This window comes from Rhizobium sp. WYCCWR 11152 (genome assembly GCF_013087615.1).
Taxonomy (GTDB): Bacteria; Pseudomonadota; Alphaproteobacteria; order Rhizobiales; family Rhizobiaceae; genus Rhizobium; species Rhizobium indicum.
Window position 1 is genome coordinate 173015 of sequence record NZ_JABFCP010000010.1, and the last position, 57671, is coordinate 230685.

General features: G+C 58.0%; 46 protein-coding genes and 7 pseudogenes (2 of these 53 running past the window's edge). 23 read left to right on the forward strand and 30 right to left on the reverse strand.

The window, feature by feature from the left end; all coding sequences use genetic code 11:
* The 6 genes in view from G9X67_RS20995 to G9X67_RS21020 are tightly spaced (each overlapping or abutting the next) and all read right to left on the reverse strand, a layout consistent with a single transcriptional unit that may run on beyond the window.
* Positions 1–100, reverse strand: the beginning of a protein-coding gene (locus tag G9X67_RS20995; RefSeq protein ID WP_171599578.1) for a DegT/DnrJ/EryC1/StrS family aminotransferase. 1115 nt of this gene lie to the left of the window's left edge; the window shows 100 of its 1215 coding nt (coding positions 1–100); the start codon lies at positions 98–100; its stop codon lies beyond the left edge, outside the window.
* Positions 97–1071, reverse strand: a complete 975-nt coding sequence (locus tag G9X67_RS21000; protein WP_171599579.1) for an NAD-dependent epimerase/dehydratase family protein — start codon at positions 1069–1071, stop codon at positions 97–99. The genes G9X67_RS20995 and G9X67_RS21000 overlap by 4 nt, the downstream gene beginning before the upstream one ends.
* Positions 1068–1787, reverse strand: a complete 720-nt coding sequence (locus G9X67_RS21005) for an acyltransferase (RefSeq protein ID WP_171599580.1) — start codon at positions 1785–1787, stop codon at positions 1068–1070. Before G9X67_RS21005 ends, G9X67_RS21000 begins: the two co-directional genes overlap by 4 nt.
* A complete protein-coding gene (locus G9X67_RS21010; RefSeq protein WP_138334183.1) occupies positions 1777–2880 on the reverse strand; it encodes a DegT/DnrJ/EryC1/StrS family aminotransferase in 1104 nt (367 codons plus the stop codon). Before G9X67_RS21010 ends, G9X67_RS21005 begins: the two co-directional genes overlap by 11 nt.
* Positions 2877–3914, reverse strand: a complete 1038-nt coding sequence (locus tag G9X67_RS21015) for a Gfo/Idh/MocA family oxidoreductase (protein WP_138334185.1) — start codon at positions 3912–3914, stop codon at positions 2877–2879. Before G9X67_RS21015 ends, G9X67_RS21010 begins: the two co-directional genes overlap by 4 nt.
* Positions 3911–4417, reverse strand: coding sequence for an acyltransferase (locus tag G9X67_RS21020; protein WP_138334187.1), 507 nt, complete (start codon positions 4415–4417; stop codon positions 3911–3913). Before G9X67_RS21020 ends, G9X67_RS21015 begins: the two co-directional genes overlap by 4 nt.
* 552 nt (positions 4418–4969) lie before the next feature.
* Here G9X67_RS21020 and G9X67_RS21025 point away from each other — a divergent pair.
* Positions 4970–5746, forward strand: a complete 777-nt coding sequence (locus G9X67_RS21025) for a response regulator transcription factor (protein ID WP_138334189.1) — start codon at positions 4970–4972, stop codon at positions 5744–5746.
* Between the two features lie 178 nt (positions 5747–5924).
* Here G9X67_RS21025 and G9X67_RS21030 read toward each other — a convergent pair whose 3' ends face one another.
* The 4 genes from G9X67_RS21030 to G9X67_RS21045 are packed head-to-tail and all read right to left on the reverse strand — an operon-like array spanning position 5925 to position 11227.
* The gene (locus G9X67_RS21030) at positions 5925–7766 is read right to left on the reverse strand and encodes a glycosyltransferase (protein ID WP_138390058.1); all 1842 of its coding nucleotides are present in this window, start codon (positions 7764–7766) and stop codon (positions 5925–5927) included.
* A gap of 4 nt (positions 7767–7770) precedes the next feature.
* Positions 7771–8814, reverse strand: a complete 1044-nt coding sequence (locus G9X67_RS21035) for a UDP-glucuronic acid decarboxylase family protein (protein WP_171599581.1) — start codon at positions 8812–8814, stop codon at positions 7771–7773.
* A gap of 45 nt (positions 8815–8859) precedes the next feature.
* Positions 8860–10353, reverse strand: a complete 1494-nt coding sequence (locus G9X67_RS21040; protein WP_138334194.1) for a sugar transferase — start codon at positions 10351–10353, stop codon at positions 8860–8862.
* A 7-nt stretch (positions 10354–10360) separates the two neighbouring features.
* Positions 10361–11227 carry a WecB/TagA/CpsF family glycosyltransferase gene (locus G9X67_RS21045; protein ID WP_138334195.1) on the reverse strand — a complete coding sequence of 289 codons (867 nt, stop codon included), beginning with the start codon at positions 11225–11227 and terminating at the stop codon, positions 10361–10363.
* A 235-nt stretch (positions 11228–11462) separates the two neighbouring features.
* On the opposite strand from G9X67_RS21045, the pseudogene G9X67_RS21050 reads away from it, so the two are divergent.
* Positions 11463–11654: pseudogene (locus tag G9X67_RS21050) on the forward strand (transposase); the annotation flags it as partial.
* A gap of 375 nt (positions 11655–12029) precedes the next feature.
* Here G9X67_RS21050 and G9X67_RS21055 read toward each other — a convergent pair.
* Positions 12030–12197, reverse strand: a pseudogene (locus G9X67_RS21055) (IS6 family transposase); the annotation flags it as partial.
* 428 nt (positions 12198–12625) lie between these two features.
* Between G9X67_RS21055 and G9X67_RS21060 the strand changes: the two are divergent.
* Complete coding sequence (locus G9X67_RS21060; RefSeq protein WP_138334306.1) at positions 12626–14854, forward strand: choice-of-anchor Q domain-containing protein; 2229 nt, start codon at positions 12626–12628, stop codon at positions 14852–14854.
* A 375-nt stretch (positions 14855–15229) separates the two neighbouring features.
* On the opposite strand, the gene G9X67_RS21065 is transcribed toward G9X67_RS21060, so the two are convergent.
* Both G9X67_RS21065 and G9X67_RS21070 read right to left on the reverse strand, forming a co-directional pair.
* On the reverse strand, positions 15230–17359 hold the full coding sequence (locus tag G9X67_RS21065) for a right-handed parallel beta-helix repeat-containing protein (protein WP_138334197.1): 2130 nt from the start codon (positions 17357–17359) through the stop codon (positions 15230–15232).
* On the reverse strand, positions 17356–18681 hold the full coding sequence (locus tag G9X67_RS21070) for an O-antigen ligase family protein (protein WP_171599582.1): 1326 nt from the start codon (positions 18679–18681) through the stop codon (positions 17356–17358). Before G9X67_RS21070 ends, G9X67_RS21065 begins: the two co-directional genes overlap by 4 nt.
* 609 nt (positions 18682–19290) lie before the next feature.
* On the opposite strand from G9X67_RS21070, the gene G9X67_RS21075 reads away from it, so the two are divergent.
* The 10 genes and pseudogenes from G9X67_RS21075 (at position 19291) to G9X67_RS21120 (ending at position 30596) form a co-directional block, all read left to right on the forward strand.
* Complete coding sequence (locus tag G9X67_RS21075) at positions 19291–20241, forward strand: glycosyltransferase (RefSeq protein WP_171599583.1); 951 nt, start codon at positions 19291–19293, stop codon at positions 20239–20241.
* Positions 20238–21338, forward strand: a complete 1101-nt coding sequence (locus G9X67_RS21080; protein WP_171599584.1) for a glycosyltransferase family 4 protein — start codon at positions 20238–20240, stop codon at positions 21336–21338. Before G9X67_RS21075 ends, G9X67_RS21080 begins: the two co-directional genes overlap by 4 nt.
* The gene (locus G9X67_RS21085) at positions 21332–22477 is read left to right on the forward strand and encodes a glycosyltransferase family 4 protein (protein ID WP_171599585.1); all 1146 of its coding nucleotides are present in this window, start codon (positions 21332–21334) and stop codon (positions 22475–22477) included. The genes G9X67_RS21080 and G9X67_RS21085 overlap by 7 nt, the downstream gene beginning before the upstream one ends.
* On the forward strand, positions 22474–24681 hold the full coding sequence (locus tag G9X67_RS21090; protein ID WP_171599586.1) for a polysaccharide biosynthesis tyrosine autokinase: 2208 nt from the start codon (positions 22474–22476) through the stop codon (positions 24679–24681). The genes G9X67_RS21085 and G9X67_RS21090 overlap by 4 nt, the downstream gene beginning before the upstream one ends.
* A 39-nt stretch (positions 24682–24720) precedes the next feature.
* Positions 24721–25824, forward strand: a complete 1104-nt coding sequence (gene gmd / locus G9X67_RS21095; RefSeq protein WP_138334206.1) for a GDP-mannose 4,6-dehydratase — start codon at positions 24721–24723, stop codon at positions 25822–25824.
* Complete coding sequence (locus tag G9X67_RS21100) at positions 25817–26887, forward strand: GDP-L-fucose synthase (protein ID WP_062941765.1); 1071 nt, start codon at positions 25817–25819, stop codon at positions 26885–26887. The genes gmd and G9X67_RS21100 overlap by 8 nt, the downstream gene beginning before the upstream one ends.
* Positions 26888–26961: 74 nt before the next feature.
* Positions 26962–27518, forward strand: a pseudogene (locus G9X67_RS21105) (IS630 family transposase); the annotation flags it as partial.
* Between the two features lie 436 nt (positions 27519–27954).
* Entirely contained in the window at positions 27955–28431 is a 477-nt protein-coding gene (locus tag G9X67_RS21110; protein WP_138334307.1) for a heme-binding protein, read from the forward strand.
* Between the two features lie 46 nt (positions 28432–28477).
* A complete protein-coding gene (locus tag G9X67_RS21115) occupies positions 28478–29260 on the forward strand; it encodes a hypothetical protein (RefSeq protein ID WP_138334207.1) in 783 nt (260 codons plus the stop codon).
* A 142-nt stretch (positions 29261–29402) separates the two neighbouring features.
* Positions 29403–30596, forward strand: coding sequence for an MFS transporter (locus G9X67_RS21120; protein ID WP_138334209.1), 1194 nt, complete (start codon positions 29403–29405; stop codon positions 30594–30596).
* On the opposite strand, the gene G9X67_RS21125 is transcribed toward G9X67_RS21120, so the two are convergent.
* The 4 genes from G9X67_RS21125 to G9X67_RS21140 all read right to left on the reverse strand — a co-directional run bounded on the left by G9X67_RS21125 (position 30585) and on the right by G9X67_RS21140 (position 32696).
* A complete protein-coding gene (locus G9X67_RS21125) occupies positions 30585–31505 on the reverse strand; it encodes a LysR family transcriptional regulator (RefSeq protein WP_138334211.1) in 921 nt (306 codons plus the stop codon). The genes G9X67_RS21120 and G9X67_RS21125 overlap by 12 nt on opposite strands.
* A gap of 95 nt (positions 31506–31600) precedes the next feature.
* Positions 31601–31783, reverse strand: a complete 183-nt coding sequence (locus G9X67_RS21130; RefSeq protein WP_138334212.1) for a hypothetical protein — start codon at positions 31781–31783, stop codon at positions 31601–31603.
* 28 nt (positions 31784–31811) lie between these two features.
* A complete protein-coding gene (locus G9X67_RS21135; protein ID WP_138334214.1) occupies positions 31812–32093 on the reverse strand; it encodes a DUF3861 domain-containing protein in 282 nt (93 codons plus the stop codon).
* 51 nt (positions 32094–32144) lie between these two features.
* Positions 32145–32696 (reverse strand): NAD(P)H-dependent oxidoreductase, encoded by a 552-nt coding sequence (locus G9X67_RS21140; RefSeq protein ID WP_062941771.1) that lies wholly within the window; start codon positions 32694–32696, stop codon positions 32145–32147.
* A gap of 114 nt (positions 32697–32810) precedes the next feature.
* On the opposite strand from G9X67_RS21140, the gene G9X67_RS21145 reads away from it, so the two are divergent.
* Positions 32811–33308: a helix-turn-helix transcriptional regulator gene (locus G9X67_RS21145; RefSeq protein ID WP_138334216.1), complete on the forward strand. Its 498-nt coding sequence runs from the start codon at positions 32811–32813 to the stop codon at positions 33306–33308.
* 276 nt (positions 33309–33584) lie between these two features.
* Here the strand turns inward: G9X67_RS21145 and G9X67_RS21150 are convergent, their stop codons facing one another.
* From G9X67_RS21150 to G9X67_RS21185, 9 genes and pseudogenes are all read right to left on the reverse strand, one after another.
* Complete coding sequence (locus G9X67_RS21150) at positions 33585–33929, reverse strand: YkgJ family cysteine cluster protein (protein ID WP_171599587.1); 345 nt, start codon at positions 33927–33929, stop codon at positions 33585–33587.
* A 311-nt stretch (positions 33930–34240) separates the two neighbouring features.
* A complete protein-coding gene (locus G9X67_RS21155) occupies positions 34241–35290 on the reverse strand; it encodes a methyltransferase domain-containing protein (RefSeq protein ID WP_171599588.1) in 1050 nt (349 codons plus the stop codon).
* Between the two features lie 174 nt (positions 35291–35464).
* On the reverse strand, positions 35465–36523 hold the full coding sequence (locus tag G9X67_RS21160) for an alpha/beta fold hydrolase (protein ID WP_171599589.1): 1059 nt from the start codon (positions 36521–36523) through the stop codon (positions 35465–35467).
* Positions 36524–36643: 120 nt separating this feature from the next.
* Positions 36644–38266: a GMC family oxidoreductase N-terminal domain-containing protein gene (locus tag G9X67_RS21165; RefSeq protein WP_171599590.1), complete on the reverse strand. Its 1623-nt coding sequence runs from the start codon at positions 38264–38266 to the stop codon at positions 36644–36646.
* Positions 38267–38287: 21 nt separating this feature from the next.
* A complete protein-coding gene (locus G9X67_RS21170) occupies positions 38288–39178 on the reverse strand; it encodes an aldose 1-epimerase (RefSeq protein WP_171599591.1) in 891 nt (296 codons plus the stop codon).
* 4 nt (positions 39179–39182) lie between these two features.
* The gene (locus G9X67_RS21175) at positions 39183–40190 is read right to left on the reverse strand and encodes an ABC transporter permease (RefSeq protein ID WP_171599592.1); all 1008 of its coding nucleotides are present in this window, start codon (positions 40188–40190) and stop codon (positions 39183–39185) included.
* Positions 40191–40204: 14 nt separating this feature from the next.
* Entirely contained in the window at positions 40205–41152 is a 948-nt protein-coding gene (locus G9X67_RS35075) for an ATP-binding cassette domain-containing protein (RefSeq protein WP_246705441.1), read from the reverse strand.
* 42 nt (positions 41153–41194) lie between these two features.
* A pseudogene (locus G9X67_RS35080) lies at positions 41195–41731 on the reverse strand (ATP-binding cassette domain-containing protein); the annotation flags it as partial.
* 71 nt (positions 41732–41802) lie between these two features.
* Entirely contained in the window at positions 41803–42783 is a 981-nt protein-coding gene (locus tag G9X67_RS21185; RefSeq protein ID WP_171599594.1) for a substrate-binding domain-containing protein, read from the reverse strand.
* A 241-nt stretch (positions 42784–43024) separates the two neighbouring features.
* Between G9X67_RS21185 and G9X67_RS21190 the strand changes: the two genes are divergently transcribed.
* Positions 43025–43795 (forward strand): FadR/GntR family transcriptional regulator, encoded by a 771-nt coding sequence (locus tag G9X67_RS21190; RefSeq protein ID WP_012760147.1) that lies wholly within the window; start codon positions 43025–43027, stop codon positions 43793–43795.
* A 513-nt stretch (positions 43796–44308) separates the two neighbouring features.
* The gene (locus G9X67_RS21195; RefSeq protein ID WP_171599629.1) at positions 44309–44920 is read left to right on the forward strand and encodes a L,D-transpeptidase; all 612 of its coding nucleotides are present in this window, start codon (positions 44309–44311) and stop codon (positions 44918–44920) included.
* 56 nt (positions 44921–44976) lie between these two features.
* Here the strand turns inward: G9X67_RS21195 and G9X67_RS21200 are convergent, their stop codons facing one another.
* Both G9X67_RS21200 and G9X67_RS21205 read right to left on the reverse strand, forming a co-directional pair.
* Entirely contained in the window at positions 44977–46614 is a 1638-nt protein-coding gene (locus G9X67_RS21200) for an FGGY-family carbohydrate kinase (RefSeq protein ID WP_171599595.1), read from the reverse strand.
* Positions 46615–46645: 31 nt separating this feature from the next.
* Positions 46646–46984, reverse strand: a pseudogene (locus G9X67_RS21205) (SDR family NAD(P)-dependent oxidoreductase); the annotation flags it as partial.
* A 529-nt stretch (positions 46985–47513) separates the two neighbouring features.
* Here G9X67_RS21205 and G9X67_RS21210 point away from each other — a divergent pair.
* The 5 genes from G9X67_RS21210 to G9X67_RS21230 all read left to right on the forward strand — a co-directional run bounded on the left by G9X67_RS21210 (position 47514) and on the right by G9X67_RS21230 (position 52531).
* Entirely contained in the window at positions 47514–48326 is an 813-nt protein-coding gene (locus G9X67_RS21210; protein ID WP_138334232.1) for a DUF2092 domain-containing protein, read from the forward strand.
* A complete protein-coding gene (locus G9X67_RS21215) occupies positions 48323–48535 on the forward strand; it encodes a hypothetical protein (protein ID WP_138334234.1) in 213 nt (70 codons plus the stop codon). The genes G9X67_RS21210 and G9X67_RS21215 overlap by 4 nt, the downstream gene beginning before the upstream one ends.
* Before the next feature lie 97 nt (positions 48536–48632).
* Positions 48633–49535, forward strand: coding sequence for a peptidylprolyl isomerase (locus G9X67_RS21220; RefSeq protein ID WP_171599596.1), 903 nt, complete (start codon positions 48633–48635; stop codon positions 49533–49535).
* Between the two features lie 53 nt (positions 49536–49588).
* On the forward strand, positions 49589–50557 hold the full coding sequence (locus G9X67_RS21225) for a HupE/UreJ family protein (RefSeq protein WP_348649129.1): 969 nt from the start codon (positions 49589–49591) through the stop codon (positions 50555–50557).
* 18 nt (positions 50558–50575) lie between these two features.
* On the forward strand, positions 50576–52531 hold the full coding sequence (locus tag G9X67_RS21230; protein WP_171599598.1) for a DUF3604 domain-containing protein: 1956 nt from the start codon (positions 50576–50578) through the stop codon (positions 52529–52531).
* Positions 52532–52652: 121 nt separating this feature from the next.
* Here the strand turns inward: G9X67_RS21230 and G9X67_RS21235 are convergent, their stop codons facing one another.
* Positions 52653–54752 carry an alkyl sulfatase dimerization domain-containing protein gene (locus G9X67_RS21235; RefSeq protein ID WP_171599599.1) on the reverse strand — a complete coding sequence of 700 codons (2100 nt, stop codon included), beginning with the start codon at positions 54750–54752 and terminating at the stop codon, positions 52653–52655.
* A gap of 346 nt (positions 54753–55098) precedes the next feature.
* Positions 55099–55531: pseudogene (locus tag G9X67_RS21240) on the reverse strand (transposase); the annotation flags it as partial.
* Between the two features lie 916 nt (positions 55532–56447).
* Between G9X67_RS21240 and G9X67_RS21245 the strand changes: the two are divergent.
* Both G9X67_RS21245 and G9X67_RS21250 read left to right on the forward strand, forming a co-directional pair.
* Positions 56448–56876 carry a DUF2721 domain-containing protein gene (locus tag G9X67_RS21245; RefSeq protein WP_171599600.1) on the forward strand — a complete coding sequence of 143 codons (429 nt, stop codon included), beginning with the start codon at positions 56448–56450 and terminating at the stop codon, positions 56874–56876.
* A gap of 550 nt (positions 56877–57426) precedes the next feature.
* Positions 57427–57671, forward strand: a pseudogene (locus G9X67_RS21250) (protein-L-isoaspartate(D-aspartate) O-methyltransferase); its annotated part runs 520 nt beyond the window's last position; the annotation flags it as partial.

Below are 57671 nucleotides of genomic sequence, written 5' to 3' on the forward strand. Positions count from 1 at the left end.
GCGTCACCCATCCTGACAGGATAACGCGGCGCGCGGCCTCGGCCTCCTCTTCTCCGAGGACGGGTTTGGCGACCGGAATTATTGATAGAGACGGGCTCATGCAGCTTGCCCTCCTGCCGCATCGGTCTTCGACTGCCACCAGGCGACAAGGTCGCGAAGCCCTTGTTCCATCGATATTTCCGCCTTGAAGCCCAGGAGCTTCTCGGCCTTGCTGATATCGGCAAGACGACGGGTTACGCCGTTGACCGTGCGGGCTTCCTTATGCTGCGGCTCGAGTGAGACCCCCATGATGCTGCTCAGCATCTGCGCAAGTTGCAGGAGGCTTATTTCCTCGCCGCTCGCGACATTGAACACTTCATCGGTGACATCGCTCTTCGCAGCCAGCAGGTTTGCCCGGGCGATGTCACGTGCATCGACGAAGTCCATCGTCTGGCTGCCGTCTCCATAGATGAGGGGTGGCATTCCGGTCGCCAGACGCTCCATCCAGCGGATCAACACTTCGGTATAGGCGCCGTAAACGTCCATTCGCGGCCCGTATACGTTGAAATAGCGCAGCGCCACATAGCGCAGGCCGTACATCTCCGCAAAGCTGCGAAGCAGCCCCTCGTTAAACGTCTTGGCCGCGCCGTATATCGTCCTGTTATTATAGGGATGATGCGCTTCGGTGGTCGGAAAGCTCTCGGCCAAACCCAGCACAGAGGCTGAAGAGGCAGCGACGACCTTCGACACGCCTGCCTTTACGGCAGCTTCGAGAACATTGAACGTGCCCTCGGCCAGTACATCGAAGGCAAGCCGTGGGTCTTCGGCGCATTGCGTGATGCGGATGGCCGCCTGGTGAAAGACGATATCCACGCCCTCGAAGGTTTTCGCCAACAACGCTCTGTCACGAATATCTCCCTCGATGATGTTGACGGACCCGCCAGCTATTGCCGTACTGAGATTGTCCCGGCGTCCACGCACGAAGTTGTCGAGGATGATAATCTCGCGCGGCTTCTCCAATGCGACGAGATCGACGATATGCGACCCGATCAGGCCGGCCCCGCCGGTAATGAGTACTCGTTGATCTCTCACGATCTTCCTCCATGCGATATATCCAGCACAGGATCGGCTTCCGTGCGCCAGCGTATGAACTTCGCCGGCACACCCGCCACGACTGAAAACGGTTCGACATCGGAAACAACGACTGCGCCTGCTCCGACGATCGCCCCTTTTCCGATGCTCACGCCGGGAAGAATAGTTGCATTCGTTCCAATATCGGCCCATGCGCCGATGCGAACCGGCTTGATTTCGAGATCCGTGCGAATGATCGGCACATCCACCGGCAGTGCGGTGTGGGTCGACCCAAGCACTTTGGCGCCAGGGCCCCAGCCGACACAATCCTCGATAACCAGGTCGCGTGCGTCGAAATAGGCCATCGGGCCGATCCAGACATTGTCGCCGATTAAGCAAGTGCCGTCGAAGCGTCCCTGGATATAGGCCTGAGCGCCGATGAACACGCCATTGCCGATTTCAAACGTTTCAGGATGTTTGAAACCGGCGCCGCCCGCAACCTGCAGTCCCGCGCCGCAGCTCCGCGCGATCGCTTGCCAGATGGCTTTCCGCATCAGGGTGTCGACGACACCGTCGCCTGTGGCGAAACGACCGTAAAGGTCTATCAGACCAGCGCGCCCGTATGATTGCCTGAGCTCTTCGACCAACCCAGTTTGGTAGCCAGGATCTGCCGGTCTTTCATGGCGACCATGGACCGCCTGCACCAGTCGAGCCTCGCCGGCGCGGTTAACTGACATAAGCATACTCCAGTGCGGCGGCCACCTGGTCGACGTGTCGTAAAGGCATCTCTGGATAGATCGGCAGCGAGAGGACCTCCCGTGCCGCGGCTTCCGAGACCGGGAAATCCCCGGCCTGGTAACCAAGGTCGGCATGGGCTTTCTGCAGATGAACAGGGATGGGATAATGGAGCCCGGACGGAATGCCTTCCGCGCTGAGCAGGCGTTGAAGCCCATCGCGATCACGGCTTCTTATGGCATAGACGTGATAGACGTGACGCCGGTCGGCTGCTTCGACAGGGATTGTCAAATCCGTCGATCCGGCAAGCAGCGAAGAATAGCGGCGCGCATGACTGCGACGCGCCTCGGTCCAGGCTTCAAGGTGCCGGAGCTTGACACGTAGGATCGCGCCTTGAATGGCGTCCATGCGATAGTTAAAGCCCTTCAGCAGATGGTGATAGCGCTGCTCCTGGCCCCAGTCTCGCAGCATGCGCATCGTCTTGGCCTGATCATCGTCATTGGTAACGACCATACCCCCCTCGCCGCAGGCGCCGAGGTTTTTGCCCGGATAGAAGCTGAAACAGCCGGATAGGCCGATACTGCCGGCGCGGTGGTCTTTGTATTGCGCGCCATGGGCCTGGCAGGCGTCTTCGATGACGGGTATCCCGTGGCGGTCGGCAATTGCCTTGATCGCGTCCATGTCGGCCATTTGACCGTAGAGATGGACGGGAACAATGGCCTTGGTGCGGGGAGTAATCTTTGCCTCGACCTCCGCCGGATCCATCGTGAGTGTCACGGGCTCAACATCGACGAACACGGGTCGTGCGCCCGTGTAGCAGATCGCCGACACGGTTGCGACGAACGTGAATGGCACCGTAATGACCTCATCGCCGGGACCAACGCCCGCCGCAAGCAGGGCAAGATGCAAGGCACTCGTTCCGGTGTTGACGGCTATCGCATGCTTGACGTTGCAATAGTCGGCGAATTCCTGCTCGAAATGCGCGACCTCGTCGCCCAATACGTACTGCCCCGAGGCGAGGACGCCGAGCACGGCGGCGTCAATCTCACCCTTGATTGATTGATATTGTGCCTTAATGTCCAGGAACGGGATCATGCGATGCGCCTTGCCTCTTCGAGCTCGATGATGCGGCCGCGCTGGGCTAACGACCGGCTTGCGGCTTCCAGAATGCGAACGACGCGCAGGCCGGCATGGCCGTCCGTAATGGGCCGCGAATTCTGCTCGATGCACTCGACGAACTGATCCAGTTCGCGTTTCAGTGCTTCGGTCATATCGAGCTTGGGCGCCCACATGTCGCCGCTGCGGTAGCCGACCATCATCTGATGCACTTTCTCGCCATAAGCCTGAGAATTGGGGTTCAGCGTGATGCCCTTGTCGTAGACCTTGATTTTTTCGCTGGGCTCCAGATCGTCGTAGACGACCATCTTGTTGCTGCCACCGATCAGCGTGCGGCGCACCTTGACCGGCGCCAGCCAATTGACGTGGATGTGTGCGATGAGCTTGCTTTCGAAGAAGAGCGTCAGATAGGCGATGTTTTCCGGCTCGCCGAGTACATGGCTCATGCCTGTCGCTGAAACAGCCACCGGCCTTTCCTGCACAACATGGTCCAGGATGGAGAGATCATGCACCGCGAGGTCCCAGATGACGCTGACATCATGCTGAAAGAGCCCCAAATTGACCCGAACCGAGTCATAATAATACATGTCGCCTAAGCCGTTCTCGACCAGTTCGCGCATCTTGCGGACGGCGCCGGTGTGGACGAAGGTATGATCCACCGCCAGCACGAGGCGTCGGCGTGTGGCCTCTTCGACCATCCGCGAAGCTTCCTCCGTCGTCGATGCCATCGGCTTTTCGACGAAGACATGCTTTCCGGCCATCATAGCCTGCATTGCGAGCTTGAAATGGGTGAAGACTGGCGTCGCGATAGCGATGGCATCCACTCTTGGATCGCGCAGCACTTCCTCGAAATCATCGGTGATCGTCACCGCGGGATACCGGCTTTTGACAGCCGCCAACCGTTCGACATTGAGATCACAGACAGAAATGAGCTGCGCTCCGGCCGCCTCCGAGATGTTGCGAACCAGATTCGGGCCCCAATACCCATACCCAACAACAGCGATGCCGATCATTTCATTCCTCCCAACGCGTGCATGTCGACTGGCCCGTCATTAACGCGACCGATCATCCTGGCCGGAACGCCAGCGACAATGGCGCCATCGGGCACATCCTTTGTTACAACCGCTCCAGCGCCGACCTGCGCAGCCTCTCCGATCGTGACGCCAGGCAAAATGGTGGCGTTACTGCCGATCGACGCATGGCGCTTGACCAGGGTCGGGACGACAATCCAGTCGGCCTCCGTCTGAAGGCTGCTATCCGGATTGACGGCGCGCGGGTATATGTCATTCGTAAACATGACCCCGTGGCCTATGAAAACGCCGTCTTCCAGCGTCACGCCCTCACAGAGGAAGGAATGGCTGGAGATCTTGCAGCTTTTTCCGACTAGGACGTTTTTCTGAATCTCAACGAAGGTGCCGATGCGCGTTCCGGCACCGATCGTACAACCGTAAAGATTCACGAGGTCCGGATGGTGGATAATGGTGCCGTCATCCAGCTTGACGTTTGATGCAATCATCCCTGCAAAACCCCTAACTCTTGAACAGGTCCAGACTTTCAGTTGAAACCAACAATCGCCTAATTGCACCCAAGGTTTCACACCGACAGGACTAATATTTTTCTACATCCCAAAGAGAATTGTTTTCTGCATCTGAGTAAAGAAACAAAACGTTTAAGGTTATTCACCTAAAGGCGTATCTACTTATGATGACTTACGCCCATGTTCATACATAGACCAACGTTGGTGGCGGGCTCACCTACCGCATCCGTTGCCGGTCCTACGCCGGAGACTGCGATTGTTTCCATGCATTTAGTGGCCCGTCGCAAAGCACGGTGTAACGATGAAGTTTATTCTGCAATCTATCTAGTAACACTCAAGACTACTTCAGATTTATCTTTCTATTTCCGGCTTACAATGGAAGTTGCGCGCTACTTAGCCTATATTAGCTACTGTAACGCTCCGCGAATTGTGGTATTCGATTCCTACTTTAGAGTTTCCTAAACCCCCGTATTGAGAGGGGTCGGTACTCGGGTCGTAGTTGAGCGTAACGTGTTAGGGGAGGGTGAAGCTGTGAATTCAGCACTTATATCGAATTTGGACCTCAGGCAGGAGAACGTAGCTCTTCCCCTCAGGATAGATAATCCGAACACATCTGCCGTGCCGGGAAGACACACGCATTCTCTTGTCATTCTCGATAATCGTGAGCTCGATCGTCAATGCCTGGCGCAATGCATGGCTGCCCAAAAAGCGGATTTGCAGATTCTGGCTTTTGGATCAATTGAGGAGTGGAAGCAGAAGCGCGACGAATATCCTCCGCTTTCGGCAATCCTCTTGAACGTCGGCGGCAAAAAGATCGATGAACCGACCGTTTCGGAGCAAATCCGGAAGCTTTCGTCGGAATTCGCATCGACGCCACTCATCGTATTGGCCGATAGCGACGATTTCGGTCAAATCGTTAGGGCACTTGAGTACGGAGCCAAAGGGTTCATACCCGCCTCAGTCAGCGTCAGCGTCTGTATGGAGCTGATCGCGCTGTCGGTGGCAGGAGGAATTTTTGTGCCTGCAAGCGCACTGTTTGCCATGCGTCACTTGCTGGACTCGAGCAATTCGACCGCACGCCCGCTATCCGGCATATTCACGGATCGTCAGGTCGAAGTCGTGGAGGCGCTCCGACGCGGAAAGGCAAACAAAATTATCGCTTATGAGCTCAACCTGCGAGAAAGCACTGTAAAGGTGCATGTTCGCAATATTATGAAAAAGGTCAAAGCGACGAACAGAACGGAAGTCGTGTTCAAGCTCAACGATCTTTTTCTTTCGGGCGGCTCTGCGACAAACAGCCTGTGCTGATGCGGTCGGCCGATCAGATCTTGGATCGCATCAGGAGCGCATTCTCGCTCTAAACATCCTCGGTGGCTGCACGGCAAATACGCCACCGAGTCCGCGATTGCATCTTCAGCCTCACCTGGAAAGTTTGTCATGCACGCCTCTCCAGGTGAGACTGTCTGCATGTGCAATTTTCCCACAGCTAATTGCCGGTGCCCATAGGAAGCCTGGAAAGCGCTGTTCGGATCCTGCGCAACGGGCCTCTCTGCGAATGGGGGACCAGACCCCGCGCAAGATGCCAGAAATATCGGAACTCAGGCAGCGGCGGTACATTCGGCCGCAGGCCATTCAGGCGCAGTCTGACCATCAGGCCATCGACGCCTGAATATAGTCGCAGACGCCAACCCGCGTCACGTTTGAAGTGTAGAAATGTTACTTTCTCGCCAGCGTTGCTTCCGCCGACGGGAGCGCGACGAAGAACATTTGCAAGATCTGGCTGCTGACAGCGCTCAAGAATATCGGAGAACCATGCAAGCCAATCGGAATCGCTCCGATCGGGAATCTGATGAATGCTTTTTCGATCCCTGCCATACCGTCCCGACACGACCCCATCGCCTGAGCCACCGAGTTGCGCGATGACGAGGCGCGCGCGCCTGAATTCGTCGTGGGATAGAGATGGATAGAAATCTTGCAGCCTCCGCGCCCGCTCAAACTGGCCTCTGCAGATCAAAGCGAGAAGGAAGTACGCCCACTCGGCCGGATCCGGGGTGAGTGCCCCATATTCGGTCATGGTCACCTTGACCAGATCCACCAGAAGGTCATAGGCGCGATCGGCGTCGCCCTCCTGCAATGCACAGATGGCAAGGCGGAATTTGGCTTCGGGCAGGTAGGATACATAGTCCAGGCAGCGCGCGTAGCACTGCTTGGCTTCCTCCACCCTGCCCTGCTCGAGAAGCAGGTCGCCCTGCTTCAGCAAAGCGCGATCGCTCGCTTCCCCCACGACATGGACGCTCTCTTGCTTGGAGATCCGCTGGACCTTTGTAAGATCGCCGAAGGGGCCGGACTGGATGATCTTTTCGCCGAACTGCAGGCCTTTGTTCAGCATGAACCACTGATATATTTGCGGCCTGTGGCTCAGTGTATGACACGCATGGATCAAACTGTAACCGGCTGTCGTGATACGCCGTATTTCGTCGGGATGGGCAAAAAGGTAATCTAGTCGCTCGACGACGTTGTGGCCGTCAACAAAGACACAGTTTTCCATGTCGACAAAGCCGGCTGCCTCCACTGCTGCCGTGCGTTCGGTCACGAGACAGGCATTTGCCCCGGGAATCTCGAAGTGCTTGCGTACGACCTCGCCGCCCATAGTGCCGCATGTGGGGACGATGAGGCTCGCGTTGAGCGCGCGCGCATAAGCCTCTCCAGACAGGAGCTGGGAAGCTAGCTTGCTCTCATAGGCGTGTTGCGGCGAGACCAGGCAGGGGTAACGGTCGCGGATCATCGGAAAGACCGTCTGTCGCCAGGGATAAAGGCCGTAGGCCTGACCTGTGAGCATGGCCGGGATGACCTTTTGCTGGCCATAGTCGTGGTAGACTTCGGGATCGATGAAATTTGGCCAGACGAACAGATTCTCCTTCACCGCCGGCATATATTCCGGAGTCATCGTTGCGATCGCGAAATACGTCTCGATGCCCCACTGCTCCATATCGGAAAGGAAGCCCGCGCGTCGATCGCACCATGCGTCGGCGTTATGAAGGCCAAGCTTCGGAACGGCGATATGGGTATTGGTGTTGGTGATTTTTATCCGACGCGACCCATGCGACCGATAACCGCTTTCAAACAGCGTCAGATCCGGCTCGTACCTGTCGCATATCTCTGCATAGTCGCAGTCGCGGTTAATGACGACGACATCGAAATGTGTTGCGAGGCATTTGACCTGCTGCTGCATGTGCAGCAGCAGGTAACCGGCCGCGGTCGCATTGGGCTGATGGTCCCATTGAAAAAAAACGAGCCGCGGCTTTCGATCATTAACGTTGCTATTCATGTCCCTATCGAATGGCTTCAGGAGCAGTGAGTTCGACGTTCGCGGACGCCAGATGCGGATAAGCCTCTTGCGAGGACTTGGCGCTGGGCCAGTTCCTTGCGCCGCCGGAAAGCTTCCACTCGAAATAAGCGATCGTTCTCTCAAGCCCCTCACGAAGGTTCACCTTCGGCTGCCAGCCCAGTTGTTGCGTTGCGCGGCTGATATCGGGCTTGCGCTGTGTCGGATCGTCAACTGGCAGATCCTTGAAGACGATGCCGGACTTCGATCCGGTCATTTCGACCACCATTTCCGCCAATTCACGGACCTGGAATTCTCCGGGGTTGCCGAGATTGATGGGCCCCGTGACCCCAGCGGGCGCGCCCATCAGACGGATAAAACCGTCGATCAGGTCGTTTACATAGCAGAACGATCGTGTTTGCCTGCCGTTGCCAAAGATGGTGATCGGCTCGTTTCGAAGCGCCTGAACGATGAAATTGGAGACGACACGGCCGTCATTGGTCTGCATGCGCGGACCGTAGGTATTGAAGATCCGCGCCACCCGGATTTCCACGCCATATTGACGATGATAGTCGAAGAACAGCGTCTCGGCGCACCGCTTGCCTTCGTCATAGCATGCCCGCGGTCCTATGGGATTGACGCTGCCTCGATACTCCTCGGGTTGAGGGTGGACTGCCGGATCGCCATAAACTTCGCTTGTGGATGCCTGGAAGATCTTCGCCTTGGTGCGTTTTGCCAAGCCGAGCATATTGATGGCCCCGTGTACATTGGTCTTCACGGTCTGCACGGGGTCGTGCTGATAGTGGACCGGAGATGCCGGACAGGCGAGGTTGTAAATCTCGTCGACCTCCACATAGAGCGGGAAGGTAATGTCATGGCGGAGCACCTCGAAGCGAGGATCGTCAAGAAGATGCAGCACATTGTCGCGCGAACCGGTGTAGTAATTGTCCACGCAGAGGACGTCATTGCCCTCTCGCAAAAGCCTTTCGCACAGGAATGATCCCAAAAACCCGGTGCCGCCGGTTACCATAATTCGCTTTTGTCCGTGCATTGGTATGCTCCGTTGTTGATGGTTGCCTCGCGGAAGCGAGGATGGTCAGTAGGCTCCCCTGCGTTTGAAGACCGCAGGGATTGTGCTGAGAATAATTTGGCAGTCGAACCACAGAGACCGGTTGTCGATGTAGAACTCGTCGAGTTGCTGCTGCAGTTCGATATCCGCATTGCTTCGTTCGGATATCTGCCAGAGGCCCGTCAGCCCCGGTGTTACCGAACGCCGCTTGTCACGAAATTCGCTATCCATCGCTGAGAGGTGATATTCTGGAAACGGACGCGGTCCGACGAAGGCCATATCCCCTGCAATGATGTTCACCAGTTGCGGGAGCTCGTCGATGCTCGAAGCGCGCAGCATATGTCCTATAACCGGAAGGATGCGCGGATCGTCCTTGAGCTTGAAGTGGCTCAACCACTCGGCGCGCATGTTAGGGTCGTCTCGGAATAGTGCTTCAAGGCGCTGTTCTGCATCCTGGTACATCGTCCTCAATTTCAGGACGTGCACCGGCTTACCGGACAGCCCTTCCCTGGTATGCCGGAAGAAGACGGGGCCTGGATCGATGGCATAGATTGCGGCCGCTGCAATCGCGATGAATGGCGCGACCACGATTGTTGCAGGGATGGCGATTGCGAGATCGAGGATCCGGCGAACCAGGTCCGAGTTCACTGAACTCCTACTGTTGGTGAGGCGAATACCGATTTCTCCGCCGACATCCGCAGGTCGCAATCCGCTTACCTTGAGGCTCGGCGTATCGGACAGCAAAATGACTTCGGCGAACTTCCGACGCATAGCCGCCAAATCGGGTGCAAGCGCGCCTCTGTCGCCCGCAATCACGGCAATGGATGGCCCGCCGTCGGGCAATGCCTCCAAACTATCGGGGGAAATGGCCTCCGGCCTGATGCCATACTGCCAGTGGTTCTTGAAATGGGCCACGAGAGCGGGAGTAAGGTTGCCTCCCCCTATGACAACCGCGCGCTCCCCCCAGACTCCAAGTTTCCAGCACAGGCCCTGTGCAAGCCAATGCACAAATGGCTGAACAATCAGCCCGAGAGCGAGGAACCCAATGACGGCAAGCAGCAGTCGTTCCCCCTCCGGCAGGATAATTGCTCCAAACGCCGCCAGGACAGCCACCTTGACGGCAGCTACAGTGCGCCGCCGCAGATGTTCGTGATCATGCAACCGATATCCAGGATAGAGGCCGGCCGATGCGTAAAGAATAATCGCGGCGAGTGCTGCGATCGTGAACGTACGCGCCGCCAGCGTGCCCTCCAAACCACTGGGGAAAAAGGACAGGACAACAAAATAAGCAACCAAATAGCTTGCAATGTCGCCGGCGACCAGCAAGGACGAAGTTGCAAGCCGAGGAAGCCGGCGCTGTAGTGCGGCGGGCATATTCAGCCCTGCCCGGTCAAAGGGATCGGCGGTCTTAGCTGCTATGGGCGGCACGGAACCTGCCGCAATCGCCCGCGAGGTCATGTCATTTGATGTGGCTGCCTTCGACGGACCCGGTGTCATTGCTGGCGACGCAAATAAGGACATGATGGCTTTACACCTTTACAGCTGCTGCTTTTGGCGCGCTTGATCCAAAAACCGCGTCTTCGATCGGAAACTTCCGAAGCCCCAGTCTCTGGAATGCCGTCAGTGAGATGAAGGTCGGCACGACGACCGCATAGCGCCGCCACAGCCGTCGCGGCTCGCATAAAAGACGAAACGCCCATTCGAAGCCGCTTCTTTGAATGAACCTTGGAGCCTGCCGCTTGAGGCCGGCGTGGAAATCGAATGCGGCTCCGACACCGATGAGCATCGATGCTTCCAGACGATCGCGCATGTGCGCCATCCAGAGTTCCTGCTTGGGACTGCTCAGCCCGACCCAGATGATATCGGCGCCCGATCGATTGAGCTGGTCAGCAATCTCCGTTTCCTCCCGCGTCGACAGTTTGCGAAAAGGTGGCGCATAGGAGCCGACGATCCGTGCTTGCGGAAATTTTGCGAGAAGGCGCGCCTGCAGCTGTTCGAGCGTTTCGGCCGTTGCGCCATAAAGGAAGTGGCGCAAGCCCTTGGAGCTGCCGGCATCGAAAACGGATAACATCAGGTCAGGTCCATAGACCCTATCGCTTTCAGCATGACCGGCACGCTTCAATGCCCATACCAACGGCATGCCATCGGGTGTTACGAGGAAAGCCCGGTTATGTATCGACCGGAGCTCGGGATCATCTTGACACCGGACCACACCGTGCGCGTCGCGAACGCACACATATTCCTTCCTGCCGTCTTCGATCGCTTTTTGAATAAATCCAGTCGCGCTTTTGAGATTAACTGCCGAAATGCGAACACCAAGGACATTAATACATTCCAAAGAACTCGTTTGATTGAGAACTGAATCTTGGCTTCCGTCTGCTGATTGCTTTCTCATGACCTACGCTTTCGCGATCTAAACTGTCATCAGAATATGCTGCCAAGACGATTGCCTCCATACTTGCAGCTCTAACTATTGGACGTAGAAGAGACTTCATGTTTCTACGTCTTACGCCGAGATCGGTTACATATTCGAAGTAAGGCAACGTACCCCCACTGCTTGCCAGGCTGCTCTTTTTGATGAGCGCTGTCCCGAAAGAGCGGTTTGATCTCGGCAAAGCCGAACGCAGCACGTCATCGCGCCAAAGCGCAACCGAAATGTGCAGCGCGCCCACGACGCAGACCTCTACAAGGAGCGCAATCGCATCGAGCGCTTCTTCAGCAAGCTCAAACAGTTTCGACGCGCCGCAACCCCATACGACAAACTGCTCGTGAACGTCATGGGATTGGCCAAGCTCGCCGCAATCGCAATGTGGCTCAAATAGTTAAATCGTCGCCACGCTCTAGGGAGGCAAAGCGTCCGCTACCATTGATCTTCTACCGGGACTGCCGGATGCAGAGCAAGATCGAAGCGGCGGCCATCACCGTTGCCATCCGAGTTAAACAGTTGTCCCCATCCGTTTACTGCGACCGGGGCAACTCATAGGTCTGCGGCAACCGTCGATATGCTTCTTTACAACGCGGCGAGAAAAACCAGGGACCCTGCGGGGCGGCCCGCTTATGAGATGAATATGGTGCATGCATCTTGCACACCGGATCGATCCAAGCCGGGTCAGCCGACGGAGCAAGCCGGATTCCATAGAGAGGGACTTCCCAGGCCACCGATCTAAGCGCCACCGTTCCGAGGTCTCGCACCAGCGGCCGAACTTGATCGCCCACTCAGACACGGTCTGGAACGAGACATCGATTCCACGCTCGGCAAGCAGATTGTCGACATAAGGCAGGCCCAGCGGAAACGGAAAGTGTAGTCACACCGCATGCCCGATGATCTCGGCGGGAAAGCGGTGGCGCTTGAAATGCTGGGCAATGGGTTGGTCGAATCGCTACGGTCGACCTCACATTGCCATCTCGATCAGCACCAATCGTAAGGCGATACTGCCCAAAATTGCCGAATTCTGAAAAAAATGTCGATTCCGCATTTGGCGGGGACAATCCAGCCACGCCCATCAGGATTTTCTAAAGTTTTCAATGGATGCATGTCGCCATGGTTGTAGAAAGAATAACTCGCGGCAAGCGAGATATTAAAGCTGCCACATTTTGGGCGACTCGAAATTCACCAAATATTTCAAAACGTAACTTTGGATCGATTAAGATATTGTGGCAGCAATAAGGCTATGCTTCTCAAGCACTTACTGTTGCGTTGCTGTTGCGCCCTCCAGAATGTCGCCCTATAACCTGCCGCCGTAACGCAGGATTAACCGCAAATATTAACGGGCGGGGGTTGAGGAACAAGACCATGACAACATACTACGTAGCAACGACTGGCAGCAACGGTGGTAACGGCAGTACCTCCTCTCCTTTCCGCACGATCGGCGACGCGATGGCGTCGAACCTTAAGCCCGGCGACGAGGTCGTGGTGAAGGCGGGGACCTACAACGAGGCTATTAACATCGACAAAGACGGCTCGGCGGCAGCCGACATCACACTGCGCTCGGAAGTGCCCGGCGGGGCGCTGATCCGGCCGCCCGCGGGCTCGTGGAACGCGATCAGTGTCAACGCCAACTACGTGACAATCGACGGCTTTGACATCGGCGGCGCCAAAGGCGACGGCATCGAAGCGAACAATGTCCACCACATCTCAGTTCTCAACAACAAGGTCCACGGCAGCGGGGAGTCGGGCATTCAGTTCAACTGGTCGGACTTCATTCGCATCGAAGGGAACGAGACCTACAATAACGCGTCGACGGGCTGGTTCTCGGGCATCTCGATCTACCAGAACCGGAACATCACCGGCGATACCTCGACCGACGGCTACCGGACGATCGTTCGGGACAACATCTCGCACGACAACGTCACGAAGTCGGGTGCGCACACCGACGGCAACGGCATCATCATCGACGATTTCCAGAGCACGCAGACGAGCGGTCATCCGAACTACACGTTCAAGACCCTGGTCGACAATAACCTCGTCTACGAGAACGGCGGCAAAGGCATCCAGGTTACCTGGAGCGACTCCGTCACGGTGAAAAACAACACCGCATACCACAACAATCAGGACCCGGCGAACAGCGGCACCTGGCGCGGCGAGCTCAGCAATTCGGCGTCGAGCAACAACACCTGGGTCAACAACATCGCCGTGGCGGACCCATCGCTGAACAAGAACAACACCGCGATCGATAACACGTCGACCGACAGCTACAAGAACACTAACGTCGTCTGGGCCAACAACATCACCTACAACGGCACGGCCGGTCAGGCATCGGTCAAGACCGACGGCGGCAACGCGATGCCGAGCGCGGCGAACGGCAACAAGCTCGGCATCGACCCGAAGTTCGCGGGGGCAGCGAGCGACAACTTCCACCTCGGCTCCGGCTCGTCGGCGATCGACAGCGGAACCAGCAAGTACGGCGTCGGCTCGGTCGATCTGGACGGCCACGCTCGCGTCGTTGGAACTGTCGACATGGGTGCCTACGAATCGGGCTCCAGCTCGACACCGGGAACGCCAACTACGCCGACGAACCCAGGAACGCCAACCACGCCGACGCAACCGGGAACGCCAACCACACCGACGAAGGTATTCACCGGCACCAACGGCAACGACATCCTGCCACACACCGGTCAGTCCAACGGCGGCAACGAAACCTTCAAGGGTCTCGGCGGCAGTGACGTGTTGAAGGGCGGCGCCGGCGCGGACGTGCTCGACGGCGGCAGCGGCAACGACACGGCCAGCTATGCGGGCTCCGGCGCGGTCAGCGTCAATTTGGCGACCAAGGCCGCATCGGGCGGGCAGGCCGCCGGTGACAAGATCGCCAGCGTCGAAAACTTGACTGGCTCCAGCTACAACGACGTGCTGACCGGCGGCAATGGCGGCAGCAACGTTCTCAATGGCGGGGCTGGCGCGGACAAGCTCAGCGGCGGCGCCGGCGGGGACGTCCTCAATGGTGGTGCCGACAACGACACGGCCGGCTATGCGGGCTCCGGCGGGGTCAACGTCAACTTGGCGACTGGGGCGGCAACGGGCGGCCATGCCGCCGGTGACAAGTTCGTCAGCATCGAAAACTTGACTGGCTCCAGCTACAACGACGTGCTGACCGGAAATAGCGGCAGCAACATTCTCGATGGCGGGGCCGGCGCGGACAAGCTGAACGGCGGACTCGGCAACGACAAGCTGTTCGGAAAAGCCGGCGCAGACATTCTGACCGGCGGCGGCGGCGGCGATACCTTCGTCTTCAATGTGAAGCCCGACAATATCAGCGTCGACCACATCCGGGATTTTTCCTCCGCGGCGGGCGACAAGCTGATGCTCGATCATTCGATTTTCACCACGCTCAGCCTATCCAAATTTTCGGACGAGAATTTCGTTCTGGGAACGAAGGCGCTCGAGGCCGATGACAAGCTGATCTACGATAAGGCCAGCGGCCATCTATCCTATGACGCGGATGGAAGCGCAGCGGGCGCGGCCGTCCATGTCGCGGATCTCGATAATTCCGCAGCACTTCACTTCAAAGATTTCCTGCTTGTCTAACCGGCTCGGCCCGTCGCCTTTCAGGCGGCGGGCCTACAGCGTCACGAGCAGTCGTGTCTCTCCTCTTGCCCGCACGAAAACCCGGCCACATTCTCCGTTGACGCCACTCAGGCCGCAACGGAGAAGCCTTTGCCCTCGATCGCCTAGATTGCCCATTTCATCGCCGCGGCATTTCTGACCAACGGCATTCCACATTTCGTCACCGGCAGGAAGTTCTGCATCCCCTTCGCGCAAGGGGCAAAGCTCGGCTCACCGACGGCGAATGTCGTCTGGGCCTGCGCGAATTTCCTCATCGCCTTCCCAAGCCGCTCGGGCAGATCTCGCCAGTGACTACCGGAACGCCCCGGGAACACCGCTCGTCGTATCGCCCTTTCGTTACTCGGGCCGCGCGACTACGCTTTCGGTGTCCGCCCCAGCCTTCTGAAGATCCTGTAAACTGCCAAATTCTCCCGAAGGCATGATCCCGGGATGTATTCGGAAGCTCTTGTCGTTCAAATTGCCGGCGTAGCGGTTATTCGCGAACTGCACGTATCCAGGCCCATGGTCAGGAGCGTAGACATAGGCTGCAAGCCCGTTGCTACCGTCGATCGACACGATATTGCTCTCGATACGATTAGGACGTGCCCATGACGGACGCCAACCCCTGCCCGTACCGTCATCAACGCGAAAAGCCGCGCCCGATCCGTGCGTGATAACGTTTCCGGTCACCAAGTTGCTCCAGCCGCCGTTGATGCCGATCGCCGATATATTGTCCGACAGCGTATTTCCTTCGATGCGCACACCACTGGCCTTGCCATCGGTGTAGATCGCCCAGCTGATGGGAGTCGGCCATTCATTGATATTTTCATATCCGGGAGGCCAAAACGTCCCATCGGCCCTGTTCATGAGTTGACCTGTCCCGGTGACCAGATTGTAGCGGATGCTGCTGTTCAGGAGGTCTGCCTGCTCGCCCATCAGCTTGATGGCACCGCCATCTGCCGTCTGCTGATTGGCATTGCGGATTTCGTTATGTTCGATGACTGCGTCGTGGACGGCGTCTTGTGCTCCCCACAGTGAGCCGCCGGCGATACCGAACTGCGCAGTATTTTCGACCAGGTTATGAGCGATCCTGATACTGTCGGTCGCCTGGAACCATATCCCCGCGGTTTCAAAGTAGACCCTTCCAATGTCATGAATATGGTTCGACAGGATTATGGCACCGTCGGATTTGCCGAAGCTGCCATAGGTCGTGCCAACGTAAATCCCGTTGCCAGCCACATCTCCAATCACGTTGCCGGCAATCAAGACATCTTTGCTCTCGGAAACATGGATGCCGACGCCGACATTGTCGATGGAGTTGCCGAGCAGCCGAACACCGTCCGAGTGATCGAGCCGTATGGCCCCAAAGCTTCTGGTGTCGGTACCGAACTTGCCGCTGCCCTGCGGATCCCCATCCCGAAACTGGAGCCCCGATACAACCATCCCGTCGGCCCCATCCAGCCTGAAGAAGGTCGGCAGGATGCCGGCGACAGCCGTAGAACTGGTTGGTAGTCCATCGGTGGGGATATAATCGAGTTGACTCTTGGCGCGGTCATACCACCACTCCCCGGGCGCATCGAGCAGCGCCGCCGCCCCGGTCAAAAAGTAGCGGCTGCCTTCTGCGGTGAAGAAATAGCCGGTGCCTTGGGTATTTATCGCCCGGTTCGCGGTGTCGATTGAAACCACTGGGAGGGTGTCACTGCCCCACTGGCTGCCGGGGTGAAAACCACCGACGATGTGGGCGACAAGGCCTGCTGCATTTTTTGAGATCGGAAGATCGCCGGCATGGAAACAAAAGCGCGTGTTACCATGCCATAGATCGTCGTCCTGCGTGCACTTAGCCGCGAAAAGCCATCCTTTGCGCGGGTCTCCATCGAGTGGAGCGTTGGGAAAGCGAGCCTGCGTCTGGCGCGCGCCGCTGACGAAGAGATCGCCCACATCCCGGCCCGCAGGCAGCTTCAGTGACGCCTTCCAGCGACCATCGGCCTGCGCCGTCCAATTGCGCACAATCGGGCCGCCGTGCAGAACTGGCGCCTCGTTGCATCTCGCCGCGATGATCAGGCCCGCATCGCGAGCATCGAAGACTATCGGTTCAGCGAGATAGTAATCCCCATTGCCCATTGCGATCGTATTCTGGCCGCCCTTCTGGCGCGCAGCATCCCGCGCTCTTTCAATACTGGCAAAAGGACCGTCCGTACGCCGAGAATTTGCTTTAGGAAGGTGCCCGCTCCAGGTGTCTTTGCCATCGGGAGAGACATAGAATACTGCCCGGGCCGCGGGTGCTCCGGTCAATATGTTGCTCAGTGAAGTCCCCTTCAGCTTGTCCGAAAAGGTCGCCGGCGAGGCTTCCGCGCAGGTTGCCTCCCTGACCGCCGTCCGCAGCCTGTCGGGCGCATCTGCGTCCGGGCTCACCGAGGCCAGCTCGCTCGGCTGCGGAAAGAGCATCGCAAGCAAAATGCTCAAGATCGGTGCGAAGCGCAGCCTCATGAGATTTGCAGCTCCGCCGTTCTGCTGCGGGCCCGTACTCGCAATTGCCGGCCGGGGGCCGTCGAAGTAACAACAGGCTCATATAGAGAGAACATGATGATGGCTGTTGTGAACAGAATGAAAATCGCGTCATTCTGGATCAGGAATATTGTCTCGGTCAGGTTCATCACCAAAATCACAACCGTGAAGACGTTCAGCCAGAGCCAGCCATAATGCGGGTCCCCGCATTGGAGGGCCGCCCCTTGGCGGAGTGCCTGCAAAAGCATCAGAGCGAACAAAGTCATTCCGCTTATTCCGAAGCTCAGCAGCGTATCGCGGAATCCATTATGGGCGTGAGGAGCCATCCATTGGATCTTTGACCAGATAATCCAGGCTTCGGGATTCGCTTCTGTCCAAAACGCTTGGTAGCCGAAGCCGAGCAGCAGATGATCGGCGATCTGGCCATCGACCAGCTCCCACAAGGGCACTCGGCCCGTCAAAGTGGCATCCTTGCCAAGCGCCTCAAGGAATGGGACCAGGAATTCGTGAAGCAAAAGGAGGATCCCGACGAACATTTGAAAGAAAAACAGGATGAAGACGATGCGACCGATGCCACGGATTCGCTGCAACATGGAGTAGAACCCGATCAGGCAATATGCCGATACCGTCGCAATTGTCGCGGTCATCGATCCGGAAAGGAAGAGACAAGCCCCGCCCGCCGCCAACAAGATCAAAGCGGTTCGCCGCAATCCTCGGTTGCTGTCCATTGCGACGGCGGTCGACACCAGTATCATCATGCCGGCGTACCAACCAAGGCTGTTCTTGTGGATGAATATGCCGCGCATCGCGCTGTCCGTGGGCATGCGAGCGAGCCCCGGTGATACTAGAAAAATCAACAGGCTGAGGACAATACATGTTCCGAAGGTCGCAAATGCAATGAGAAGCAACTGCCTCGGTGTAAAGCGTATCGCCAACACATAAGCCAGAAGTACGGTGAAGAGCAGGCCGATGGCACGCCTGAGAGTCGTCGACGGGCCAACCGACCAGAAGACAGACACGAAGGGCATGGCGACCATCAGCGGGACAAGCCAATTTCGCTTGAGCGCGGTGAGAAATTGCGGAAAATTTCGTGCCAGCATCAGCAATGTAAACCCGTATACGGGTAAACAAAGCAGACGCAACATAGACTTGGCATGATCGCTAAGGCCTCCGTCGGCATCCGCCAGCATGAGCGGGAAAAGCGCGCCTGTCTGAAGAAAAAGGCATAGGCCGGCGCCCCAGCACTCTGTCGCTCGCCAACTGACAGTCGGCCCATTCGCTATTCTAAGCGTATACGCTCTCATTACCGGTCCCGACCTGCTTGTACAGATGAGAGGCCGTTGATCGCGGCAATTTGGAAAGACATGGGTCCCCTTTCATAGCTGCGCTGCTTACCAACGAACAATCATCCCGCCACATCCCCGGTCAACCAACGCAAACGAAGGCGGGGCTAAGCCTAACGTCCATACCCACCATCCAAGGACGTTGTTTGGATTAAGCTTACGGTCTACCCCTCCCCCAAAAGTTGGTGCTGGGGCCTACGACATTGCCCATAAGAGGAGATGTCACCCGTGACCAATCACCGGTAGCTTGACGATGAAAGCATACCGCGAAACACGTCGCGCTGAGCCGCAGTTTCCGGTGAAGTGAGGCAATAATTCTGGCGCAGCCGGCTGTTGGCAGGTGACGCTTAGAAGGGTTGGGATTGCAATGGTTCTGCGTCATGGTCCTGGTTTTGTACGTTATATAAAGGGAGCGTCACGCGTTGCGGCGTTGTCGGCGGTGACCCTACCGGCTCAAGGCGAAATCCTGATCGAGCAGAACTCCTTCCATCAATTCGCGCTGCCAAACGCGCGAGCGTTCGCAACTCCGGCGCACCGACGTGTCGCCCAGCGACGCGCTTGAGGGGTGTCATGGAGCGGCCTACAATCAGCGTCCTTATCAATAACTACAACTACGGTCGCTTCGTTGCCCGGGCAATTGACAGCGCCTTGAGCCAACAGGCGTCCAATGTCGAGATAATCGTCGTCGACGACGGCTCGAGCGACCAGTCGCGCTCTGTTCTCGACGGCTATGACAAGCGGGTGAAGGTGCTCTTCCAGGAGAACCAGGGACAGGCCGCCGCCATAAATGCTGCTGTGAAGTTAAGCAGTGGCGACATCCTCTGTTTTCTCGATGCCGATGACTGGTGGGCGCCAGGCAAGCTGTCGGCAACCGCCGCTGCTTTCCACTCCAATCCTCAGGCATCGCTTGTCTATCACCGACTTCAGCCAACGCAGAACGATGGCTCACCAGCCTTCAGGCCGATCCCTCGGACCCTGTGTTCAGGAAATTTGTCGCCACGGCTCGCCAGATCGGCTGGTTGGTGGCCCTTCCCGATGACATCAGCCATCGCTGTAAGACGTAGCGCGTGGGATGCTGCAGGGGATATTCCCGAGCAGTTCCGCATGTCTGCCGATGCCTGGCTCACAGGCATCTATCCATTTCTGGGGAGCGTTGTCGCCTTGTCGGATTCACTCGGTTTCTATCGGATTCACAACAATAATTGGTATCGGCCAGTCGATGACGCCGCCATGCTGCGAAAGCGGATGGCCCATTGGCAGGCTACCGTTGAAGCGACGAACCGGTTTCTTTCCGCGCACGATCTGGCGGGAAGGCTGCGTCTGACTGATCACTATCCGTACCGGGTCGCCTCAGCCAAGCTGCAGGGCGCCGATACACGCACCCGGTTCAGCCTTGCTATGGAAGGGCTCTTTTTCGCCGGAGAACCAAACTTGCTGAGGCGGACGCGTGATGCATTGCGCACAGCCTACGACTTGCCTCGACTTGGTCAGGATGTCGGCGTGTCGGAGTCGGCGGGATGAAGGCACTGCTGCTGGTTTCCGAACTGGAAGACTACACCATCTCCTTCGCTAGCGGCGTTGCGCGACATGCGCACGTCGTCCTAGCGGTTCCGCGCAGGCGCTACGCACACCTTGCTTCATGGATCGATCCGGCTGTCGATCTGCACCTCATGGACTGGCCAAGGCACCGCTCGCTCTCCAATCCCTGGTTCCTGCACCAACTCACACGTCTTATCCGGCAGGAGCGGCCGAACGTCATTCACCTTCTGAGCAACTCGACGCTCTGGTTGAACTTCGCCGCGCCGTTCTGGCGTCCGATCCCGATCGTGACCACCGTCCATGACGTGGAAGTGCATCCCGGCGATTCCGACACCCGCACGCTGCCAGCCTGGGCTCCTCAATTGATGGTGCGGCAATCGGGTCATGTCGTCGTCCATGGCGAAGGGCTGAAACGAATGGTCCTCGAGCGATATTCAAAATCGCCTGATTGCGTCCATGTCCTGTCGCATCCCGCCATTCATCGCTACGCGGAGCTCGCTCGGCGGCACAAGATGGCGCGGCGCTGCGCAGATGGAACTTTGCGCGTTCTGCTTTTCGGACGGATTTTTGCTTACAAGGGATTGGAGCATCTGATCCGTGCCGAGGCGATGCTCAAGGACCTGCTCCCCAATCTACGCATCACGGTGGCAGGCCGCGGCGATGATCCGTGGATCTTCCAGCCCCTTATGGGGGACGCCGTCCGCTATGATATTCGCAACCGCTTTATCGAGGATATGGAGGTCGCCCAGCTCTTTCTGGATGCCGACATCGTTGTCCTTCCCTATACGGAAGCCTCTCAAAGCGGCGTCCTCAATCTTGCCGCGGCATTTGGCAAACCGGTTATCGTGACTGATGTCGGCGAATTGCGAGCCACCGTTCTGCCAAACGGACTGGGAATGGTGGTTCCACCGGGGGATGTGGAACAGCTCGCGATAGCCATACGGACACTGGCGGAAAACAGCGAGCTCAGAAGCAGCTTCGGGATCAACGCGCTCGCATGGGCTACAGGTCCGAATTCGCCTCAACAGGTCGGAGCACAGGCTGCGGCCGTTTATCGTAAGGTGATCGGGGCATGCTGATGAACGCGCTCACGGATGGGAATCGGGTAGCGACGCGCAACGCAGCAGCAACCGTCCGCCACTACGTCCCGGGTGGTTGCGAAAACGGTGGCGGAATTGGCAGGCTCGTCGGATATATATCGAACACGGCGAAGGAGGCCGGCGAAACACACCTCGTCACCGACACCAGAGGGCCTCGGTGGTCCTCAGTTGCGTCGCCTGTGCGCCTGCTCGGCGCCGTCTTGATGATGGCAAAGGATCGGATAGTTGCTCCGGCACGCATTCACCATATTCATGTCGCGGGTCGCGGCAGCACCGCAAGAAAACTGATCCTGACCGAGGCTGCCCGTCTCCTCGGATGCTCTCACATATTGCACCTGCACGACTACGACTACGCGACCGACTTTGCCGCACGCTCGCCACGTCAACAAATGCTTGTACGCCGGATGTTCCAACATGCCGACCAGGTCGTGGCACTGGGCCAGCGCGACCGCATCACGCTCACGACGCTTCTCGGCGTGGAAGAGCGCCGCGTAGTCGTCATCGGCAATTGTGTTCCCGACCCCGGGCCGCGCAATGTTCATGTCGGCGAGATGCCGTTGATCATATTTCTCGGCCGGCTGAGCGAACGTAAAGGCGTTCAGGAGCTTCTGCTTGCCTTAAGTCATCCGATCATGAAAGAACTCCGGTGGCGAGCCGTGCTGGCAGGCGACGGACCTGTGGAAGACTACCGGCGCCAGGCTGCCGCCATGGGGCTTTCAGATCTGGTGAAAATGCCGGGCTGGCTTGGCGCCGACGAGGCCCAAGCGCTGTGTACACGGGCAGATATCCTGGTCTTACCTTCGCATGCCGAGGGCTTGGCAATGGCTGTGGTCGAAGGGCTTGCCCATGGGCTCGCCGTCGTCACCACGCGCGTCGGCGCGCATGGCGAAGTCATCTCCGATGGTGAAACCGGCGTCTTCGTACCTGTCGGAGACAAGGATGCCCTGGCTGCGGCGCTGGCTAAGCTCGTCACCGACCCGAAAGTCCGCAACTATCTGTCGGCCAAGGCCCGTGCTCATTATCTCAACAATTTCAGTATGAAGGCTTACATGCGATCGCTGGACAAACTCTACGACGCTATCTCCGCGCAACCTCAAACAACGGCTGGTGAACGATGACTATTTCGACTGTGCCGCCAGACCGCAACCCCTCGCTCTCGTCGATGCGCTACGATCCCCGGCTTCAGGTAGAGACTCGTTCGGACGAAATTGATCTGACTTCAGGCCTGCGCCTTATCCGGCGACGGATGGTCATGATAATGGCCATCATCATGGTATTTATGGCGGTTGCCGCAACCGTGATTTCTGGATTGAAGCCGACTTATCATGCCGAGTCCCGGCTGATCATCCACACGCCTCTGGCGACAAAGCTCGGCACCGACGAGTCCGGCCGCAACGATCCGCTGGACGCCACATCTGAGACCGAACGGCTTCTTTCCAGAAGCATCGCAGAGCGGGTAATCCGCGACCTGCGGCTCAATGAATGGCCGGAATTCAATCCGGCGCTGCAAGAAATCTCGCCTATCGACAAGATCCGATCAATGCTGCGCGGTTGGGTCGATAGTGAAAAGCCGTCCTTGCCGATACGGGACAGCATCGAGCCGATAATCCCGAAGTACTACAAGGCCCTCCGCGTTTGGCGCGATGGCCAGGGTGACGTCATTCAGATCGGTTTCGATGCGAGCGACCCCGAACGGGCCGCTTCTGTCCCGAACCGGCTCATCAGCATCTACCTCGAAGAGCGCAAGGACAGCCTGCGTGGTCGAGTGGACGCAGCAGAAGAATGGCTTCTGCTGCGCATCGACGAACAGATGGGGCGCGCCAAGGCAGCACGCGATGCCGCCGACGTGTACCAGAAAACTACCGACGTTGCCTCAAATGACGACGATCAGGTTGAACAGATCAAGTCGATCATGGAGCTGGGCGAGCGGCGGACAAAAATCGAACAAGGCCGCGCTGAAGCGAGAGCAACGATATCCGCACTCGAAGCGGCCGACGACCCCTCGCTCGTCCTGCAGAATATGGTCATTCCCGACAGCATTGTTGCAATGCAACGCGAGCTTCGTGCGAAGGAGCAAGATCTCGAGCGCCTTCTTGAGACATATGGCAACACCGCCGAAGCCGTGGTCGACGCGCGCGCCAAGATCCTCAAAACTCGCACCGATCTCAGCCTTGCAACCGATCGATATCTCCAATCGATACACGCCAAGCTTGCGGCGCTCGATCATGAGGACGACGCAATCCGGTCGGCATTGGCGACTGCTCATGAGAAACGCACTCGCTCTGCCCTGGCGCAAACCGAGTTGGCCCGACTCCAGCGCATGGCTGACAAAGAGCAAACGGCGCTGGACAAGCTCGAGGAGCAGCGCCGTGGCCTGGCTGCGCAAGCCATGTTGCCGGGCGCGGAACTGGAAGTCTTGTCACCGGCCGCGGTGCCGCTGGCGCCGCAGGGACGCGGGCGGCTTTTCTATTTGATCGGCGCCCTTTTGGCTTCGATATCGATCGCGGTGACGGCCGCTTTCGTGGTCGAGATGTTGGACAATTCAGTCCGCAGCTTCGACCAGATGGCCGGAATGTCGCGCATCGTACCCGCCGGATTCATCCCACACCTGAAACGGAAAGACCGGAGAGATCCGTCGATGCTCTTCGGGAGCATCCAAGACGGGATGTTTGACGAAGCAATTCGCTCCGTCATGACTTCGCTCAAACAATCCAACGGCGGAAAGTTGCCCAACAGTATCGTTGTGACGTCGGCTCACAGCGGAGAGGGCAAGTCACTTGTCGCCAGATCCCTGGCAATCGATCTCGCCGCCAACGGAATTCCGGTGCTGCTTGTCGATGGCGACCTCAGACTCGGAAATCTCGACTCGTTTTTCAAATCAGAGCTAAAGCAGGGGTTGAACGAATTCCTGTGTGGACAGGCCGGAATGCGGGACATCATCCATCACCATCCAAGCGGCATCGACTTCATCCCGGCTGGCAATGCCGGTCTCCATCGGCGCGTTCGTTTGACTGATGCGGCTGACATCATCGCGAGGGCCGCCTCACTCGGCCAAATCGTCATCTTCGACAGCGCGCCGGTGCTCGCCTCGGCTGATACGATGCATCTGACAGCGTTAGCAGAACGAACGCTGGTGGTCGTAAAATGGGGAAAGACGAGCCGTCGCGCGGTAGAGTTTTGCCTACATCAGCTGAAGACCGCGCGCAACGCAGAGATTGCCGTTGCCATAAATAACGTCAATCCGAAACAACACGCCATGTACAACTTCAACGATTCAGAACTGTTTGTGAGCTCACTGAGGAAGTACCACGAGTACACATGAGTTCGAACAGCATGTCCGCCTGATTCTCCGAAATAAATTATGGAGACCGCATTGAAAAACGAAAATAAGGTTGCGCTGGTTACGGGTATAACTGGCCAGGACGGTGCGTATTTGGCCGAATTGCTCCTGGAGAAGGGCTATATTGTTCACGGCCTCAAGCGACGCTCATCGTCGTTCAACACCAGTCGCATCGAGCATCTATACGAGGATCCCCATGTCGAAAATCCTCGCTTTATTCTGCATTACGGGGACATGACCGATTCAACGAACCTCATCCGCGTCGTTCAGGAAACGCAGCCGGACGAAATCTATAATCTCGCCGCACAGAGCCACGTTCAAGTCTCTTTCGAGACGCCGGAATATACGGCTAACGCCGATGGAACCGGCACCCTTCGGCTCCTTGAAGCAATTCGCCTCCTGGGACTGACCAAGAAGACCCGCTTCTATCAAGCGTCCACCTCAGAGCTCTACGGCAAAGTTCAGGAAGTTCCGCAGAGCGAAACGACACCTTTCTACCCCCGATCCCCCTACGCGGCGGCCAAGCTCTACGCCTATTGGATTGTGGTCAATTATCGCGAGGCATATGGCATGCACGCCTCGAACGGCATTTTGTTCAATCACGAAAGCCCGATCCGCGGCGAAACATTCGTGACGCGCAAAATCACCCGGGCGGCGGCGGCGATCCATCTTGGACTGCAGGAAAGGCTCTATCTCGGCAACTTGGACGCCAAGCGCGACTGGGGACATGCACGAGAATATGTCCGTGGCATGTGGCTGATGCTGCAACAGGACGAACCGGAGGACTATGTCCTTGCGACCGGCGAAACGCACTCGGTTCGTTCCTTTGTCGACAAAGCCTTTGCCCAGGTGGGCATGCCGATTGATTGGCGTGGGAACGGGGTTGAGGAAAAGGGATACGATAAGACATCCGGCAAGTGTGTGGTGGAGATCGATCCAGCTTACTTCCGTCCGACCGAAGTTGATCTTCTGATTGGCGATCCGACGAAGGCGCACACGAAGCTTGGCTGGAAACATGAGACCAATCTTGATCAGCTGGTTGCGGAGATGGTTCGCGAGGATCTGAAACTCATGGCACGAAATGTTCCGTCGGTCGGTGTAACTAAAGGTTTTGCCTATGCCTGAGGTGATTTACAGCCTTGCCGGAAAGAGGGTCTATGTCGCCGGCCACCGCGGAATGGTGGGCTCTGCGATCGTGCGGCGTCTCGCTTCCGAGGGCTGCGAGATTTTGACGGCCACCCGCGCCGAGGTCGATCTCAGACGGCAGGAGCAGGTGGAGGCCTGGATGAGTAAGCATCGTCCCGATGCTGTCTTCCTGGCTGCTGCGAGGGTCGGCGGTATTCTCGCGAATGCTACCTATCCGGCCGACTTCCTTTACGACAACTTGATTCTCCAGGCGAACGTCATCCACGCCGCCCATAGAACTCAAGTCGAAAAACTGATGTTTCTGGGCTCGTCCTGCATCTATCCGAAATTCGCCGATCAGCCGATCGTTGAGGACTCACTTCTGACCGGATCGCTTGAGCCCACGAATGAATGGTATGCGATCGCCAAAATTGCCGGATTAAAGCTCTGCCAAGCCTATCGCAAACAGCACGGTAGAGATTTCATCTCGGCCATGCCTACCAATCTTTACGGTCCAGGCGACAATTTTGACCTCGGGTCAAGCCATGTCATGCCAGCGCTCATACGCAAGACACATGAGGCCAAGGTCAACCAGCAACAAGAGATATGCGTCTGGGGTACCGGCACGCCGCGGCGCGAATTCCTGCATGTTGACGATTGCGCCGACGCCTGCGTCCATCTCATGAAGACCTATTCCGCCGAAAGTCATGTGAACGTAGGTTGTGGCGAAGACATTACCATCCTCGAATTGGCATACCTCGTCTCCGAGATCGTTGGTTTCGAAGGCAAGATCACGCGCGACCTCACCAAGCCAGATGGCACGCCACGTAAACTCCTGAGCGTCGACAAGCTTCGCACTCTCGGCTGGTCTCCTAAGATAGGTCTGAAGGAGGGTATCGCAGATGCCTATCGCTCCTTCCTTGATGGCCATCATCTCGAACGCAGCGACAGAGCTACGTCCGGCGACTTGATCGGTCAAAGCGACATCAGTTTCGAGAAAGCGAAGGGTTCGGCGCCGCATGCGCCCACGCTCTCGACCGTTGCGCATCATCCCTCGCCATAGGGAATTTGCACGAGGGATAACAGGGTTTTGTCTCGGGGGGACGCATATGCTGGGACGGCGTTACTGACGCTAGAGCGCGCGGGATCGCCGTCTCCCACAACACGGTGTGGCAGTTCCACAGGCGCGAAGGACTGCGCTTCAAAAAAAACTGTTGGCGCTTGAGCAGGCTCGTGCCGATATCGCCCACAAGCGTCGGCGCTGGAAAGGATGGCAGGCTCGCCTCGATCCGGAACGGCTGGTCTTTATCGATGAAACCTGGATCAAGACGAATATGGCCCAGCTCTATGGCTGGGGACCGAAAGGCAAGCGCCTGCGCGGCTTTGCTCCGCATGGGCATTGGCGTACGCTGACATTCTTGGGAGCGTTGCGGTGCGATCGGCTCACCGCCCCTTGCGTCTTCGATGCCCCGATCAACGGGCAATGCTTTCGCGCCTACGTCGAGCAGCAGCTCGTTCCAGTGCTCCGGCCCGGCGACATCGTCGTCATGGACAATCTCGGCAGTCACAAGTCGGCGGTCGTACGCCAGCTCGTCCGCGCGGCTGGCGCCAAGCTCTGGTTCCTGCCGCCCTATTCACCCGATCTCAATCCGATCGAACAGGCCTTTGCCAAAATCACCTGGATGCGCCACGCTTAGAAACGATAGTTGTCGTCAACGTTGTCTCGGACTGTGGCCTCATCAAAAAAGCTAAACGCCATGGCATTGCTTCTGTGCACCTCTGCACGGGATATTGCCTTTCAACGCCAGCTTCGAAGAGGTTCGCAGCTGTCCGTAAGCGTCGCTTCCCTGCACACGGATTGGAATTTTGTCGTACATGTTCGCCCGGCAGACGCGGCAGCTTCATTCGCCATTCTGCTACCTCAAATCGCTTTTGCCGAAATTCGGTCCGCCAATTCTTAGGTATGGCCTAATAGTCCATTTCAGTCTTCGACATTCAGAACGCCCGTCGCCGGGCGTAATTCTGGGTTCAAGACCAGCGGTAGACGAACCCAGACTTCTCATCCTGCTCGGCCTTCCGGAACCGGGCAAAACGCGGGCCGATCAAAGCGAAGAACGAAAGGATATACCCATGTCGATTTCCAACTGGACTGTCGCTGCTGCGATTGGCCTTCTTTCCATGTCTTCCCTGGCCCACGCCGAGGATGAACCGAAGTACGGCACAGACATTTCCGTCGATACCGCGAAAGTCATCGCCGCCGCTGCGGTCAAAGAATGTGCGGCTCACAAATGGCCAATGGCTATTGCCGTGACCGACACGCATGGCGCACTTGTCTACTACGAAAAAATGGACGACACCGAACTCGGCAGCGCACAGGCGGCTCAAGAAAAGGCTGCCGCAGCCGCTCTCTACAAGCGCCCGACCCGCGCCTTCTATGATGTAACCGCAAAGGCCGGTCCGTTCATGCTGACGATGCCCGGCGTCCTCGCCGCTCCTGGTGCTTGGCCGGTAGTCAGCGACGGCAAGATCATCGGCGCGATGGCTGCCAGCGGCGGCACCGGCGACCAGGACGACGTCTGCGCAAAGGCTGGCCTCGCTGCGATGTAAGTCGCCGCCGCGCCGAAAATTCCTTCTCAATCAAAGGAAAGATATCATGTTCAAGGCTCATCACTTGGATGTGGCATTGGTTCTCGCTGCTCTGGCAGCCCCGATCATGTCGATGCTGCCAATGCCTACAGCCGCCGAAGCCGCAGAAACGTTCAGCGGAAGCAACACCGACATTCGTACGATCCTCGCCTATAAGGCGTCGGATGCCGCACTTCGAAAGTTCGTGCCGGAAGGCTGGGAACTGAGCACTTTCAAAGAAGGCCCCTCCGCAGGCGCAAATCTACAGGTCGAGTTCGTCGACCAGCTTTTCGCCGTTGGAGCCGACGGCAAAGTTGGTGCACCCTATCGGTACGTGCTCTTCGGGTTCCCGATCCATCACAAGGGCAGCGACCAAGATGTCCTTATGCTGTTCGACGGACTCTCCCGTGGTGGCGCTGGTCCCTATGGAATTGCTGAACAGGCAACGGACAACGTTTATCGCTCCGTCCAGTACAGCTCTGCGCCAACCATGGTGAAAGAGGCCTGGACCTTCGAAGGCGGTGGCGAGATGGTTTCGCTGGAGACCGAATTCGAGCGCGGTCCGCTGAACGCGGAGAAAGCTGAAAGCCACGTTTACTCGCAGCTGAAGCCGAGCTTCTCGCGCATCTACCGTTACAATGAAGCCGCCGACGTGGTTCAGGCAGCGGGCTCGAAGAGCGATCGTCTTCATTCCTACACCTTCAAAGCAACCGGCGGCAAACTCGCCACGGTCTTTGACGGCTCGGAGAGCTTGATCTCGGTCACGTCACTCCCTGCCTACTCCCGAGACATTTTCGTCCCTACGCCATGACGAAAATGGTGGCGGTCCAATCCCGTACGTCAGTTTCGCTTCCCTAGAACACTGACGCGACCGCTTTAAGACCCGCAGGCCGACAATACCCCATGTCCGGCCTGCGGCCAAACCTGCCTCCAACCATGGACAAGAAGACCCCATGACCCACCATCGTCAAAAATTTCGGACGCTTGCGGCAGAAGCGGCAATGATCCTTGGCGGCTTCATCTTCGGGACATCGGAATTTGCGGCAATGGGTCTCCTTCCCGAAATGGCGAAGGCAAACGGTGTGGCCGTCGATGTCGCTGGAGCCTCCGTCACGTCTTATGCCCTGGGTGTGGTCTTCGGCGCTCCCCTGATCGCAATCGTCTCGGCCCGGACGCCGAGACACTTATCTATCCTGGTACTCCTCGCCATTGGCGCCGTCGGGAACATCCTGACCTCCCTGACCGGAAATTTCCCCATGCTCATCGTTGCTCGGTTCGTTTCCGGACTGCCGCACGGGGCATATTTTGGCATAGCTGCGCTGATCGCGGCAGCAATGGCTGGGCATGGCAGACGGGCACAGGCTGTAGCTCGCGTCATGATGGGACTGAGTGTCGCCAACCTCTTTGGATCGCCGATCGCCACTTTCATTGGCGAAAGCACAAGCTGGCGAATTCCCTATTTCCTTCTCGGAGCGGTTGCCCTGGCAGCGGCCTTGGGATGTCACCTAGCGATACCGAAGATGCCCGCTGCTGAAGGTTCCGGCGCAGCCAAGGAAATGGGCGCTCTGGCAAGGCCACAGGTTTGGTTGACGTTTGCGATCGGCTCCCTTGGCCTGTCTGGTCTTTTCGCAGTCTACACGTACCTCGTGCCGACCTTGATCTCGGTGACTGGGATTGGTGAGCAGAAGGCGCCGCTGTTTCTCGTCATCATCGGCTGCGGAATGGTTGTCGGCAATTTCTTCGGAGGCTGGTTGGCAGATAAGGGCGTCATGCGAGCGATTGGGCTTCTGTTGACCTTGAATGTCATCACTTTTGCCCTGTTTCTGGTCAGCGTTCACAGCGCCGTTTTGATTGCCGTTGCTGCATTTCTTGCAGGATTTTCTGCCCTTGCCCTCGTCGCCCCGTTGCAGGCGCGACTGATGGATGTGGCCGGACACGCTCAAAGCCTGGGTGCGATGCTTAATGGCTGCGCGATCAACGTTGCCAATGCAGTTGGAGCAGCGCTTGGAGGAGTGCTCATCACGACGAAATTTGGGCCTGCATCGACAGGTGTTGTGGGTGTCGGTCTCGGTATTGCGGCCTTGGTTGTGTTTTCGATCTCGCTCAAAATTGAGCGGCACCATCACAAATGGCTGTCATTGGGCTAGCAACCAGCCGGGGCCTGGTTTGTTCTCCCGCATGAAGCTGATGAAAGCACTGAGGGCGGCAGGCATCTGCCGTTTGCTTGGGTAAAACAGGTAAATACCCGAGACCCAGGAGCTCCAACCATCGAGAACCCGGACAAGCTCGCCAGTGGCGAGCGCATCCTTTACCAGCACCTTCGGGACCAGACCGATTCCACCTCCGCCACAAATGGCTGAGGCCAGGACACGAAGGTCGTTTGCCACGAAATGCATACCGGTCGCCGGTTCAGCTTTCTCATCGCCGCTCGTCAGTACCCAAGGGCGAACAATTCCGTCCCAGGAGGACCGCAAGCGGATGCACCAATGTTCGCCCAGCTCGGACGGCGTGGCAGGAGCCACCCGATTTCGGAGATAGTCGGGCGATGCCATCAAAACCTCTTCGAATGAATCGACGAGCCGAACGGCGACCATGTCCTTTTCTATCCGCTCTCCAACTTGGATCCCCGCGTCAATTCGGTTTTCAACGAGATCGACGTGAAGATCGTCAACCAGCATTTCAACTTCGATATCCGGATGGGTAGACAAGAACTGGCCGATCAGTGGCGCTGCAAGCAGTGTCGCAGCAGTTCGCGAACCAATGATCCGAAGGCGTCCGCCGGTCTCACTGCGGAAGCGGTTTAGGCCGTCCAGCGCCACATCAAGGCTTTCGAGCAGCGGCTCCAATGATTTCAGGAACTCGTCTCCCGCATCCGTCAGCGAGACGCTGCGGGTGGTTCGTGTCAGAAGGCGGACGCCGAGCTTCTCTTCAAGGCCGCGTAGAGTTTGACTAAAAGTCGGGACCGAGACGCCCACATTCGCGGCAGCCCGCGTGAAGTTGAGCTGGCGTGCCACTTCTACAAAAGCCACCAGCTCCCGCATTTCAGGTCTATGCATAGAGCAGACCCCTGTCCTTCGTGATCAAGACACGTTGCCCGAGAGCCTGAGCAGTGTCATCCCGTTCGCTTGTGGCCTATGGCCGTCGCGGAAACTCAGCGCTTGTTGCGCAGGATGCTCTTTATGCGCTCTTCAATTTCGTCAGATGTGCGATGCGGATACTGTTGATGTAAGGACTCTGCGATCCTTCTCAGTTCAGAGGGGTCGCGGCTATTTAGTTTCCGATCAACGCCTACGATGGCGTATACGGCGATCAACAGATCCTGGTCGGTCGTCATCGAAAGCTTTCTGGGAAGGCATAGAGCGCTACCGAGGTTCGTAGCGCTTCAACTGTTGCATGAATTCTTTGACGTGCGGGAAGAAGTCTGCAAACGGCGGCTTGGCGCGATGACGCAGCAGCACCTCAGCGAATAACTTGAACCCGATCGTCAGCTCGGCTGCCTCTTCAGGTGGAACGACTCTCTTTTCCTGAACCAGTTTCAGGATGTGCAACAGGTCATCATGATTGGTCACTTCGAAAACCAGAGGCTCCTTGGTGACCGCTTCATCGCCGATTTCTTCCACGGCGACCCTGTACTTGTGGGGCATTACAAACTTCCTTGAGGGCAGCGGCAATAGCGCGGCGGCATTACGAGCTGGTCAATCTCCACCCATTCGGTCAATCCAACGGGCGAAGTGATCCACCCAGGTCTCCAGGAAGCCCCGTGTGGACTCGTTGACGATGTCTAGGTCGGCGTCGAACAAATCCTCCTTCCAAGAAAGGTAAACCTCGGGCTGCCCCATCGTAACGACGTGGATCGAAGCCAAGACCGTCCGCAACTGGCTCTGACCGACAGCCGAACCGATTGCACCGGGCGACGTGCCGACCACAGCGCCCGGCTTGTTCGAGAAAACGTTCTTTCCATAAGGGCGCGTGCCCCAATCGATGGCGTTTTTGAGAACCGGGGTGAACGAGCGATTATATTCGGGAGACACAAAGAGCACGCCATCGGCTTCCGAGATACGCCGCTTAAGCTCCAAAATGGACTCCGGTACGGTTTCCCAGAGGTCGTCGTTGTAAAGCGGGACATTGCTGAGGTCGACGATATCGAAGTGAAGGCGATCTTTGGCCAGGTGAGCGAGGACCTTCGCGAATTTTTTATTGATGGACTCGCGACGCAGCGAGCCAACGATGACTGCAACTTTCTTCATTTTCGCTCTCACGCTTGAATGAGCCGCATTGACAATCGAGTGCGGCGTCGGCGTCATGTATACAACGCATTAAATCAGTGTCAAGATATATCTTAGAGATGGCTTAGAGCTAACATGGCAAAGAATGATATCAATGTTGAAGCCCCCGCCGGACGTCGAATGCTCGACGGCGATGAGTTGGGATATCTTTTATTGCTGTTGATGGAAGGCGAAGTGCCGCGGCACGGGTATGATTTAATCAAAGAGATCAAAACGCGGTCCGGTGGTAATTACGCACCCAGTTCGGGGATCGTTTATCCAAAGCTTTCCATGATGATGGATCAGATGCTCCTATCCTCGTCGGCGCCGAGCGATCAGAAACGTGCGTATGTGCTGAACGCGGATGGAAAACATTACCTCGATGAGCATCGCACGGAGGCGCAGGGTGTGCTGGCAAGGATCGAGGCTTTGCGTTTTCGTGGCACTGATGTGTCGGCCGGTCCTGTCGGACGCGCGATGCAAGGGCTGAAGACCGCCCTGGGTCAGAAGTTGGCGGGAGACCCTACCCGTGACCTTCAGTTGGATGTTGCGGATATTATTGACGAAGCGGTCCGTAAGATCGAGCGTCTTTGAATACAGTTGCGACCCGTTGCTCCGGCAACTGCCTTCGGGCGCCGTGGTGCGCTGCTTTTTCGCCGCCGGCACTTTTGCCGTTGCATCCGTTTCAGCAACCGCGGTAACGGGGCCTGTCCTGTTTTCGTCAGCCATAAGTCATCTCCCTCTGTAGCCAAGAGTTCTTTTCGGCTGAGTGGAAGAGGGATTCAACGTCAGCGTGGATTGGATCAGCAGGCGCCTACTCGCTCTCGGAGGAGACGGGACGAAGAGAGGAGCCGGACGGAACCACGCATCTCAGTTCATTGGCAGTTCCGCATCGATGTGACCGGGCGGCAAACTTGGCTGACCGAGCCCGAAGAACGCGCGCGCGGTCAAGCAAGCGTCATCGCCTGGGACGCAGGCGCGGCAGACGTCAGGCCGAAGATCGTATACTTGACAGGATGTCTCTGAACCGACGCGACCGACCAGTGCGGAGCAGCGCGCACCGTCGCAACGCATCCCTTGCTGGTTCGCGGCTACGAAATGCGCCGGCAGCAAATCGAGAGCAGCGTCTGTTTCGGTGGAAAATCTGGGCCAGGTCGACGAAAAGGAGCAGCAGGCTCCACAGCTTCGGCAATCGAAATCGATCAGTGATGTCATGACCCGCTCCTACCACACAGCCTGCCAAGAGCAAAGCCGTCGGCTATGCGCTTAACCTGGAGCGAGCGCATCCACCTTCATCAGGCTCCTCGAAGGCTCGTTCATGAAGTCGTATCTGTCCAAGTGAATTTGGGATCAATGGATATTCTTACTTCGACAGTTGCCGTCAGGCCGGCAATCAGATGCATGGTTTACCGCCGCCGTTGACGATGGGGCGGCTGGCGTGCTCCTGCAAGCCGTCGCCGCACTCGTCGACTTTCCTGACGAGGCCGGGAATGCGGCGCAGCATTTCCAACGGGAGGCGCGGCCTGTCAGGTGGCCTCGAGGATCATGTTGAGGGGCGTCTGGGCTGCACGCCGGATATGAGTGAAACCGCCTGAGCGGATCACCTCGGCCAATCGCCGCTCTCCCGCTTGCGCACCGAGTGCCAGCCCTGTCTCCTGCGCAAGCGAGGTCGGAACGCAGATCATCGTCGAGGCTGAGTAGTAGAGCCGTCCAACCGGATTGATATTCTCCTCCAGCGTATCTCCGGCCATTGGTTCGACCACCATCCAGACGCCGCCCTCTTTTAACGCCTTTCGGATATGAGCCGCAGCGGCTTTCGGGTCGCCCATGTCGTGCAAGCAGTCGAAGCAGGTGATCAAATCGAAATCTCGGCCGTCGAAATCCTGCGCCCTGCCGACCTCGAAGTGCAGGTTTGTCAGCCCGTGTGCCTGTGCGTGCGCGGACGCAGCGGCAATCGAGCCTGGATGGAAGTCGTAGCCCACGAACCGGGAATTGGGAAACGCCTGCGCCATCAGGATCGTCGATAGCCCGTGCCCACACCCGACGTCCGCCACCTTCGCACCCGCTTTCAACCTGTCGGTGACACCGTCGAGCGCCGGCAGCCAGTCCTGCACAAGGGCATTGACATAACCTGGGCGGAATAGCCGCGCGACGGCGCAGAACATGCAGCCAGCCTGATCGCCCCAGGCAACGCCTCGGCCGGTTTTGAAGGCGGACTGCACCTTCGGCTGGTTCTCGACCATCGCAGCAGCGGTATCGAACGCGCCGATCAGATTGACCGGGCTGTCCGGCTCGGCAAACACGAAGGCCTGTTCGGGGGTCAGCGAGAACAATCCTCGCTCATGGTGCACATAACCCGAGGCAGCCTGCGCCGCCAGCCACTCGCGCACATAGCGAGGTGCGCATCCCGAGGCATCGGCAAGTTCGTCGGCCTTCACCGGCCCGATCTCCTTAAGCGACCTGTATAGTCCGAGAGCATCTCCTATCCGGACCAGCGGCACGCTAACCGCTCCACCAAGGTCGCCAAGGACGCGGCCCACGAGTTCATTGAGCGTGGTTTCGTTGATTTCCGTCACGTGAATTCCTCCCGGTGCTCGGATGGCGTCCTGCCATCCGTGACGCCAAGGATGAAGCTTGCCGTCTCGGCGGGCATGAGGCGGTTGTCCCGCGTCTGCGAAGAAATCCCGTTCCTTGGAGGGACACATGTCCCATCGGCATCGGAGGAGGTCTATCTACCTGCAGAAGCGGGACTATCGGGAGAGCGCGAGGACGATCGCTTGCGAGCGGCTATGCACGCCGAGTTTGGTGAAGATCACCGACAGCTGGTTTCGCACGGTCTTTGCACTCTTGCCAAGCCGTTCTGCAATCACGCGGTTGTCTAGCCCCTCCGCGACGAGGTCGAGAAGGGCGGCCTCGGCGGGTGTCAGACCGGCCTCACGAACTGCGCGCGGCTGCGCGGCTCGATCCTGTCCGAGGAAGGCGGCAAGTTCGGCTTGAAACAGGTTCCACGCAGGCTCGTCCGGCAAGAGCACATGATTCTTGCTCTCAAGCGGCAAGAAGCGCGCGCCCGGAATCGCGGCGGCAAGCTTGCAACCCTGGTCAAACGGCACGCGCATGTCGCCGCGGCTGTGGGCGATCAACGTCGGGACGCGCAGCATCGCCGCAAGGTCCAGCACATCGATCCCCTGCATCTGCCAAAGAAGTTGTGCGGCGACGTCGGGCGCTGCCGTTTGGCGTTCGAGATCGCCCCACCAGCGATGCTGTTCAGCTGTGCCGTCGGGGATAAAGAGATTGGTGAAGAACCGGCAAAACGCCGGATTATCGCGTCCCCAGCCGATGCGAACGAAATTGACAAGGGTCTCGGCTTCCAGCCGCTCGGCCTCGGTCTGGGCTCTGGCGCGGGCACCCTGACCGTAGGCGTTCAAAAGCACGAGATGCGATACTCGCTCGGGATACTTGAGGGCGTATGCGATAGCGAGTGCGCCGCCCTGCGAAAGACCGAGGAGGACGAAGCGCGGCTCCTCGATCGACGCTGCCACCGCAGCAAGGTCTGCGTGCCACGCTTCGACCGAAAGGTCAAAGACATGCCGGTCCGACAGACCGCAGCCGCGCGGATCGTAGCGCACAAACCGGTTATGGGCGGACAGCGCCTGGAGCCACGGCCGCCACACCGGGCTTTCGAGATCGTAATCGACATGGCTCAGCCAGTGCGCCGCCCGCAGGATCACCTGGCCCTGCCCGCAAGACGCCATGGCGATACGGGTGCCGTCCTCGGCTGTAGCGAACCGTATGGTCTGACTGAGTTTCATCGGTCGAGAATATCGCAGCCGAAGATCGCATAACAGACCTATCTCCTAGAGGGGCGATTCCAATTGCTCCAGCGATGGCCTGTAGGTTGTGAATTTTATGATCTTCATGATGTGCCCAGTCTATGCGAGGATAAGGCCGGCAGCTTTGCCTGCCGCAGCCATGACGGCAGCGTTGGTGTTGCCGCTGACGATCGTTGGCATCAGAGACGCGTCTACGACCCGCAAGCCCCGTGTGCCCCGGACCCTGAGGCTGGTATCCAGGACCGCTTCCGGGTCGCTGTCTTGACCCATCTTGCACGTGCCGACAGGGTGATAGCCGGTTTTAACAGTGCGCTTGCAATGAGCGGCGAGGGCCTCGTCACTTGTCACGTCCGCGCCAGGGAATATCTCTTTTTCGATCAGCTCACGCATGGGGGAGGCTTCGAGAACCATCCGGGCGAACCGGAACCCTGCAATGGTCAGGCGCAGGTCATCGGGATGGCCGAAGATCTGGGTGTCGACGATCGGGTTTTCGAATGGATCGCTCGACGCCAACGTCACCGATCCCCTCGCCTTTGGACGAAGCAGAAGCGAGTTGATCGTGACGCCATCACCGGGTTCGGTGCCCATGACGTCCCGGTCCAGGTAGACGGTCGGCACACAGAACATCTGGATCGTCGGTCGATCGTTATTGCCGTCAGGGTCGTAGAACGCGCAGGTCTCCACCCCAGTCGTCGAGACCGGACCCGTCTTGAACATGAGATACTGCAGCCCAGCCTTGATCATTGGCCAGCCTTGGTCCGCACCGTAATAGCCAAAGGCCCCCTTCGTGGTTGCAACGACCGGGCACTCGTAATGATCCTGCAGGTTCTTGCCGACGCCAGGCAGCACGACTTTCTTCTGAATATTATGCTTGGTGAGTTCTTCGTCCGGTCCAACACCAGAAATCATCAACAGTTTTGGCGTCTGGTAGGCTCCAGCGGCGAGAATGATCTCCCCTGCGCTCGCGGATTTCCGGCTCCCGTTGCGTATGTAATCGACGCCAGTGGCGCGATCGCTTTCCATCCTAATCGAGGTGACGGTCGCTTCCGTCTCGATGGTCAGCAGCGGATCACTCATCACTGGTGCGAGGAAGGCATCGACGGCGCTAGACCGCCTTCTGGTCTTCCAGTCTATGGTATGCTGCATAAATCCGACGCCAAACTGATGTGCGCCGTTAAAGTCCGGGTTGTAGGGGATCCCCATGGCTTGCAGGGTTTTCACGTAGGTCCGCGTCATCGCGCTTGTGTGTCCAAGATGTGAGATCTTCAGCGGCCCGCCGACACCATGGAAGTCACCGGCAAGATGATCATTGTCCTCCTGCGCCCTAAAATACGGAAGCAGGTCGCCGTAGGACCAGGCGCCGTCATTGGATCCTTTCGACGTGACCAGTTCGTTCCAAAGATCAAAATCAGCCGCCTGTCCGCGCATGTAGACCATTGCGTTGACGGCGCTGCCGCCGCCTAAAACCCTGCCTTGCGGCACAATGGGACCACGGCCGTTCAGTTGGGGCTGCGGCTTGGTTTGATGCATGGCAAGATATGTGTCTTTGGCAAGAAACTTCATGTACCCGGCTGGAAAGCTCATGATCGGATTGGCTTTTGCGGGTCCGCGCTCCAGAAGCAGGACGCGCGCCTTGCCCTCGCGCACCAGTTTCTCGGCGACGACGCAGGCGGAGCTTCCTCCACCAACGATGATGTAATCGTAACGGTCACTCGCAGGCATTGGAAACTCCGGTAATCGATATCAGATGCTGGAGGGGCGCATGTGGATGCTGCCAGAGATGGCTTCACCGGATTTCAAAACCTTGAGGCCGCCAAGGTCGGGCAGATTGTGTCCGTTGGCGAGATGGCTCATCGGCTCAAAGCAAAAGTAGTCACGCTTGAAGCTCGTATCGAAAGTCGTATCTGATACGAACACAAAGGCGTGCTTGAAAATGGCGTCGGCAGTTAAGTGGAGCGATGTATTCCGCTCCGGCCAAGTGATGAGTGCTTCACCACTCCAATCCTCGAACCCGTTGTTGACCCAACATTGGGGCAGCGGCGCCGGAGAACTAAAATCCAGCTCCTTCGGTATTTCGGTCTGGTGGCCTGGCAGCCATCCTTCGACTTCCGTCCAAAACTTGCGAGCCGGAGCAAGCAACGTCGTCTTCGGCGTCATCGGAAAATAAGGATGCCAACCGAGTCCAAATGGCAGTGAGCGCTGGCCACGATTTTCGACCGCAAGCGTCATGGTCAACCCTTGTTCGTCAAGGGCGAAGCGCTGCCGGGCTTGGTATTCGTATGGGGTGCCTTGGCCCCCGTGGGCGAACACCAGTTCAACCGACGTCGGTGTCCTCCGTCCGATAGACCAGTCCGCCTGCCAGCCTTCGCCGTGCAGATAGTGCTTGTCCCAATCCGTGTTCGGGCGGAGGTGATAGTCATTTCCTTCAAACGAGAACTTATTGTCTTTCACCCTGTTGCCAAACGGCACAAGCGGGTAGCAGGAAGAGCCAAGCGCATCGACATCGTCGGACAGGCAGGGACGCAGAAGCGCTGTCCTGCCCGACCCGACATCTCGCCAAAAGCCGAGCACAAGCCCTCCTCTTGTCGAAACGCGAAGAGACAGCGGCCCTGCCTCAAGGCTTACAATGGACATGAGATCAGCTCTTGTTACGTGACATGCTGCGCTTGATCGCCTGGATGTTGGCAAGCACCGCGATGACGATGATCAGCCCACGCACAACCTGCTGGAAGAAAGGATTGATGCCAAGCAGGACAAGGCCGTTACCGATGAGGGTGATAACCAGCACGCCCAGAAGCGTGCCAAGCATCGAGCCCCGCCCGCCAGACAGCGAAGTTCCTCCGACCACGACAGCTGCGATGACGTCAAACTCGAGGCCGGTGGCTGCGGTCGCGTTGCCCGATCCCAGTCGTGAGAGCAGGAGAATACCGGAAATTGCCGCCATTGCACCGGCGATCGCAAAGAGCGCGACGCGGATCTTGGAAACACTGATGCCGCTCAGAAACGCTGCGTGAGCATTGCCGCCGATTGCGAAAACGGACCTGCCGAAAGCTGTCTTTCGGCTGATGAAGGTGAACACCGCAAACAAGATCAGCATGATGATCGCGGCAGGCGGAATGCCAAGAAACGAACGATCAAGGGCGTCCAGGGTATCGTTGCGACCAATAGAAACGGGCAGCGCATCGGTCACGAACAATGCGGTCCCGCGAAGAGCACTCCACAGACCGAGCGTGCCAACGAAGGACGGGACATCGAAGTATGCTCGCAGAGCTCCGGCGATCGAACCAAGCAAAGCACCGACCAAAATCGCAAACGCGAAGGCGATCGGCGTCGGAAGACCCCACTGAAGCAGAAACGCAAGCACGACGGAAATGAACGCCACCATCGGACCGACGCTGACATCGATTTCACCCGCAATGATAATGAGCGTAGCCGCCCACGCGGCGATCCCGATCGTAGCCGCGTCTCGAAGGATGTTGATCTGGTTATTGAACGAAAGGAAACCGTTCGCGGTGGTTGTAAAAACGATGTAAAGTATCATGATCGCAACGAACAAACTGACTTCGTTCATATGTTGCGACAACGAGAAACGAGATCTTGTTCCTTCGGTCGCCGATTCTGACTTTGCAGTCTGGTCGAGTGACATATCGCGTCTCTCCCTCAATGTCCGGCAATGCAGGCGGCCATCAAGGCGTCCTGATCGATGTGGGGTGATTTGAATTCTTCCTTGAGAGTGCCGTCCCTGAGGACCAGTACTCGATCGCAGACGAGCGGCAGTTCCTCAATCTCGCTGGAGACGAAGATCACGCTTCGCCCTTCCGCTGCAAGCTGACGAATGATGGCGTAGATCTGAGCCTTCGCTTCGACGTCCACGCCTCTGGTGGGCTCGTCTAGGAGCAGGACGCGGCTGTTGGCATAAACCCATCTGCCGATAACGACCTTTTGCTGGTTTCCGCCGGACAGCGTGCCGATCGGGGTGTCGGTCTGAGCTGTCTTGATATGCAGGCGCTGGATCACCTTGCGTGTGGCATCCGCCATCATCTTGGCAGATAGGGTTCCGTGCTTGCTGACGCCGGCAAAATTTGTCGAAAGCGTATTCTCGTCGACACCGAGAAGAGGAACGATCCCCTCTTCTTTCCGGCTTTCGGGCGTATAGGCGAAGCCCATGGCAATCATTCTTTTGTACCGGCCGGGTTGAGCGGCCTGACCGTCGACGAGGACTTGCCCGTGATCGTAGCAGCGGACGCCCATGATTGCCTGAAGAAGCTCTGTCCGCCCGGAGCCTAGAAGCCCGGCAATCCCGAGCACTTCTCCAGCCTTGAGTTGAAAGGAAATGGAAATTAGTTTGGGCGCCAGGGCGATGTCTCGAATTTCCAGAACGGTCTTCTCTTGGCTTCGATTGTCCAATGCCGCTGCCTTTGAAGCCTCGGCGCCAAGCATGAGCCGAACTATCTCTCGGGTATCGGCGCCCTTGACGTCGACAGTATCGATGATGCGCCCATCGCGCATGATCGTTGCTGAATGCGCAATTTGACGGATCTCGTTCATTCTATGGCTGACATAGATGACCGCGATGCCTTCCGAGGCGATGCGGGCCACCGCCGCCATCACCTTCTCGGCTTCGGCGGCCGCAAGCGAACTGGTCGGCTCGTCGAGAATGACGAGTTTCGGCCTTCCAAGGAGGACGCGAGCAATCTCGAGGAGCTGGCGCTCAGCCGGGCTCAGGCTTGCAACCAGGGCATTGGGGGCACGGTTGAGGCCTAGTCGTCGCATGGCCGCGGATGCTTCCGCTTCCATGTCGGCGTATTGGATGACACCGCCCTTCCTCGGCCAACGGCCAAGGAATAGGTTTTCCGCAAGCGTCATGCCAGGAACGAGACTGAGTTCCTGGTAGACGACCCGAACACCCTTTTCGAATGCATCCTGGGCGCGGCTGGATCCCGAATGTCGCAGTTCCTCGCCGTCGATCATCACGGTTCCGCTATCGGGGATTTCAGCTCCAGTTAGGAGTCTGATCAGCGTCGATTTGCCCGCGCCGTTCTTCCCAAGTAGCGCCCTCACCTCTCCGGCCGCTACTGAAAACGATGCATTGTCGAGAGCTAGCACGCCAGGATATTGACGTGTGCACCCCGCAATCGATGCGATCGGATGGGAAGCGAGTTCGGCCGTTCGCGATGTCTCTGTCATTCAATTTCCACCTTCGAAAAGGCGCCGCCGGTCGCCCGGCGGCCTCGACGCTCGTGACTTGGGAGGTGATCTTACGGAATGCCGTCGGAGTGGGCCTTCAGCCACGCCTTGCCGTCTTCGGAAGATTTGTAGAGATCGATATTGTAGGCAATCTTGATGCCTTCCGGCGGTTGCCCATCGATCGACTTGATGGCCTGAGCGAGCGCAAGCTTGCCGAGGCCTTGGCCGGAGATATCGACAACGGCCTTGATGACGGTGAAGTCGGCCAGCTCCTGAGCGATCTCGGTCGTCATGTCACCACCGAAGACGACAACCTTTCCGGTCTTGCCCTGGCTCTTCACGGCACGAGCGGCACCGAGTGTTGCACCACCTGCTTCGCCGAAAAAGGCATCGATATCGGGGTTCGACGACAGCATCGTGCTTGCTACCGAAACCGCCTTGTCGAGGACAGCGCCTTCCTGGTTTGCGACGATCTGTGCGCCTGGAACCTTTGCCTTCAGTGCCTCCTCAAAACCCTTGCGGCGAGTCACGCACACCTCCACGAATTCGCAGTTCAGGACGGCGATCTTCGGCGCATCGTTCTTTTCCGCGATGAAGTAGTCGGCTGCGGCATCACCGAGCTTGTGACCGAAATCATAGGGATCGCCGACAGCGTAGGCCGAGATATATTCCTTCATATCGGCGTCGTTGAGGCATGTGTTGTAGCAGACGACCGGAATGCCGGCTTCATGAGCGCGGCGGATCGCGCGATACGAACCATCTGCGGAGACAGGCGATACGATGATGGCCTGCACGCCTGATGAGATCAGAGAGTCTATGAACGAAGATTCTTTGCTTACATCACCCTGAGCGTTGGTCTCGACGATATCCAGCTTGCGGCCGGCATCATTCGCGCCGGTCTGGATGCCTTTGCGAACACCTGCATAAAACCCCTGAGCATCCATGTAGATGGCGCCGACCTTCAGGTCCTTGTCCTGCGCGAAAGCTGACGTGGCATGTGATCCAGCAATTGTGGTGAGCGCCAGGATCGCGGCGCGTACGATGAGCTTCATTACTCCCTCCCGTTATCTTCAGCGACAGGCTCCATGGCGGAGCCAACCGACCAGGCGAATTTAAATTAGGTATGATTATTGTCAATATAAATAGGATTTATTTTTTTAAAGATATGGCGAGCGACTCTTTTCATGTGCTACAACCCAACTGACGCGGCGCGCAGAAACAAGGCCTGGAAAAAGAGTTTCCGGTCGTCGCAAGTTTCGGATAAGCCGCAATAGGGGTTATGGGAGGCAGCCAGTGACAATCTCACGCAACGAGTGGAAGCTCACCGACGGGGGCATCGAGATCGCATCTCGCGGCAAGCGTTCCGTTCGCGAGGCGTTGCTCTCCAAGTTCGTAGAACGGATTGTCTCCGGCGCGTTGCCTGAGGGTTCCACGCTCCCCAATGAAGCGGACCTGACCGATCAATTCGGCGTCAGCAGAACGACGTTGCGCGAAGCCATGCAGTATCTATCGGCAATCGGATTGATCCGGTCCAGAACCCGAGCCGGAACCACAGTGCTTCCGCGAGAAAACTGGAACTACCTGGATCCGCTCGTTCTTGACGTAATGCTTTCCCTCGGTGGTGATGAGTCCTTTTACACGTCACTGATCGACGCCCGTCATTTGCTCGAACCCGCCGCTGCGGAGCATGCGGCAACAAAGGCAACCGCCAAACAGCTGGCCCGAATTGCCCAGGCATTCGAGGACATGGTCGACGCAAACGCCCGTGACAACGAGGAATGGAGCCGGGCGGACCTTGAGTTCCACACAGCGATCATCAATGCCAGTGGCAACTGGGTCTTCAGGCAGTTTGCGAGCGCCATTCGTGCCGCCCTCCTTGCGAGCTTTCGCCTCACGAACCGCGCCAGTCAGTCTCACGAACAGGCCATTCAAAAGCACCAGGACGTTCTGGAAGCGATACGCGTTCGCGATCCAGTCGCAGCCAGAAAGGCGATGGAAACCTTGATCGGAGTTGCGAGAGCGGAAATAACGGACGCGCTTCGAAAGAACAAAGGGAGCCGCTAAGGCAACAAGACGTGCTTCGCTCAGCGATGGGATAAGCTGCATTCAACGCGCGAGCATGCAGGCGCCGTCACGGGAGGCCTTCGCTCCCCATCCCAAGCCCTGTTCATCGGCCTGTCGTCTCGAATTCAGGAGGCGATGATAGTTGCGGCAATGACAGCCGTTGCTGTCCCAAACGGTCGTCGCGCCTGCTGGCGCTTGAGCACGAAGCGAAGTCGCCGCAACGTGGACGCTGTACCTCCGTTGACTGTCGCTGAGCTCACGGTCTTGTGGCAAGAGCAAGGAGGCCATCGTAAAGCGCGGTGGCAAGCGGGTCGACATCCGGTGCCTCCTGGCGGAGGCGGAAGAGGAAGAGGATCGGTCTCAGCCAGTTTCTGTTCGATGCCGGCCCCGACCGATTGAGCGACCGCAGCAGCATCAGCGGCAATAGCTTTTCAAGATCCTTCGGTGAGCAGTCATAGTGCCGCCACAGAATTCAGCCCAATCAAGCTTGTTCAACAAGCGGATGGCAACAAGATGAGATTGCTGGCTCTCGTGGCTGCGGCCTTTTTGCTGACGGTCTTTCAGACTCAAGCCCAGATCTATGGGCCGTATGATGGTTATGAAGACTTTGATGGATATGGTTACGACGATCCCTACAGCCCCTATCCGCCACCACTCGATTACGATCCGGCGCCTCCCTATCAAGAGCCCCTGCATGATAGCAGACAATCGCCGACAGGGCGTGCAAAAGGAACCATCGAAATCGTGACGAGCGAGCATACGCTGATTTACACCACCCCTTGGGGCGAGCAATTCGCTTACCCCATCGCGGTCGGCCGTGAGGGCAAGCAATGGTATGGATCTACGCGTGTCGTGTCGAAGCGAGCACATCCTGAATGGCGACCCACAGCCGGCATGCGGCAGAAGAACCCTCGGCTTCCAGCGGTCGTGAAGCCCGGCCCCGCCAATCCGCTCGGAACCCGAGCGATCTATCTCGCCGATGGCCTTCTGCGCATCCACGGCACCAACGACCCCTCGTCCATCGGCACCAACGCGTCGAGCGGGTGCTTTCGAATGTACCGTCAAGATGTCGAAGAGCTTTACGAGATCGTCCAGCCGGGAACGAAGGTCATCGTTCGGCGCTAGTCTAGCTGTCAGTTGATCGATCGCTGGTGGACATCAGCAGATTGGCGTTGAGATATCTAACCGTCGATACGCAGCTTGCGCGCCAGAGCCTGAAGCTCCTTGAATCCTTCATAGCGTTTATGATGAATATCGGGGATCGGGCCTTCTGATGGCAGGAATGTCGTTTCGACCGCCGAGAGTGTCGTCATCGCTTCGCGTACATCCGCAAACAGCCCGCCGGCGACAGCGCCCAGGATGGCGGCCCCCAGCAGGACCGGTTCCTCTGCCTTTGTCGCAATGACCGGCTTGCCGCTCGCATCGGCAAGCAGCTGGCGAACGAAGTCGTGCTGGCCAGCGCCACCGCTGATGACGATGTTTTCGATGGTAACGCCCGCATCGGCCTGCGTCTCGATGATCTGCCTGAGGCCGTAGCCGATACCGCAAAGCCCTGCGACGTAAAGAGAGACCAGGCTGCCGATATCGTCCTCCATCCCGAGACCGGCAATGATTGCGCGGGCATGCGGATCGGCAAAGGGCGCGCGGTTGCCGAGGAACTCGGGAACGACGTGCAGTCCGGTCGCAAGCGTGACAGCGTCGGAAGAACGGCCCGCCTTTCGGGCGGCCATATCTGCAAGCAAAACCGGCAGCGGAACACCCGCCCTCTTCGAAAGCTCCCTCGCTTCCGCGGCAGCCGGATGGAAGGAGAGCAACTGGTCGATCGCCGCGCCGGCGGCACTCTGGCCACCCTCGTTCAGCCATAGTCCCGGCACCATGGCCGAATAATAAGGCCCCCAGACGCCGGGCACGAACGACGGCTCAGCTGTCGATGTCATCGTGCAGGAGGAAGTGCCGAAGACATAGGCCAGATTGGCTTGTGGATCGGTACCGATGCCAACGGTTCCGATCCCCCCCGCATGGGCGTCGATCAGTCCGGCAGCGACGGGCGTTTCCGGCTTCAGGCCGAGCTCGCCGGCTGCAGCCGCGGTCAGTCCTCGACCAAGGGCCGAACCGGGCTCGACGATAGCCTGACCGATGCGGGCAAACTCTTCTTCGGCAAGCATGCCGAGGCCGATCTGATGAAAATAATCGCCATCCCAGCGCTTTTCATGGGCGAGATAGGTCCACTTGCAGGTGACCGTGCAGGTCGAACGCGACGGATCGCCGGTCGCTCGCCAGGTCAGGAAATCTGCAAGGTCGAAGAATTGCCACGCGGCATCAAAAACCTCAGGGCGATTTTCCCTCAGCCAGAGCAGCTTGGGCGTTTCCATCTCAGGCGAGATACGGCCGCCAACGTAACGCAGGACGTCATGGCCGAGCGCATTGATGCGCGCCGCCTGTGGGACGGCGCGGTGGTCCATCCATACGATGATGTCCCGGTTCGGATCTTCCGAGGGTCCGACGGGAAGCGGCTTGCCGCCTTCGCCGAGGACGACGAGCGAACAGGTGGCATCGAACCCGAGCCCCATGACGGACGCCGGATCGACCCCGGCCGAGGAAACCACGTCGCGCACTGCCGCGCAAACGGCCGCCCAGATCTCGGTGCTCGATTGCTCAACCATGGAACCCGGTTCGTGAAACAGGGTGATATTCCGCTTGGCGGACGCCAGCATCCGCCCGGTCAGGTCGAACAGGCCGGCGCGAGCGCTGCCGGTGCCGACGTCGACGCCGATGACATGTTTGGCATCTGCTTCTGGCATGCGAGATGTGTCGCTCATGGTCTCTCCTTTGAAGTCGGCAAGGATCAGGCTAACTGCAGTCTGGGGCCGGTGTTTCGCTATTCGGCAGAATCACCAGATCGCGGATCGTCACATTACGCGGCCGCGACAGGATGAAAAGGACGGCGTCGGCCACTTCTTTCGGCTGCATCAGGCTGCCATTGGCCAGCGCCTCCTCCATTTTCGCCTTCGGCCAGTCGTCGAGCAAGGCCGTGACGACAGGTCCTGGCAGCACCGCACCGACGCGCACGCCGTGCTGCGCCACTTGCCGGCGCGTGGAATGGACAAAGGCCTGAACTGCGAATTTCGAGGCCGTGTAGATCGGCTCCCACACGACCGGCACGACGCCTGCGATCGAGCTCGTAAACAGCTCGTAAAGAGGATGTCACCGGATGGAGGTCGCTCATCACCCCGGTCGGCCGCGGTGAAGGGCAGCGCCTGAACGCCTCCCGCGCACCGGCGCCGCGGCATGCGAGGAAGAAGATCGGCGGGGTGCTCCTCGTTCCCTTGATCGGCGAAGACGCCTGCACTGCTACCCATCCGATGTACACGGCGACTGCCCTCTCATTGCCGGGAACGTTGCCTCCGAGCCAAGGTCTCTGCAAGACGCACAGGGAGGGGCATGGGAAAGATACACAAGTTGCCCGCGTTGCCGGAAGGTGTGCTCGATCATAGCGAATTTCAGCAACCGTTCTGGGCTGTTCAACGTATTTCCTGGATGGTGCTAGGATACTGTAACATACCCGATGCTACGGGCATTCAGGCGCGCAAGCCTGTATGGTGTTTTCTTCTAAATATGCAGTCGTCCTGATCAGGAACGATCCTGCGTAGACAAGTCTCAAGGGCCCCATTCGGATCAAGTCGACATCTGCGTCAACTTCAAAATGGAGGACACTTCGATGAGAACCATAAGGCTAATTCCAGTCTGGCGCACAGCGATCGCACTTTCAACGGTGGCGCTGTCCGTGATCGTCGTATCAGGCGCATCTTCACGGGCGTTGGCAGACGAGGCTGAGGCAAAGACCATGCTAAAGGCGATGTCCGACTACATCGCGGGACAAAAGGCCATATCATTTGCCTACGATACCAATTTTGAGGTCGTTACCGGAGATCATCAGAAGCTGCTCCTTGCAAGCTCTGGCAAAGTTGAAATGGGCCGACCTGACAAATTCCGCGCGACCCGGTTTGGAGGTTTCGCCAATGTCGAGATGAGTTTCGACGGGAAAACCCTGACGCTACTTGCCAAGGATGACAACCTCTACGCCCAGTTTGAGGTGCCCGGTACAATCGACCATCTGATCGACGAGTTGAGAGACAAGTACCAAAAGCCCGTCCCTGGCGCCGATCTTCTCCTGACCAATGTTTACGAGGAGCTAATGCGTGACGTCATCGACGTAAAGGACCTCGGCAGTGGTGTGATCGGCGGCACGGAATGCGACCATCTCGCGTTTCGGACCAAGGAGGTCGACTGGCAGATCTGGATCGCCCAAGGCGAAAATCCCTATCCCTGCAGATATGTCATCACTTCAACCCAAGTAGACCAAGGTCCCCAATACAGCGTCCAGATAAGCGATTGGAGGACCGGGTCGAGCGTCGTCGCGAAGGATTATAGTTTTAAAAACTCCACCGAGGCCAAAAAGGTCGATGACCCGAAAAAACTTGTAAACACCGATGAACTTCCAGATGTCTTTGCCGTGGGAGGTGCAAAATGAACGCTTTAAGGAAACTGAAGATCGTTGTGCTGACCGGAACGATAGGTCTGTTTGTGATCGAGGCGGGATCGGAGCTTCCGATCCCACACCTGCAGGGCTTTGTCGGAACCGCCGAAGCCAGGGTTGGGCGACCTCTGACGCCCGTCAGCGTCGCAGGCGTTGCCCGGCGCACTGTGCGCCGCTGCGCCGCCGGCGTGTACTACTGCTAGGCTGTGGAGTTGCGGGCGGCAAAGTGCTGCCGCACGCGAACGCTGCAACTGCCTGCCAGATATTCTGGTCTTCTCCCTAACACGAGCGTTTGTCGACATGGCTCAGACAGGTCCTCACAATCGTCGCACACTCTGGAGAGAGCCGCTGCTGCATTTCACTCTCGTCGGCGCAGCATTGTTCGGCGGCTATCACTGGCTGGACCCCGGCTTACCAAAGTCTGACCGAGCGGTACCCATACACATCGGCGAAGGCGATGTGCGGTGGCTGAAACAGACATGGTCGAGCCAATGGCTTCGCGATCCCACCATCGAGGAGTTGAGCGGTTTGGTGAACGATCTCGTTGGCGAACAACTTCTGGCACGAGAGGCGGAGGCAATAGGCCTCGGGGAAAATGATACAATCATCCGCCGGCGTCTGGCGCAGAAGCTAAAGTTCCTGATCGACGACACCGCCCAGTTGACCGAACCCACAGACGAAGAGTTGCTGCAGTTTTACGCCAGCCATGCTGAGAGCTTCGCCCGACTTGGCACCGTCTCTTTCAAGCAAATCTACTTCAATCCTGAGCAGCATAAGGATCCAGCAGCGGATGCCGCTGCTTTGATCGTCGAGATTCAATCAAAGGAAAACGGCGGTTCTGTTGCGGGCGATAGGTTGCTGCTCGGAGACGACTTCCAGCGGTTGGAGAATTCCGCCGTTTCCAGAATGTTCGGAGATGATTTTGCCGATGCGGTGTTCGCGCTGGAGCCAGGAGAGTGGAAAGGACCGATCAAGTCCGGATACGGCCTGCACATCGTCATGGTCACGGAACGCACACCGACCGAGCCCAGACCCTTCGACACCGTCAGAGACGCCGTAATGGCGCAGTGGCGGAATAGCAAGCAAGAAGACATCAGCCGTGCCTACCTCGCCGATCTGCGCAACAAATATGGCGTGCAGTACGATGAGAGTACGAAAGAATTGCTGACACCGCAAAGCGCACCTAGCGTGGCAGCAAAATGAAGTGGCCCGGCACAGCGTTATCAAGCCAGATTTGCCGGTGCGTTTCTGCCTTGGTGATCGCACTTTTGACTGTTGCTTCGGCCCATTCCCACGAAGTTAGACCGGCTTACCTGAGCGTTGAGGAAAAGATGCCAGGCGAGTTCAGCGTGCTTTTCAAGACACCGATGCAAGGCGATGCGCGGCTCGCCTTGGCTGCCCTGTTTTCGGGCAGGGTCGAGGCCCTCACGCCTGTGGTTTCCCGACAGACGGGCGATGCAATGGTCCAAACATGGCACATGCGCACCGTCGAGCCGCTTTCTGGCCAGAACGTCTTAATCGACGGGCTGCAGAACAGCATGACCGATGCCCTTGTGCATGTCGTGCTTGCCAACGGCAATACATGGACAACGCGGTTAACGCCCAATGAACCCTCCGCCGCCATCCCTGCCGCCCAAAGCCGTTGGACAGTTTTTGCTGTCTACGTGCGCCACGGCATCGAGCACATCGCCTTCGGCTTCGACCACTTGCTCTTCGTTGCGGCGCTGATGCTGATCATGCGCGACTGGCGCAAGCTGGTGAAAGCGGTCACCGCGTTCACAGCCGCCCATTCCATCACCCTGACCTCCGCTACACTCGGATGGGTTACCCTTCCATCGGCTCCCGTGGAGACCATGATCGCGATCAGCATCGTCTTGGTCGCTGCCGAGGTCGTTCGTATGGAACGCGGCCAGCTCAGCTTGGCCCTCACCAGCCCGTGGCTAGTGGCCTTCGCGTTTGGTCTTCTGCACGGATTTGGCTTTGCGGGCGCCTTGGTTGAGCTTGGCCTGCCGCGAAACGATATCCCCTTGGCGCTGCTTGCCTTTAATGTCGGCGTGGAGCTCGGGCAGCTTGCCTTCATCGCTGTGATACTGACTGCGGTCTATTCTGTGAGGCGTATCGTCGCGATCCCGCGACGGGCCATCATCGGCTCGGCATATGCGATCGGCATCATAGCAGCGTTCTGGAGCGTCCAGCGGCTGGATGCCATGTTCTCACAATTTTGATCTTAGAGGAGGAAGTCGATGAAAGCGGTCCAAGCCAGAACAGGTCTTCTTTGTGGAGCCGCATTTGCAGGACTCTTTACGGCCTTCCTCTGTTACCCGGGCTGGGCACAGGACGGCGTCGCAACTGACGTCGGAACGTTCGACGCCGACACGGCCGCGAAGCTTTATCCCGCCAAGCGGCCTTATTCGCCTTGGGCAGGACGCAACTTCCCCTCGCGTCCCTTCTTCGGCGACACTCATCTGCATACATCCTTTTCGATGGACGCTGGCGCGTTCGGCGCGCGGCTTGGACCCGCCGACGCTTATCGTTTCGCCAAGGGGGACGAGATCATGGCCTCTTCCGGCCAACTTGCGAAGCTGTCGCGGCCGCTCGATTTCCTCGTCGTGGCGGATCATTCCGACAATATGGGTTTCTTCCCTGACCTATTGGCGGGAAAGCCCGAGCTTCTGGCGGATCCGCTGGGACGCAAATGGTACGATATGATGCAATCTGGCCAGGGCGCGGCGGCGGCCGTCGATATAATTACTGCATTCGGTGCCGGCAAATTCAAAGGACCAATCCTCTACTCCCCCGATTCAACTGCCTATCGCGGGGCCTGGCAAGCAACGATCAAGGCGGCCGAGGAGGCAAATGAGCCTGGCCGGTTCACGGCCTTCATCGGCTACGAGTGGACTTCGAATACAGGGGGCAACAATCTACACCGCAACATAATTTTCCGCGATAATGGCGACAGGGCAAGTCAGGTCGTTCCGTACACTACTCTGCCGCCTGGAAGCGACAATCCTCGCGATCTGTGGAAGTGGATGGCCGGCTATGAGGACAAGACCGGCGGCAGCGTTCTTGCGATTGCACATAATGGCAATCTGTCGAACGGGCGAATGTTTCCGATGATCGAGCCGGGGACGAATTCTCCGATCGACCGCGAGTACGCGGAAATCCGCAACAAGTGGGAGCGACTTTATGAGGTGACGCAGATCAAGGGCGACGGCGAGAGCCATCCCTTCCTGTCGCCTAATGACGAGTTCGCCAATTTCGAGCGCTGGGACAAGGGCAATCTCGACCTGACTGTCGCAAAGACGCCCGACATGCTCGAATACGAATATGCGCGCTCGGCCTTCAAGAACGGCCTCAAGCTGGAGGAGAAACTCGGCGTCAACCCCTACAAGTTCGGACTGGTGGGATCAACCGATGCCCATACCGGACTTACGGCGGTCGAGGAGGACAATTTCTTCGGCAAGACATCCAGCAGTGAACCAGGCGCGGAGCGGGCTTCGCACCCCTTCATAAAGCAAGGGGATCGCGTCATCATGGGATGGGAGCAGATGGCTTCCGGCTACGCTGGTGTGTGGGCGACCGAAAACACGCGCGAGGCGCTTTTCGATGCGATGCAACGTCGCGAGACCTACGCCACCACTGGTCCCCGGATGCTGGTCCGCTTCTTCGGTGGCTTCGACTTCGAAGCAAGTGACGCCAATACGCGCAGTCCTGCGATCTCCGGTTACACCAAGGGGGTGCCGATGGGGGGCGACATAGGTCCAGCGCCAGCCGGAAAGGTGCCGACCTTCCTCGTCGCGGCGCTGAAGGATCCAATCGGGGCCAATCTCGATCGATACCAGATCGTCAAGGGCTGGCTCGATGCTGCGGGTGAGGTCCATGAAAAAGTGTATGACGTGGCTTGGTCGGGAGATCGCAAGCCAAGCGGTGACGGCAAACTGCCACCGGTCGGCGACACTGTGGACATCGCTAACGCAACCTGGAGCAATACGGTGGGGGCGCCCGAGTTAATCTCGGTGTGGAAGGATCCTGAATTCGATGGAGCCCAACGGGCTTTCTACTACGGCCGCGTCATCGAGATTCCAACGCCGCGATGGACAGCCTATGATGCCAAATATTTTGGCAGAGATATGCCAGCGGAAGCAGCGATGAAGATGCAGGAGCGGGCTTACACCTCGCCGATTTGGTACAACCCATAAGCCAGGAAGCTTTCCGCTTACAGCCAAGTTGAAGCGGGGAGCAGATGTCGTGTCTTGACCCCTTTACCGGGAATGCACCACGGCCCTTAGGAGAGCCCAAGGGCCGTGTATCATCCTTCGATCAGCCCCCCGAACTGTCGGCAGGTTCAGCCTGCGCGAAAGGGTCTATCGCCGATGGTCCCGTCGTAGGTTTTGTCCCCGGCATCAGTTCGAAGTCGGGGGTGAACTGGACCAGGCTGCTCCCGATCTCAGAGAAAACCTTGCGATCACCCTCGAACTTCGCCTTGCCGGAAGCAATCAGCTCGTCGAACGTAGCCTTGCCGCCCATCACGGACTCCAGATCGGTGCGGTCGATGGTAATCGTGAGGTCCGGATGCGGTGCCTGCACGCCTTTGATGTTAGTGAGGGTCGAGTTGCTCAACTCTACCACGTATTTTTCGCCGTTATCAGGCGTCACAAGATTGATAACGCCTTTCATGCCCTCGGTCTTCGTGCTGTCCAGGCGGATGCCGAGGAAGTCGAGCCAAAGGCCGGTCGACATCGCCCGGATGGTGTCGGGCCCAGTCGTCTTGGGAGCAGCGCCAGCCGGCATTCCCGAGCGGAGTTCGTAGGCCGCCGCGAGGAAGCTGTTGCGCACGCTCGGGCTCTCCTTTTGATAGCCGATCTGCTCGAACACGTCCGCCAGAAGGTCCTTTGCCGCCTGGTTTCCTGGCTCGGCATAGACGAGCTTGTTCAGTATCTCCATGGCATATTGGTACTTGCCCTGGTCAAAGAGTTCCTGGCCCTTGGCGATGATTGGTCCGGCACCACCCATCATCTCTACATAGAGCGGGGCGGAGTCACGAGGCGACAGTGGGGTCAGCGTTGCCGGATTGCCGTCCCAGTACCCCAGGTAGCGGTTGATCACCGCACGGCTATTGTGCTCCTCCGAGCCGTGGTAACTGTGGGCCGCCCATTGGTTCTGCAGGCTCTTGGGCAGCTTGTAGACATTCTGGATTTCGTTAATCGTCACGCCCTGGTTGGCCAGGTGCAATACCTCATTGTTGAGATTGGCGTAGACGTCGCGCTGCGTGCGCATCACATCTTGGATGCGGTCATTGCCCCAGCGTGGCCAGGAGTGCGAGGCAAACATCACCTCGGCCTCTCCGCCAAATCGATACAACGCAGTATTGATGTGCTTCGACCACGCCAGTGCGTCCCTGATCAGTGCGCCACGCAGTGTGTAGATATTATGGACGGTGCCCGTGATGTTCTCCGCCGCCCAAAAGGCTTTGAACTGCGGGAAGTAGGTATTCATTTCAGCCGGTGCCTCGGTGCCGGGTGTGTTCTGGAACACCATCGTCACGCCATCGACGGTCAATTCCTCGAAGTCCTTCTCCATGTAGCGAGTTGGCTCGATCAGACCCGTGGTGCCGGCGGCTGTGTTCTTGCCAATCGACTGGTCGACGTGGCCGAACGGGCTGCGCGGCAGCAATACCCCATACTGGAAGTACAGACGGCGGTTCATGGCGTTGCCCGCATACACATTCTCGGCCACGGCATGTTCCATAAAGCCCTTCGGCGCGATAATCTGCACCTTGCCACTCTTCACATCGGCCTCGTTCGCGACGCCGCGCACGCCGCCGTAATGATCACCGTGGGAATGGGAATAGACGACTGCCACGACAGGGCGCTCGCCGATTTGCTGGTTGATGAAGTCGAGCGCCGCCTTGGCCGTCTCCTTGGCCGTCAGGGGGTCGAAGACGATCCAGCCGGTGTCGCCTTTGACGAAGCTGATGTTGGAAAGATCGAAGCCGCGCACCTGCCAGATTTTACCCGGCACCACTTCATAGAGGCCGTACGCCATGTTCAGGATGGCCTGGCGCTGCAATGACGGGTGAATACTGTCGAAGTCCTTGCCTTGCAGCAGATACTCGTAGCTGCCTATGTCCCAGGCAACGTTCCCTGCCTCGGCCATGATCTGTTTGTAGGACGGCGCAGCGACGAAACCGCGCTTTGCTTCCTCAAAGTCACGTTTGTCGTCGAACGGCAGCGTTGCGCGCAAGCCGTTCTGAAGATCGATCGTGAACTTTGACGGCATTTTGCCCTTTGGATGGAAATGCTTGCCCTCCATTGCCCCAGGGTCGGCGAGCACCGCGCCTCCACCCGCGCCGAAAGCTGCGTTGCCCCCCAAGAGAGGAACAACCAATGCTATAACCACTCCGTATTTCTGGATGTTCATGTCAGCCCTCCTCGTTTAAGTTTTGCGTCGCCACACTCAGCGGCGGCTAGGTCGGTACTGCTCGTCGCTGGACAGGTTAGGCGTGTCCGCAGGCAGATAGCTTTAAACTGCTTGTGGTGATCAGTCTGATCGAGGAAAGAGGTCCGCGCTATTGGACGTAGGGAAACATGGCGTGCAGTCTCAGTTTCCTGAGAACAAATTGCCGGGCGAACCCCGCCCTGCTTCTAAAAGCTAATAGTACTAACCTATACGGCTTCGCGAATGCTCGTTGCCGGATTATTGCACTTTTGTCTGTGCTTTGCCAGAGCTCGGAGCGGAAGATAAAGCACCCATCTGCTTCAGTGCTCTATGTATTCAGCGCACAGCGCTCAATGTTTCGTATGGGCCGACTGCAATCTTCGGGGCCAAAAGGCAGCAGCTCATCGATCGGTTCCGCTTGTGGCCGTTGACGATGGCGGTGAGCGTATTGGTCAGGTAGGCCTGCGGATCGACGGCGTTGAGTTTGCAGGAGTCTCGATGAGCGATGCGATGGTGGCCCAGTTTTCGGCTCCAGCGTCGTGCCCCGCAAAGAGTGCGTTCTTGTGATTGAGGGCTATCGGCCGGATGGTTCGCTCGACGCTGTTGCTGTCGAACTCAATGCGCCCGTCAGACAGGAAGAGCTTCAAGCCATCCCAGTATTTGGCGATGTATGCCAAGGCCTCGCCGATTGGGGACTTGACCGCGATACGTGCACGGTGATGGACGAGCCAGGCCTGCATATCGGCGATCAGCGGGGCAGATGCTGCGCTCTACAATCGTTCGGCGTTATAGCGGCGGCCGCCACCCCACCATATGAAACCTGCGGGAGGCTGGACTGCCCAGGTCGCCGATGCCGTCGAAAGCTAGCAGTACGGGCATGTAGGTGACAGTAACCTACTCCCCTGATCGATGTTCTGAGCATAATCTGCGCAGGCTCGCGGCAAGAAATGAGTGATGGCTCCGGGTCGACGTCGACATCGGGAGCCGCCAGCATCACGTTTCTGAACTTGGGCAACGCCGCAGGCCTGCTACTCGCCGCTCCGGTAGTTGCCGTCGACGCCGATACTCGCGACAACTTTTCGAGCCAGATCGAAGCGCTGGGACCGAAGCGTGTGCCGGGCACAAAATCCAAGGCCGTCTGCAAAACAGTTACCTCCGTGAATTGCACGAACTGATGGCAGGCCGAGAAGGTGCAAGGGCCCCCGATCTCGCTTGCGATCCACAGGTGCGATCTTGCCTTCTAAGCGTTGACCGGCCAGCAATGACAACAATGGCCCCTAGATGGGCGACCCCTCTCGTACGCTGCGTTCGCCACCTCGTTCCGCGCTCACGCCGCACACCCCATCGATGGGCTCCCGACGTTCGCCGTGATCGTCGCGACTTTGCCCGGCACGATGGGCTTCCCTCGACAACGTTGCTCGCGTTCGAGTTATCACGCCTGCGATTCTGTTTCCACCAGCGGCTCGTAGAGTTTGGTTGAGATACGACGGCTTGAGGTTGCTGAGATAGTTAACGACGATGTCGCAGGGCCGTGTAAATGCAGTTGGCGGCCACGGGCCCGAGCCTCTAGCGTGTTGGTTTTCGCTCCATATGCATTCATGCTTTCCGTACCCATATTGTTGCCGGCGTGGCAGGTTATGTCGAACCGCAAGACTTTGTGGCGCGATAGGGGAAACCATGAGCTTCGTACCGACGGTCGCCGCAATGACGGAGATGTTTTCGCGAGCCGCAGCTCCCGCTTTCTTCCTTGGAGCGGTTGCGGCCTTTATCTCCCTGCTGACAGCGAGAATGAGTACAGTGGTTGCCCGAGCCAGACTTCTAAATGCAATCCCGCAAGACTCGGACAAAGCGCATATGAGAGATGACATTCCGCGTCTCAAGACAAGAGCGAGGCTACTTAAAAGCGGTATCCTACTATCGCTGGGTAGCGGCTTATGCGCAGGTCTGCTGCTCGGAACAGTTTTCGTTACTGGATTTTTCGCTCTTCAGTATTCGTATGGAGCCGGAATTCTTTTCATCACGGCGACGATGCTCCTTTGCGGAGCCATGATCCGGTTTGCGCAGGACGTCATCATGGATTTACACGAGTTTGACTATTTCGAGTGAACCGCGCTCGATCTCGCGCGAGGCCGTCCCGCCATTTGATGGATCGGATCGACCCTGAATCTTTCGGGCCTTCCTCGCTGGGCATTCGAAGGCATGGGCAGGTCGGGAGCATTGGCGAGAAGAACGGCTGTGTGCCGCGTGCTCGGGGGCCGTGATGTCGGAGGACTTCATGAACGATCCGGCGGTGATAGCCCGGCGTTCGGCGGGCGCTTTCTAGGCTTGATGCAGCGGAATGACGGTCTGGGTTCATAAGCTCAAAGCAATAGCCGAGAGATGCCCTTCACCCGACCCGACCCGATCTGATCTTGCAACACGGACCAGCCGCTCAGATCGGGGCTGGTCGTCATGCCTGTGGGAGCTCAAAGTGGCTTTCTACTTTGCCCAGAAAGCGGACATTCCAACTTCCACACCACACGGCCTTAGCCCGGTGGTCTCGATGCTTGCCGAAAACCTGCTCCTCGTAGGAACTCCCCGGTCGCCCATTTGTTTTACATTTTGCACCGCCCAGAAGTTTGCCCCCAAATGCAATCGGCGACAATGGAGCTGATCCATGGATATGACGCGCATCCGAGATCGCATGGTGGAGCACCACGTTACGCGTCGTGGCATTCACGATCAAAGCGTCATCGAAGCGATGCGCACGGTGCCGCGCGAAAAATTCGTTCCTCCAGGCTCCGAGGAATTCGCCTACGAGGATGCGCCGCTGTCGATCGGCGAGGGCCAGACAATTTCGCAGCCGTTCATCGTGGCTCTGATGCTCGAAAAGGCCAGTCTGAATGCCGGTGACAAAGTGCT

Excerpts from the sequence above, each read along its gene's own strand:
- G9X67_RS21065 (WP_138334197.1), bottom strand. The coding sequence starts at position 17,359 with ATGAGGCTGCGCTTCGCACCGATCTTGAGCATTTTGCTTGCGATGCTC.
- G9X67_RS21135 (WP_138334214.1), bottom strand. The coding sequence starts at position 32,093 with ATGCCCCACAAGTACAGGGTCGCCGTGGAAGAAATCGGCGATGAAGCG.
- G9X67_RS21210 (WP_138334232.1), top strand. The coding sequence starts at position 47,514 with ATGAGAACCATAAGGCTAATTCCAGTCTGGCGCACAGCGATCGCACTT.
- G9X67_RS21160 (WP_171599589.1), bottom strand. The coding sequence starts at position 36,523 with ATGAAACTCAGTCAGACCATACGGTTCGCTACAGCCGAGGACGGCACC.
- G9X67_RS21200 (WP_171599595.1), bottom strand. The coding sequence starts at position 46,614 with ATGAGCGACACATCTCGCATGCCAGAAGCAGATGCCAAACATGTCATC.
- G9X67_RS21030 (WP_138390058.1), bottom strand. The coding sequence starts at position 7,766 with ATGAATAGCAACGTTAATGATCGAAAGCCGCGGCTCGTTTTTTTTCAA.
- G9X67_RS21175 (WP_171599592.1), bottom strand. The coding sequence starts at position 40,190 with ATGTCACTCGACCAGACTGCAAAGTCAGAATCGGCGACCGAAGGAACA.
- G9X67_RS21085 (WP_171599585.1), top strand. The coding sequence starts at position 21,332 with ATGCTGATGAACGCGCTCACGGATGGGAATCGGGTAGCGACGCGCAAC.
- G9X67_RS21170 (WP_171599591.1), bottom strand. The coding sequence starts at position 39,178 with ATGTCCATTGTAAGCCTTGAGGCAGGGCCGCTGTCTCTTCGCGTTTCG.
- G9X67_RS21195 (WP_171599629.1), top strand. The coding sequence starts at position 44,309 with ATGAGATTGCTGGCTCTCGTGGCTGCGGCCTTTTTGCTGACGGTCTTT.
- G9X67_RS21080 (WP_171599584.1), top strand. The coding sequence starts at position 20,238 with ATGAAGGCACTGCTGCTGGTTTCCGAACTGGAAGACTACACCATCTCC.
- G9X67_RS21075 (WP_171599583.1), top strand. The coding sequence starts at position 19,291 with ATGGAGCGGCCTACAATCAGCGTCCTTATCAATAACTACAACTACGGT.
- G9X67_RS21090 (WP_171599586.1), top strand. The coding sequence starts at position 22,474 with ATGACTATTTCGACTGTGCCGCCAGACCGCAACCCCTCGCTCTCGTCG.
- G9X67_RS21130 (WP_138334212.1), bottom strand. The coding sequence starts at position 31,783 with ATGACGACCGACCAGGATCTGTTGATCGCCGTATACGCCATCGTAGGC.
- G9X67_RS21040 (WP_138334194.1), bottom strand. The coding sequence starts at position 10,353 with ATGTCCTTATTTGCGTCGCCAGCAATGACACCGGGTCCGTCGAAGGCA.
- G9X67_RS21035 (WP_171599581.1), bottom strand. The coding sequence starts at position 8,814 with ATGCACGGACAAAAGCGAATTATGGTAACCGGCGGCACCGGGTTTTTG.
- G9X67_RS21230 (WP_171599598.1), top strand. The coding sequence starts at position 50,576 with ATGAAAGCGGTCCAAGCCAGAACAGGTCTTCTTTGTGGAGCCGCATTT.
- G9X67_RS21150 (WP_171599587.1), bottom strand. The coding sequence starts at position 33,929 with ATGACATCACTGATCGATTTCGATTGCCGAAGCTGTGGAGCCTGCTGC.
- G9X67_RS35075 (WP_246705441.1), bottom strand. The coding sequence starts at position 41,152 with ATGGCGGCGGTGGCCCGCATCGCCTCGGAAGGCATCGCGGTCATCTAT.
- G9X67_RS21010 (WP_138334183.1), bottom strand. The coding sequence starts at position 2,880 with ATGATCCCGTTCCTGGACATTAAGGCACAATATCAATCAATCAAGGGT.
- G9X67_RS21140 (WP_062941771.1), bottom strand. The coding sequence starts at position 32,696 with ATGAAGAAAGTTGCAGTCATCGTTGGCTCGCTGCGTCGCGAGTCCATC.
- G9X67_RS21020 (WP_138334187.1), bottom strand. The coding sequence starts at position 4,417 with ATGATTGCATCAAACGTCAAGCTGGATGACGGCACCATTATCCACCAT.
- G9X67_RS21060 (WP_138334306.1), top strand. The coding sequence starts at position 12,626 with ATGACAACATACTACGTAGCAACGACTGGCAGCAACGGTGGTAACGGC.
- G9X67_RS21015 (WP_138334185.1), bottom strand. The coding sequence starts at position 3,914 with ATGATCGGCATCGCTGTTGTTGGGTATGGGTATTGGGGCCCGAATCTG.
- G9X67_RS21165 (WP_171599590.1), bottom strand. The coding sequence starts at position 38,266 with ATGCCTGCGAGTGACCGTTACGATTACATCATCGTTGGTGGAGGAAGC.
- G9X67_RS21070 (WP_171599582.1), bottom strand. The coding sequence starts at position 18,681 with ATGAGAGCGTATACGCTTAGAATAGCGAATGGGCCGACTGTCAGTTGG.
- G9X67_RS21005 (WP_171599580.1), bottom strand. The coding sequence starts at position 1,787 with ATGTCAGTTAACCGCGCCGGCGAGGCTCGACTGGTGCAGGCGGTCCAT.
- G9X67_RS21215 (WP_138334234.1), top strand. The coding sequence starts at position 48,323 with ATGAACGCTTTAAGGAAACTGAAGATCGTTGTGCTGACCGGAACGATA.
- G9X67_RS21125 (WP_138334211.1), bottom strand. The coding sequence starts at position 31,505 with ATGCATAGACCTGAAATGCGGGAGCTGGTGGCTTTTGTAGAAGTGGCA.
- G9X67_RS21115 (WP_138334207.1), top strand. The coding sequence starts at position 28,478 with ATGTTCAAGGCTCATCACTTGGATGTGGCATTGGTTCTCGCTGCTCTG.
- G9X67_RS21235 (WP_171599599.1), bottom strand. The coding sequence starts at position 54,752 with ATGAACATCCAGAAATACGGAGTGGTTATAGCATTGGTTGTTCCTCTC.
- G9X67_RS21100 (WP_062941765.1), top strand. The coding sequence starts at position 25,817 with ATGCCTGAGGTGATTTACAGCCTTGCCGGAAAGAGGGTCTATGTCGCC.
- G9X67_RS21110 (WP_138334307.1), top strand. The coding sequence starts at position 27,955 with ATGTCGATTTCCAACTGGACTGTCGCTGCTGCGATTGGCCTTCTTTCC.
- gmd (WP_138334206.1), top strand. The coding sequence starts at position 24,721 with ATGGAGACCGCATTGAAAAACGAAAATAAGGTTGCGCTGGTTACGGGT.
- G9X67_RS21145 (WP_138334216.1), top strand. The coding sequence starts at position 32,811 with ATGGCAAAGAATGATATCAATGTTGAAGCCCCCGCCGGACGTCGAATG.
- G9X67_RS21120 (WP_138334209.1), top strand. The coding sequence starts at position 29,403 with ATGACCCACCATCGTCAAAAATTTCGGACGCTTGCGGCAGAAGCGGCA.
- G9X67_RS21185 (WP_171599594.1), bottom strand. The coding sequence starts at position 42,783 with ATGAAGCTCATCGTACGCGCCGCGATCCTGGCGCTCACCACAATTGCT.
- G9X67_RS21220 (WP_171599596.1), top strand. The coding sequence starts at position 48,633 with ATGGCTCAGACAGGTCCTCACAATCGTCGCACACTCTGGAGAGAGCCG.
- G9X67_RS21045 (WP_138334195.1), bottom strand. The coding sequence starts at position 11,227 with ATGAGAAAGCAATCAGCAGACGGAAGCCAAGATTCAGTTCTCAATCAA.
- G9X67_RS21245 (WP_171599600.1), top strand. The coding sequence starts at position 56,448 with ATGAGCTTCGTACCGACGGTCGCCGCAATGACGGAGATGTTTTCGCGA.